General features: G+C 35.9%; 50 protein-coding genes (2 of these 50 running past the window's edge). 28 read left to right on the forward strand and 22 right to left on the reverse strand.

From position 1 onward, the window contains the following. Positions 1-2,112, reverse strand: partial view of a WD40/YVTN/BNR-like repeat-containing protein gene (locus BMY56_RS13680; RefSeq protein WP_091625327.1) — the 5' portion only. 1,050 nt of this gene lie to the left of the window's left edge; the window shows 2,112 of its 3,162 coding nt (coding positions 1-2,112); it begins with the start codon at positions 2,110-2,112; its stop codon lies beyond the left edge, outside the window. A 149-nt stretch (positions 2,113-2,261) separates the two neighbouring features. Here BMY56_RS13680 and BMY56_RS13685 point away from each other — a divergent pair, with 149 nt between their 5' ends. Continuing rightward, on the forward strand, positions 2,262-3,554 hold the full coding sequence (locus tag BMY56_RS13685; RefSeq protein WP_091625330.1) for an aminopeptidase P family protein: 1,293 nt from the start codon (positions 2,262-2,264) through the stop codon (positions 3,552-3,554). 9 nt (positions 3,555-3,563) lie between these two features. Next, positions 3,564-4,334, forward strand: coding sequence for an exodeoxyribonuclease III (locus tag BMY56_RS13690; RefSeq protein ID WP_091625333.1), 771 nt, complete (start codon positions 3,564-3,566; stop codon positions 4,332-4,334). Between the two features lie 57 nt (positions 4,335-4,391). Here the strand turns inward: BMY56_RS13690 and BMY56_RS13695 are convergent, their stop codons facing one another. Then, positions 4,392-5,012, reverse strand: coding sequence for a fasciclin domain-containing protein (locus BMY56_RS13695; RefSeq protein ID WP_091625336.1), 621 nt, complete (start codon positions 5,010-5,012; stop codon positions 4,392-4,394). 92 nt (positions 5,013-5,104) lie between these two features. Then, positions 5,105-6,382, reverse strand: coding sequence for a branched-chain amino acid transport system II carrier protein (locus tag BMY56_RS13700; RefSeq protein ID WP_091625338.1), 1,278 nt, complete (start codon positions 6,380-6,382; stop codon positions 5,105-5,107). A gap of 253 nt (positions 6,383-6,635) precedes the next feature. Between BMY56_RS13700 and BMY56_RS13705 the strand changes: the two genes are divergently transcribed. Next, positions 6,636-6,854: a hypothetical protein gene (locus BMY56_RS13705; protein WP_091625343.1), complete on the forward strand. Its 219-nt coding sequence runs from the start codon at positions 6,636-6,638 to the stop codon at positions 6,852-6,854. Between the two features lie 8 nt (positions 6,855-6,862). Here BMY56_RS13705 and thiL read toward each other — a convergent pair whose 3' ends face one another. Next, positions 6,863-7,909, reverse strand: coding sequence for a thiamine-phosphate kinase (gene thiL, locus BMY56_RS13710; RefSeq protein ID WP_091625346.1), 1,047 nt, complete (start codon positions 7,907-7,909; stop codon positions 6,863-6,865). Positions 7,910-8,001: 92 nt separating this feature from the next. Then, the gene (locus BMY56_RS13715; protein ID WP_091625529.1) at positions 8,002-9,459 is read right to left on the reverse strand and encodes a Gfo/Idh/MocA family protein; all 1,458 of its coding nucleotides are present in this window, start codon (positions 9,457-9,459) and stop codon (positions 8,002-8,004) included. A 140-nt stretch (positions 9,460-9,599) separates the two neighbouring features. Between BMY56_RS13715 and BMY56_RS13720 the strand changes: the two genes are divergently transcribed. The 12 genes from BMY56_RS13720 to BMY56_RS13775 all read left to right on the forward strand — a co-directional run bounded on the left by BMY56_RS13720 (position 9,600) and on the right by BMY56_RS13775 (position 21,009). Then, complete coding sequence (locus BMY56_RS13720; protein WP_091625349.1) at positions 9,600-10,853, forward strand: choice-of-anchor B family protein; 1,254 nt, start codon at positions 9,600-9,602, stop codon at positions 10,851-10,853. A 2-nt stretch (positions 10,854-10,855) separates the two neighbouring features. Continuing rightward, on the forward strand, positions 10,856-12,199 hold the full coding sequence (locus BMY56_RS13725) for a hypothetical protein (RefSeq protein ID WP_091625352.1): 1,344 nt from the start codon (positions 10,856-10,858) through the stop codon (positions 12,197-12,199). 197 nt (positions 12,200-12,396) lie between these two features. Then, entirely contained in the window at positions 12,397-12,726 is a 330-nt protein-coding gene (locus tag BMY56_RS13730) for a HesB/IscA family protein (RefSeq protein WP_068480363.1), read from the forward strand. 46 nt (positions 12,727-12,772) lie between these two features. After that, positions 12,773-14,218 (forward strand): Fe-S cluster assembly protein SufB, encoded by a 1,446-nt coding sequence (gene sufB / locus BMY56_RS13735; RefSeq protein ID WP_091625355.1) that lies wholly within the window; start codon positions 12,773-12,775, stop codon positions 14,216-14,218. 25 nt (positions 14,219-14,243) lie between these two features. Beyond that, the gene (locus tag BMY56_RS13740; protein WP_091625358.1) at positions 14,244-15,116 is read left to right on the forward strand and encodes an N-acyl homoserine lactonase family protein; all 873 of its coding nucleotides are present in this window, start codon (positions 14,244-14,246) and stop codon (positions 15,114-15,116) included. A 6-nt stretch (positions 15,117-15,122) separates the two neighbouring features. Continuing rightward, positions 15,123-15,875 (forward strand): Fe-S cluster assembly ATPase SufC, encoded by a 753-nt coding sequence (gene sufC / locus BMY56_RS13745; protein ID WP_091625361.1) that lies wholly within the window; start codon positions 15,123-15,125, stop codon positions 15,873-15,875. A gap of 70 nt (positions 15,876-15,945) precedes the next feature. Further along, the gene (gene sufD, locus BMY56_RS13750; RefSeq protein WP_091625364.1) at positions 15,946-17,262 is read left to right on the forward strand and encodes a Fe-S cluster assembly protein SufD; all 1,317 of its coding nucleotides are present in this window, start codon (positions 15,946-15,948) and stop codon (positions 17,260-17,262) included. 145 nt (positions 17,263-17,407) lie between these two features. Further along, positions 17,408-18,622 carry an aminotransferase class V-fold PLP-dependent enzyme gene (locus BMY56_RS13755; RefSeq protein ID WP_091625366.1) on the forward strand — a complete coding sequence of 405 codons (1,215 nt, stop codon included), beginning with the start codon at positions 17,408-17,410 and terminating at the stop codon, positions 18,620-18,622. A 73-nt stretch (positions 18,623-18,695) separates the two neighbouring features. After that, positions 18,696-19,121: a SufE family protein gene (locus tag BMY56_RS13760; RefSeq protein WP_091625369.1), complete on the forward strand. Its 426-nt coding sequence runs from the start codon at positions 18,696-18,698 to the stop codon at positions 19,119-19,121. A 6-nt stretch (positions 19,122-19,127) separates the two neighbouring features. After that, a complete protein-coding gene (locus BMY56_RS13765; protein WP_091625372.1) occupies positions 19,128-19,460 on the forward strand; it encodes an SUF system Fe-S cluster assembly protein in 333 nt (110 codons plus the stop codon). Positions 19,461-19,499: 39 nt separating this feature from the next. Further along, the gene (locus tag BMY56_RS13770) at positions 19,500-20,006 is read left to right on the forward strand and encodes a DUF2480 family protein (RefSeq protein WP_091625374.1); all 507 of its coding nucleotides are present in this window, start codon (positions 19,500-19,502) and stop codon (positions 20,004-20,006) included. A 70-nt stretch (positions 20,007-20,076) separates the two neighbouring features. Beyond that, the gene (locus BMY56_RS13775; RefSeq protein ID WP_091625377.1) at positions 20,077-21,009 is read left to right on the forward strand and encodes a DUF3078 domain-containing protein; all 933 of its coding nucleotides are present in this window, start codon (positions 20,077-20,079) and stop codon (positions 21,007-21,009) included. A gap of 275 nt (positions 21,010-21,284) precedes the next feature. Here the strand turns inward: BMY56_RS13775 and hflX are convergent, their stop codons facing one another. Continuing rightward, entirely contained in the window at positions 21,285-22,496 is a 1,212-nt protein-coding gene (hflX, locus tag BMY56_RS13780; RefSeq protein ID WP_091625379.1) for a GTPase HflX, read from the reverse strand. A gap of 74 nt (positions 22,497-22,570) precedes the next feature. Here hflX and BMY56_RS13785 point away from each other — a divergent pair, with 74 nt between their 5' ends. Continuing rightward, entirely contained in the window at positions 22,571-23,548 is a 978-nt protein-coding gene (locus tag BMY56_RS13785) for an endonuclease/exonuclease/phosphatase family protein (RefSeq protein ID WP_091625382.1), read from the forward strand. Positions 23,549-23,712: 164 nt separating this feature from the next. Next, positions 23,713-25,914: a S8 family serine peptidase gene (locus tag BMY56_RS13790; RefSeq protein ID WP_091625385.1), complete on the forward strand. Its 2,202-nt coding sequence runs from the start codon at positions 23,713-23,715 to the stop codon at positions 25,912-25,914. A 2-nt stretch (positions 25,915-25,916) separates the two neighbouring features. On the opposite strand, the gene BMY56_RS13795 is transcribed toward BMY56_RS13790, so the two are convergent. Continuing rightward, positions 25,917-26,426 (reverse strand): DUF3124 domain-containing protein, encoded by a 510-nt coding sequence (locus BMY56_RS13795; RefSeq protein WP_091625389.1) that lies wholly within the window; start codon positions 26,424-26,426, stop codon positions 25,917-25,919. Positions 26,427-26,540: 114 nt separating this feature from the next. Continuing rightward, on the reverse strand, positions 26,541-27,260 hold the full coding sequence (locus BMY56_RS13800; RefSeq protein ID WP_091625392.1) for a 3'-5' exonuclease: 720 nt from the start codon (positions 27,258-27,260) through the stop codon (positions 26,541-26,543). Between the two features lie 177 nt (positions 27,261-27,437). Between BMY56_RS13800 and BMY56_RS13805 the strand changes: the two genes are divergently transcribed. Then, positions 27,438-28,559, forward strand: coding sequence for a hypothetical protein (locus BMY56_RS13805; protein ID WP_091625394.1), 1,122 nt, complete (start codon positions 27,438-27,440; stop codon positions 28,557-28,559). 174 nt (positions 28,560-28,733) lie between these two features. On the opposite strand, the gene BMY56_RS13810 is transcribed toward BMY56_RS13805, so the two are convergent. From BMY56_RS13810 to hemA, 11 genes are all read right to left on the reverse strand, one after another. After that, positions 28,734-29,210, reverse strand: coding sequence for a methylated-DNA--[protein]-cysteine S-methyltransferase (locus tag BMY56_RS13810; protein ID WP_091625396.1), 477 nt, complete (start codon positions 29,208-29,210; stop codon positions 28,734-28,736). Between the two features lie 10 nt (positions 29,211-29,220). Next, entirely contained in the window at positions 29,221-30,348 is a 1,128-nt protein-coding gene (locus BMY56_RS13815) for a CNNM domain-containing protein (RefSeq protein ID WP_091625399.1), read from the reverse strand. A gap of 34 nt (positions 30,349-30,382) precedes the next feature. After that, positions 30,383-31,729 carry a serine hydrolase domain-containing protein gene (locus BMY56_RS13820; RefSeq protein WP_091625401.1) on the reverse strand — a complete coding sequence of 449 codons (1,347 nt, stop codon included), beginning with the start codon at positions 31,727-31,729 and terminating at the stop codon, positions 30,383-30,385. An 18-nt stretch (positions 31,730-31,747) separates the two neighbouring features. Further along, on the reverse strand, positions 31,748-32,737 hold the full coding sequence (gene hemB / locus BMY56_RS13825) for a porphobilinogen synthase (protein ID WP_091625404.1): 990 nt from the start codon (positions 32,735-32,737) through the stop codon (positions 31,748-31,750). Between the two features lie 21 nt (positions 32,738-32,758). Next, positions 32,759-33,547, reverse strand: coding sequence for a PhzF family phenazine biosynthesis protein (locus BMY56_RS13830; protein WP_091625406.1), 789 nt, complete (start codon positions 33,545-33,547; stop codon positions 32,759-32,761). Between the two features lie 12 nt (positions 33,548-33,559). Next, entirely contained in the window at positions 33,560-34,504 is a 945-nt protein-coding gene (locus BMY56_RS13835; RefSeq protein WP_091625409.1) for a DUF4421 family protein, read from the reverse strand. Beyond that, on the reverse strand, positions 34,495-35,397 hold the full coding sequence (gene hemF / locus BMY56_RS13840) for an oxygen-dependent coproporphyrinogen oxidase (protein ID WP_091625412.1): 903 nt from the start codon (positions 35,395-35,397) through the stop codon (positions 34,495-34,497). The genes BMY56_RS13835 and hemF overlap by 10 nt, the downstream gene beginning before the upstream one ends. Then, positions 35,387-35,929 (reverse strand): GNAT family N-acetyltransferase, encoded by a 543-nt coding sequence (locus BMY56_RS13845; RefSeq protein WP_091625415.1) that lies wholly within the window; start codon positions 35,927-35,929, stop codon positions 35,387-35,389. The genes hemF and BMY56_RS13845 overlap by 11 nt, the downstream gene beginning before the upstream one ends. A gap of 54 nt (positions 35,930-35,983) precedes the next feature. After that, complete coding sequence (gene hemE / locus BMY56_RS13850; protein WP_091625418.1) at positions 35,984-37,015, reverse strand: uroporphyrinogen decarboxylase; 1,032 nt, start codon at positions 37,013-37,015, stop codon at positions 35,984-35,986. Positions 37,016-37,106: 91 nt separating this feature from the next. Continuing rightward, complete coding sequence (hemC, locus tag BMY56_RS13855) at positions 37,107-38,687, reverse strand: hydroxymethylbilane synthase (protein ID WP_091625421.1); 1,581 nt, start codon at positions 38,685-38,687, stop codon at positions 37,107-37,109. Continuing rightward, a complete protein-coding gene (gene hemA, locus BMY56_RS13860) occupies positions 38,684-39,940 on the reverse strand; it encodes a glutamyl-tRNA reductase (protein WP_091625423.1) in 1,257 nt (418 codons plus the stop codon). Before hemA ends, hemC begins: the two co-directional genes overlap by 4 nt. Positions 39,941-40,131: 191 nt before the next feature. Here hemA and BMY56_RS13865 point away from each other — a divergent pair, with 191 nt between their 5' ends. Beyond that, positions 40,132-41,022 carry a helix-turn-helix transcriptional regulator gene (locus BMY56_RS13865; RefSeq protein WP_091625426.1) on the forward strand — a complete coding sequence of 297 codons (891 nt, stop codon included), beginning with the start codon at positions 40,132-40,134 and terminating at the stop codon, positions 41,020-41,022. A gap of 8 nt (positions 41,023-41,030) precedes the next feature. On the opposite strand, the gene BMY56_RS13870 is transcribed toward BMY56_RS13865, so the two are convergent. Together BMY56_RS13870 and BMY56_RS13875 are read right to left on the reverse strand one after the other, a co-directional pair. Continuing rightward, entirely contained in the window at positions 41,031-41,873 is an 843-nt protein-coding gene (locus BMY56_RS13870) for an N-acetylmuramoyl-L-alanine amidase-like domain-containing protein (protein ID WP_091625428.1), read from the reverse strand. A gap of 9 nt (positions 41,874-41,882) precedes the next feature. Then, positions 41,883-42,947 (reverse strand): mechanosensitive ion channel family protein, encoded by a 1,065-nt coding sequence (locus tag BMY56_RS13875; RefSeq protein ID WP_091625431.1) that lies wholly within the window; start codon positions 42,945-42,947, stop codon positions 41,883-41,885. A 166-nt stretch (positions 42,948-43,113) separates the two neighbouring features. Between BMY56_RS13875 and hemH the strand changes: the two genes are divergently transcribed. The 3 genes from hemH (at position 43,114) to BMY56_RS13890 (ending at position 46,439) form a co-directional block, all read left to right on the forward strand. Continuing rightward, positions 43,114-44,157 carry a ferrochelatase gene (gene hemH / locus BMY56_RS13880; RefSeq protein WP_091625532.1) on the forward strand — a complete coding sequence of 348 codons (1,044 nt, stop codon included), beginning with the start codon at positions 43,114-43,116 and terminating at the stop codon, positions 44,155-44,157. A 40-nt stretch (positions 44,158-44,197) separates the two neighbouring features. After that, positions 44,198-44,989 carry a DUF3050 domain-containing protein gene (locus BMY56_RS13885; RefSeq protein WP_245737227.1) on the forward strand — a complete coding sequence of 264 codons (792 nt, stop codon included), beginning with the start codon at positions 44,198-44,200 and terminating at the stop codon, positions 44,987-44,989. 61 nt (positions 44,990-45,050) lie between these two features. Continuing rightward, positions 45,051-46,439, forward strand: coding sequence for an MATE family efflux transporter (locus BMY56_RS13890; protein ID WP_091625436.1), 1,389 nt, complete (start codon positions 45,051-45,053; stop codon positions 46,437-46,439). A 204-nt stretch (positions 46,440-46,643) separates the two neighbouring features. On the opposite strand, the gene BMY56_RS13895 is transcribed toward BMY56_RS13890, so the two are convergent. Next, positions 46,644-47,948, reverse strand: a complete 1,305-nt coding sequence (locus tag BMY56_RS13895) for an alpha/beta hydrolase family protein (protein WP_091625439.1) — start codon at positions 47,946-47,948, stop codon at positions 46,644-46,646. 300 nt (positions 47,949-48,248) lie between these two features. Here BMY56_RS13895 and BMY56_RS13900 point away from each other — a divergent pair, with 300 nt between their 5' ends. From BMY56_RS13900 to BMY56_RS13925, 6 genes are all read left to right on the forward strand, one after another. Then, positions 48,249-51,392 carry a WD40/YVTN/BNR-like repeat-containing protein gene (locus tag BMY56_RS13900; RefSeq protein WP_091625442.1) on the forward strand — a complete coding sequence of 1,048 codons (3,144 nt, stop codon included), beginning with the start codon at positions 48,249-48,251 and terminating at the stop codon, positions 51,390-51,392. Between the two features lie 89 nt (positions 51,393-51,481). Then, on the forward strand, positions 51,482-54,607 hold the full coding sequence (locus BMY56_RS13905) for a VPS10 domain-containing protein (protein WP_091625445.1): 3,126 nt from the start codon (positions 51,482-51,484) through the stop codon (positions 54,605-54,607). A gap of 81 nt (positions 54,608-54,688) precedes the next feature. Continuing rightward, positions 54,689-55,240, forward strand: a complete 552-nt coding sequence (locus BMY56_RS13910; protein WP_091625447.1) for a CopD family protein — start codon at positions 54,689-54,691, stop codon at positions 55,238-55,240. A gap of 170 nt (positions 55,241-55,410) precedes the next feature. Beyond that, positions 55,411-56,823, forward strand: a complete 1,413-nt coding sequence (locus BMY56_RS13915; protein ID WP_091625450.1) for a sensor histidine kinase — start codon at positions 55,411-55,413, stop codon at positions 56,821-56,823. A 19-nt stretch (positions 56,824-56,842) separates the two neighbouring features. Further along, the gene (locus BMY56_RS13920) at positions 56,843-57,625 is read left to right on the forward strand and encodes an enoyl-CoA hydratase/isomerase family protein (RefSeq protein ID WP_091625452.1); all 783 of its coding nucleotides are present in this window, start codon (positions 56,843-56,845) and stop codon (positions 57,623-57,625) included. Positions 57,626-57,642: 17 nt separating this feature from the next. Further along, a protein-coding gene (locus BMY56_RS13925) for a hypothetical protein (protein ID WP_091625455.1) crosses the window boundary here: on the forward strand, positions 57,643-57,671 show its 5' portion. Its footprint extends 1,525 nt past the window's final position; only the first 29 of its 1,554 coding nucleotides appear in the window; it begins with the start codon at positions 57,643-57,645; its stop codon lies off the right edge, out of view.

The following is a 57,671-nucleotide window of genomic DNA, read 5'->3' on the forward strand; positions in this document are numbered from 1 at the left end:
CTCAAGCCAATAGACAGGAGCTGGTGGTAAGTTATTTCGAAAACGCATCCAGTTAGCACCATCATCGTAGCTTATATAAAGACCGTTGTCAACGCCGAGGTATAACATGCCTTCTCTTTTGGGGTCTTCCTTTATTACATGTGCAAAGCTATGTACTGATTTTGGGACAGTGGAGCTTATCAATTTCCACGATAATCCATAATCTTCGGTTTTATATACATAAGGATTAAAATCTCCCATTTGATGTAAGTCTACGGTGATATATGACGTTCCTTTTTTATAACGAGATATTTCAATATTGGCAATGGTACCCCATTTAGGTAAATCTGGAATATTTGCGGTTACATTAGTCCAACTTGTACCTCCATTTTTTGTTAATTGAACTTGTCCGTCATTACTGCCTGTCCATATTAGGCCAGGTTCCAACTCAGATTCTTCAATACTGAATAATACAGAACCATCAAAGGTCATCAGATTATCAACGGCTATTCCACCAGAATTTTGTTGGTGTGTTTTATCATTTAAAGTTAGATCAGGACTTATAACTTGCCAACTTTGACCTCCATCATCACTTTTATGTACAAATTGACTCCCTACATATACTCTATGTTTGGTATGCGGTGAAAATGCTAATGGAAAATTCCAATGCCAGCGATATTTTAATTTCCCGGGCTCCCAACCATAACCTGCTTCTGGCCATACACGAACATCACGTACATGCCCTGTTTTTGCATTGTAGCGTTGTAGTCCCCCGTCATAACAGCCAGACCATACTATGTCATTATCAAAAGGGTCTGGTTGGGCAAAACCGCTTTCGCATCCTCCAACGCTTTGCCACAACCCTAAAGGAATATAACCTTGCCTACTATTGCTCGGTCCTTTATAAGAATAGCCATCTTGTCGATTACCATAAACGTTGTAAGGAATCTGATCATCTACTGAAACATGATACATTTGTGCTATTGGCAGCACGATGCGTTGAAAAGTCTCGCCGTGATTTATACTAATACTTGCTCCACCGTCATGAGCGACCATTATTCGGTCAGCATTAGAAGGGTCTATCCAAATGTCATGATTGTCACCGCCTGCACTATACCCTCCTTTAATTGTCTTTCCACCGTCTTTTGAAATACTAAACTTTACACTGGCAAAATATAGTTCGTTTGGATCTGTGGTAGATACCGCCATACGAGTATAATAAGGTGCTCTTTCTGCTATATCGTGATTTCGAGTTTGTAAAGTCCATGTTTCTCCAAAATCTTCGGAACGGTATAATGCCGGACTTTCAATTTCAAAAAGAGCATATACGATATTTGGATTTGAATGGGAAATGGCAACCGCCGTTTTACCTACAGGATTTTCTTTACCTCCAGGGAGTCCTTTTTTAGTAAGTGGTTCCCAATTTTCACCACCATCTGTTGTTCTGTATACACCGCCTCCAGGGCCGCCACTATTTAATCCCCAAGTATTTATTTGTATGGACCACATACCCACTAATAGGCGATTAGGATTTTTCGGGTCTATAGCTAGCTCGGCCGCACCGGTGTTTTCATCTATAAAAAATATGCGTTTCCAAGTTTCACCACCATCTACCGTTTTATAAACGCCACGTTCTTGTTGTTTACCATACGTATGGCCTAATGCTGCAGCGTATACGATGTCAGGATTAGTAGGATGCACGATTACGCGACCAATGCGACCCGTTTTTTCCAGACCCATATTTTTCCAGGTCTTTCCCCCGTCTATAGATTTATAGATGCCATCACCCATGGAGTGAGCAGGTCTAATAACAAAAGTTTCACCGGTACCGACCCACACAATATCTGGATTGGTCGGTGTTATCGCCAAGGATCCTATAGAAGATACCTCTTGATCATCAAAAATTGGGTTCCAAGTACTACCTGCATCGGTCGTTTTCCATAACCCGCCAGATGCAGCACCAATATAGGTTGTCATTGGATTTTCTGGTATTCCTGCAATAGCAATAGTTCGATTTCCTTCAGGACCGATAAATCGAAATTTTAGATTTTCAAAAACAGAACTTTGAGTTTGGGCTAGTGTAGATAAGAATACTAAAAAAAATAGTGGTGTAATAAGTAGCCTATTTTTCATTAGTTATCAGTTTTTTTGGTTGAGACACACAAGTTAACTAATTAGCATCTAAATGTTATAAAATTGCGGGGTATGATTTTCATAATTATATCCTCTATTTTCTAGTGAAACAACACATAATCCGTAATTTTATATCAAAATGTAAATTCATGAAATACGATCAAATACCTAATTCGTTATTTATAAAGAACCGAAAGAAATTTATGGACCGCATGCAGCCTAAAAGCATTGCCGTTTTTAATTCGAATGATATTTACCCTATAAGTGCCGATAGTGTATTGCCTTTTGAGCAACATAGAGATATTTTTTACTTGTCTGGGGCAGATCAAGAAGAGACCATTTTAGTGCTTTACCCAGATTCTATAAATAAAAAGAACCGTGAAATTCTCTTCGTTAGGGAGACTAATGAACATATTGCCATTTGGGAAGGCGAAAAATTGACCAAAGAAAAAGCGACCGAGGTTTCTGGTATTCAAAATATTCAATGGTTAAAGGATTTTGACAAAACATTTTTTGATTTAATGACCGAAGCCGAAACAATCTACTTTAATACGAATGAGCATTATAGGCAGGCGGTAGAAACGGAAACCCGAGAGGATCGTTTTATTAAAAAATATAAGCAGCAATTTCCAGCGCATCGTGTGGCAAAAAGTAATCCGATTCTTCAGGAAATTCGCGGCATAAAGGAGCCTGAAGAATTAGAATTGATGCAAACGGCATGTAATATTACCGAGAAAGGTTTTCGAAGATTACTAGGTTTCGTAAAACCTGGGGTAATGGAATATGAGATCGAGGCAGAACTAGTGTATGAATTTGTTAGGAACCGTTCTAAAGGTTTTGCATATCCGCCAATTATCGCTTCAGGTAACAATGCTAATGTGTTACATTATTTAGAGAACAATAAGGTTTGTAATAATGGTGATTTAATTTTGATGGACGTTGCTGCAGAATACGCAAATTACTCAAGTGATTTAACTAGAACCATACCTGTGAACGGAAAATTCACCAAACGACAAAAAGAGGTGTATAATGCCGTTTTACGAGTGAAGGATGATGCTACGAAAATGTTGGTTCCTGGCACGCTTTGGGCAGAGTACCATAAAGAATGTGGTAAATTAATGACATCTGAATTATTAGGATTAGGCTTATTGGATAAGGCTGATGTTCAAAATGAGAATCCCGAATGGCCTGCATATAAAAAATACTTCATGCATGGCACAAGTCATCATATTGGTTTAAATACACATGATTACGGTGCATTGAAAACACCTATGAAAGCAAATATGGTATTTACGGTTGAACCGGGAATCTATATACCAGCGGAAAAAATGGGTATTCGATTAGAAGACGATGTGGTCATTCAAGAAAAGGGAGAACCTTTTAATCTTATGGCAAATATTCCTATTAAAGCAGATGAGATTGAAGATTTAATGAACAAATAATAGCAGAGAATGAAATTAGTATCATGGAACGTTAATGGCATAAGGGCCTCTGTAAAAAAAGGATTCGAAGAAATAGTTAAAGATTTTGACGCAGATATTTTTTGTATCCAAGAAACCAAGGCGCAAGATGATCAGGTGAGCGAAGCATTAAAGAATTTAAGCGGTTATGAATTATACACCAATAGTGCTGATAAAAAAGGGTATTCAGGTACAGGTATATTAACCAAACAAAAGCCTGTAGAGTTTAAAAAGAATATGGGTATCGCTGAGCATGACTTGGAAGGTCGTATTACGCATTCTGAGTATGAAGAATTTCATTTGGTAAACGTATATATTCCTAATAGTGGGAATGGACTAAAGCGATTGGATTATAGAGCCGGATGGGACAAGGACTTTACCAACTACCTAAAAGTACTATCAAAGACCAAACCTTTGATTATTACAGGCGATTTTAATGTTGCCCATACTGAAAATGATTTGGCCAACCCTAAAAGTAATTACAACAAAACAGCTGGATTTACACAGGTTGAAATTGATGGATTTGATCATATGCTGAACGAATTGAATTTGGTAGATAGTTTTAGAAAATTACACCCAACTTCATTCGATAAATATACTTTTTGGAGTATGCGCGGTGGTGCACGAGATAGAAATGTAGGTTGGCGTATTGATTACTTTTTGGTAAGTGAATCTATTTGGGATAAGGTTAAATCTGCCCAAATTCATGATCAAATTATGGGAAGTGATCATTGCCCTATAAGTCTGGAGATAGAATTTTAGTTGAAAAAAAACGGCCCATTTAAAATGGGCCGTTCATTATTTGTTGGACTTTTAAATTTACATTCCTGGTAAAACAACAGTATCGACCACATGAATAACACCGTTCGATTGATTTACATCTGCAATCGTTACAGTAGAAATATTGCCTGCTGTATCTTTTAACTGAACCTTCTTACCCTTTAGCATTGCCGTCAATATACCACCGTTCACAGTTGTTAATTCAGCTTTTCCCTTTCCATCCTTAATCATTTTAGCAAAGTCCATTGAACTTACTTTTCCAGCAACTACATGATAGGTAAGTACCCCTTGCAATTTTTCTTTGTTTTCAGGCTTCAATAAAGTTTCAACAGTACCTTTAGGTAATTTGTCAAAAGCGGTATTGGTCGGTGCAAAAACGGTAAACGGACCTTCACCTTGTAAAGTTTCAACGAGTCTAGCTGCTTTAACTGCTGCAACTAGTGTTGTATGGTCTTTTGAGTTCACTGCATTTTCAATGATATTTTTAGTAGGATACATTTCTGAGCCGCCCACCATTTTGGTCTGCATCATCATTTTCTCCTTTTTCATCATTTTTTTGTCTTTCTTCATCTCCATACTGCCATCTTGAGCGAATGATGAAGCGCTTAAACCAATCGTTAATGCTAAGGTTGCCAGTGTAATAGTTTTTGAAATTTTCATAATCTAATATTTTAGTATACCCCATTTACGTAAACCAAATACCGAAGGTTTGGTTTTAAGGTATGAATTAGATGAAATATATTCTAGGCAATTTATTTATTAATAGTGTTGACATATACATTAGAAAGAATAAATGCTACCAAAGCGGGCAAGACCCAGCCCAAACTATATTCCTGTAATGGAATCCAAGAAAAGGTTTCTGGTTTTGGGGCGAGTGATGGAATACTATTTAAAAAGTCTGGAATGCTAAAAAGAATAGTGGCTATGGTAACTGTACGAAAAACGAAAGGTGTCGCCCATTTTTCAGGAACTACATTTAGTAAAATTAGAATGATGGTAATAGGGTAGATGAACATTAACGATGGTAACGCTACAGCGATAATATATCCTACATTAAATTGGCCCATTGATACACCCAAAACACTCCCTACGATAGCTGTAATAGTATATACCAATTGAGAGTCATTGAATCTAGACCTTACGAAATCGGCTGTCCCCGTAACTATACCCACCGCTGTGGTAAAACATGCAATACCTACCAATATGCTTAAAAATAAATTTCCAATATTACCCAGGCTATTAATGGCCAAACCAGACAGTAAAGCTGTTCTTGTGGTATCTGTATCAAATACAGAATGTGACAGCGCTCCTGAAAGAATTAAACCCATATAAATTAAAAAAAGGGCCAAACCAGCTAACCATCCGGCGTTGCGTATCAGTGATTTTTTATCGGCGTAGGAGGCAGTCTTATGTTTAATATTTATAGAGATAATAATCACTCCACCTACTACTACTGCGCCAATAGCATCAAATGTCTGATAGCCTTCTAGGATTCCGTTTGTAAACGGACTAACGATTGTTGAAGTTCCAAATTCAAAGGGGTAAGAGAAAATGGTTATTCCGATAACAAAAATCAGAATTAGGATAATTGCAGGTGTTAATATTTTACCTAGAATGTTCATTATTTTTGAGCGATTCATGGCGAAGATAAATACTAGGCCGAAATATACGCTACTGGTAAACCAAGGAGAGATATCCCAATAAGGTTGAACGGCCATTTCGTGGGTAACAGAAGCAGTTCTTGGACTTGGTAAGGCTATGGCAATGGCATAAATAAAAAAAGCGTAAATCAAGCTAAACGTGGGTGATACCTTTTTTCCAAAATCCATCAACGTACCTTGTAGTTTAGCATGTGCCAAAATGCCAAGAATGGGAATTACCATTGCAGAAAGGCAAAAACCTATGGTTACTATTAGCCATTGATTTCCAGAATTAAAACCTAATAAAGGGGGTAGTATTAGATTGCCCGCTCCAAAGAAAAGGGAGAAAAGAGCAAAGGCGGTAACGAGAATTTCCTTCTTCTTAAACATGGTTACAAATTAAGCGAAAGATTATGAAATAACAGACATGCCGTTGCTTTCTCTTTGGTAAGACACCAAAAAAAAGTAGATTGACAACAGGTTAGGTAACACTCACAACAATTACTGGTACAGTCGGTTAATATACAGTACTTTAACAAAAGGAAAATTAGCGTAAGTGATTTTCCATTTTGTTTCAACCAAAAATATTAATCGCATTTTCTCGATATCCCAAATCGAAATTCTTGCAATAAAAACCTACAGCATGAAAAAAATATTCTGCAACATTTTCGGCCATCACTATTCCATTTCAAAAAAAGTGACATCGCACATTAAAGAATACAAGTGTATTCACTGTCAAAAAGAAGTAACAACAGATGTTAGTGGAAACCTTTCCGTATTAACACCTGAATTACAGGATATCAACAGAACTTTAGAGCATATTTATCAAAGAAGACATACTGCTACACAACAGGTAGCTTAGTAAGTTCTCTATTCGGTAAAAGAATTCCAACCCTGAGCGGTTAATGGAATCTTCGTATTATTCCTGGAAATTAAGAAAGCACCTTCTTCTTTACCCGTGGTATGCCCCACGACGGTTAAGTTAGGATTGCCCTTTATTTTCAGGAATTCTTTTTGGTCTATAGTAAACAATAACTCATAATCTTCACCGCCACTTAAGGCTACAAGAGTACTATCTACCTTGAACTCTTCACAGGCTGCGATTACCGTTGGGTCTAATGGAATTTTATCTTCGTATAAATCAATACCTAGACCGCTACTTTTACTTAAATGTAAAATTTCAGAAGAAAGTCCGTCACTTATATCTATCATAGATGTAGGCCTAACATCCAATTTTTTCAATAATTCAATAATATCTTTTCGAGCTTCTGGTTTTAACTGTCGCTCTACGATATAAGAATAGGGTTCTAAATCTGGCTGACTATTCGGGTTTACCTTAAAAACTTCTTTTTCGCGCTCCAAGACTTGAAGACCCATATAGGCAGCCCCTAAATCACCTGAAACAACCAAAAGGTCGTTAGGTTTGGCGCCTGATCTATAAGCAATATCTTCTTCGTTAGCTTCACCTATTGAAGTTACACTAATCATTAACCCTGTTTTAGAAGAGGTGGTGTCACCACCAACTAAATCAACATTATAGGTTTTGCACGCAGTAGCTACACCAGCATATAGTTCTTCTAATGCTTCTAAAGGAAATCTATTAGAAACCGCAATAGAAATGGTTACTTGAGTGGCGGTAGCGTTCATGGCGTAAATATCTGAAAGATTTACCATTACTGCTTTGTAGCCTAAATGCTTTAAGGGCATGTAGGCAAGGTCGAAATGCACACCCTCTATTAATAGATCCGTACTAATGACTGTTTTTTTGTCTTTAAAATCTAAAACGGCAGCATCATCCCCAATACCTTTTAAAGTAGATTTTCGCTCAATTTTAAAGTCTTTGGTTAAGTGCTCTATAAGGCCAAATTCGCCTAATTTTTCTAAAGATGTCTTTTCTTGATTCTTGTCTTCTAGCATGCTGCAAAAATAAGAAGTAATACAAGACCAAGAACATAAAAAAAACCGAAGCTTTTCAGCTTCGGTTTCACTTCTAAAATTTAGAATAAAATCTATCCTACTGAATATCCATCTCTGTACGTACGCTTAACGTATTTATTCGCTGGCTCGAAATTGGTAATTTTCATATTTGCCGCATCCCATTGTAAACGTTTTCTTCCGTAGTATTGTTTTCCACCACCCCAGAAACCTTGGTTTTCAACTGTAGGATCTACTTCGAAGTATGATTTTAATGCCAAGTTACCGATAAGAATACTCTCTGTAAACGGACCTGCATAATCGAATGAAGAACTGGTTTCAGCATTACCATAACCTGCCATACAAGCATTTACCCATTGTAAATAATGACCTTCTGGAACACGTTTAATTGTTTCTTCTACCTCGAATTGCTCGTTTAAACTTAAAGGAAGAAGCCTAGGGTTTGCCCCATAGCAATCCGCCATCAATTTACCTTTGGTACCAATAAATAGTACACCGCCATCCCAGTTTCCTAAAGCTTCAGCATCGCCCAATTCTTCTGGTCTTTCAGGTAGTAGCCCACCATCCATCCAAGAAACTTTTATTTTACCTTTTCCATCCGTTCTTGGGTAACTTAAATGTATTTTACTAGAGTTTGGGAAACTTTTTGGGTAATCTTTATATTCAAAATTTCCACTAAAAGAATCTGAAACACTGCATTCTACTGTGTCTGGGTACAATATTGGTAAAATTCTGTAAACGGGATCCATAATATGACAAGCCATATCGCCTAAAGCTCCAGTACCAAAATCCGACCAACCTCTCCAATCAAAAGGTAAATATGCATTATTGTAATCTCGTGCTGCCGCTGTACCTAACCAAAGGTCCCAATTCAAACCTTTTGGTATTCTGTCTTTTTTAGTAGGTGTTTGTAATGCCTGTGGCCAAATTGCTCTATTGGTCCAGCATTTTACAGTGTGTACATCTCCTATTATGCCCGTATCATATATTTCCTTCATTTTACGAACACCATCCCCGGATCCACCTTGATTACCCATTTGTGTAACTACCTTATATTTTTTGGCAGCTTCGGTAAGCATTCTTGCTTCCCAAATATCATGTGTCAATGGCTTCTGTACATATACATGTTTTCCCATTGCCATTGCCTGGTAAGCTGCAACAGCATGGTTATGGTCGGGAGTAGAAACAGAAACCGCATCTATATTGTCTCCTTCTTTTTCTAGCATTTCTCTAAAATCACTGAAATAACTAGCTTTCGGGAATGCTTCTCTAGAGGCAATTGCTTGTCTGTCGTCAACATCACAAAGTGAAACAATATTTACATTTGGACTCTCAGCAAAGGAGGCAATGTCGCTTTGACCTTTTCCGCCAATGCCAATACCCGCGATGTTTAGTTTATCGCTTGGAGCTATAAATCCAGGACCACCCAAGACATGTCTTGGTACAATCATGAATCCGGCCGCCGCCATACCGGTATTTTTCATAAATTTTCGACGCGAGTTCTTTTTTAAATTCGTCTTTTTGTTTGACATAAAATGAAGTTGTTTTAGTTGTTTGATGATTTGGACTTCAAGATAATTCAATTAAGCCAATTACGTGAAGGTCATTGCAGTTTTATGTTTATTGAAACAATGCAATTAGTATCTTTAAGTATTGAAATTAAAACAATTACATGAAAAAGGGGCTTTGGTTTATAATATTTATTATGATTTTCGGATGCTCTTCAGATGACAATATTGAGGTTGAAGTAGATAACCAGATGGAAGACCCAGAAGAAATACCGTCTTCTGAAAATAACGTGACTGCAATTGTGCCATGTGAAAACGGTATGGCAGGTATTTATCCTTGTAATGGTTATGATTTAGTTGCCCATATTTCTCTAAGTGAAATGTCTGCTCAGGAAGGTAACGATATCTGGGGTTGGACGGATGCTGAAAGTGGCAAAGAATATGCTTTGATTGGGTTGGATAATGGAACCGCTTTTATAGATATATCAGATGCAGTAAAGCCTATTTTTCTAGGTAAGCTACCTACTGCCACAAGTTCAAGCCCATGGAGAGATGTAAAAATCTTTGGAGACTTTGCGTATATCGTTTCTGAGGCCAGTGATCATGGTGTTCAAGTTTTCGATTTAAAAAAATTGAGAAACGTAAGTAATCCTCCTCAAGAATTTTCTACAGATGGGCGTTATACAGATTTGGGTAATGCACATAATATTGTAATTAATGAAACATCTGGTTTTGCATATCCTGTTGGTACGAATAGAGATGACCAGTTTAATGGTGGTGTACATTTTTTGAATCTTGAAAACCCTATAGTTCCTGCTTTAGCTGGTGGTTGGGGTTTAAATGGATACACGCATGATGCACAGGTAATTACTTATAATGGACCCGATGCCAATTATTTAGGTTCAGAAATATTTGTAGGTGCTAATGAGAATCAAGTAGTGGTAGTAGATATTTCAGATAAGAACGCACCCGTAACTTTGGCGACATTACCTTATCCAAATATCGGATACACCCATCAGGGTTGGTTTACAGAAAATCATCGCTATTTTATATTGGGGGACGAGTTAGATGAGGTGCGGCAAGGGTTTAAAACACGTACCCTAATTTTTGATATGGTTGATTTAGAGAAACCGGTTTTACACCATACGTACTTAGGTCCAACAAACGCTATTGACCACAACGGTTATGTTTTAGGAGATGAATTTTTCTTGGCAAATTATACGGCAGGTGTGCGTGTTTTAGATATTACAGAAATTGAAAGTAGAACAATAGTTGAGAAGGCATTTTTTGACACTTATCCGGCCAACAATAATACACAATTTGCAGGAGTTTGGAGTGTTTACCCCTATTTTGAAAGTGGTTATATAATCATTAGTGACATTAATACTGGGTTTTTTATAATCCAAAAATCAAGTTGATCATGAGAAAGGTGTTTTTACTTGTACTTGCTTTTAGCATCTTTTCTTGTGCAAAAGAAGAAGCTGAAATTGCATTTGAGTCATTAAATACTGAATTTAAGGGAGAACTCGATTTTATTAAAAATTTTGGAGGTAGTGGTAATGAAAGCGCACAGGCCATTGTAAAAACTACTGACGGGGGTTTCGCAATTTTAGGATATACAGGAAGTACTAATGGTGATATCTCAACAAAAGCTGAAGAAGAAAATGACTATTGGTTATTGAAATTTGATGAAAATTCGAATTTGCAATGGAATAAAACCTATGGTGGAAGTAAAGATGATATTGGACAAAGTCTCGCACAAACTGGTGACGGAGGCTTTATTCTAACAGGCTATTCTATGAGTAGTGATGGCGATGCTTCAAATAACGAAGGTTTTCATGACAACTGGATTTTAAAATTAGATGTTCAAGGAAATTTGGAATGGGAAAGTAGTTACGGTTTTTCAGGTCACGATCATTCGTACGATATACTTGAAGCATCGCAAGGAGGATATTTTTTTACAGGGTTTTTAGATATAACTTCTGCTAGGGCCGATGGAAATACTGAAAAAGGCAACTCATTAACCAGTCATGGCGTAGGTGAGTTTTGGGGAACAAAAATAGATGAAAGAGGTACCGTACAGTGGCGAGGTTATTTTGGAGGTACCAATAATGACAGGGCACACGGGGTCGTGCAAACAAATGATGGCGGTTTTGTGATGGCGGGTTTTACCGAAAGTAATGATTTTGATATAAGCAATACCAACGGTAGCTACGATTTTTGGGTGATTAAAGTAGATTCTTTTGGCAATCTAATTTGGGAACGGTCATTTGGTGGTGAAGGTATTGAGGTTTCTTATGATATTGCTAAAACTGCAGATAATGGTTTTGTAGTGGTAGGTAATACATTTAGCACCAATGGCGATATTTTATTAAACCATGGAGAATCTGATATGTGGTTGATTAAGCTTGATGAAGAGGGTAATTTAATTTGGGAACATACTTATGGCGGTAGCCAGTTCGATTTGGCACAGGCTGTAGTACAAAGTAAAGATGGGGGTTTCTTAATAACGGGTAACACCAAAAGCGATGATAAAGACAGTTCATTAAATAAGGGCGAAAATGACATTTGGGTGGTTAAAACCAATGCCTTTGGTGACCTTGTTTGGGAAAAATCTTTTGGAGGTTCTGGGCTGGATTTTGGTTTTGATCTTCTTGAAAATTCTGACGGGAGCATTCTTATTGTAGGCGAATCTTCAAGTACAGATTTCGGTTCCATATCTTCTAAAGGAAACGCAGACTTAATTCTTCTCAAAATCAAATAGTCGCTTCCGGTATTTCTTATAGTATTTCTCTATGAATACATACGTTATAATAATGGTAGGTTCTATGGGGGAAACTTAGATATAACGTATATTTGAAAACTATTTAGATTAAATCTAGATAATAACATTAGGTTTCATAAAAAAAACCTACTAATAATGTATATTTGTAAACTATTTAGATTAAATCTAGTTAATATATGATTCAAGTATCAGAAACAGCTAAACAGAAAGTCATCAACCTTATGACGGAAGAAGGTTTTGATGCGACAACGGATTATGTTCGTGTGGGTGTAAAAAGCGGTGGATGCAGCGGATTATCTTACGAGTTAAACTTTGATAATAAGAAGGATGATGCCGATAAGGTTTTCGAGGACAATAACGTTCGAATTATTGTAGACAAAAAGAGCTTTTTATATTTAGTAGGAACGGTCTTAGAATACTCTGGGGGCCTCAACGGTAAGGGTTTTGTTTTTAACAACCCTAATGCACAACGAACTTGTGGTTGTGGCGAGAGTTTTTCATTATAAATCGATAATTGTTAGTTGAGTAAAATCAATTGACCAATTAAACTATATGGCATATACAGAAGAAGAATTAAAAAAAGAATTGGAAACCAAAGAGTACGAATATGGTTTCTATACAGATATTGAATCCGAAACGTTTCCTATTGGTTTAAGCGAAGAAATCGTTATTGCCATTTCCAAGAAAAAGGAAGAGCCTGAGTGGATGACACTTTGGCGTCTTGAGGCTTTTAAATATTGGAAAGAAATGGTTGAGCCAGAATGGGCAAATGTTCATTATACAAAACCAGATTTTCAAGCAATTTCTTATTACTCTGCACCAAAAAAAGCAGATCCTAACAAAACAATGGATGATGTAGATCCTGAGTTGCTAGAGATGTATAAGAAATTGGGTATTTCTGTAGATGAGCAAAAGAAACTACAGAATGTAGCTGTAGATATAGTTATGGACTCCGTTTCTGTTGCTACTACATTCAAAAAGACATTGGCGGAAAAAGGAATCATTTTCTGTTCTATTTCAGAAGCTATAAAAGAGCATCCTGAATTGGTGAAGAAGTATATTGGTTCTGTAGTTCCTCAAAGAGATAATTTTTATGCAGCATTAAATTCCGCTGTCTTTTCTGATGGTAGTTTCTGTTACATCCCAAAAGGCGTTCGTTGCCCAATGGAGCTTTCAACCTACTTTAGAATCAATCAGGCTGGTACAGGTCAGTTCGAGCGCACCTTGCTAATTGCCGACGAAGATAGTTATGTAAGCTATTTGGAAGGGTGCACTGCGCCATCAAGAGATGAGAATCAATTGCATGCTGCGGTAGTAGAATTGATTGCTTTAGACGGTGCAGAAATTAAGTATTCAACAGTGCAAAACTGGTACCCTGGCGGTAAAGATGGTAAAGGTGGAGTATACAACTTTGTTACAAAAAGAGCTTTATGCGAAAAGAACGCTAAAGTATCATGGACACAAGTTGAAACTGGTTCAGCTGTTACTTGGAAATATCCTTCTTGTATTTTAAAAGGGGATAATTCTATCGGGGAATTTTATTCAATTGCTGTAACCAATAATTACCAACAAGCAGATACGGGCACAAAAATGATCCATATTGGTAAGAATACAAGAAGTACCATTATATCTAAGGGTATTTCTGCCGGTAAATCTCAAAATAGTTACCGTGGTTTGGTACAGATAAATAGTCGTGCTGACAATGCTCGAAACTTCTCTCAATGTGATTCACTATTGATGGGTAACGAATGTGGGGCACATACTTTTCCGTACATCGAAGCGAAGAACAAGTCTGCAATGATAGAGCATGAGGCTACAACAAGTAAAATTGGTGAAGATCAAATATTTTATTGTAACCAAAGGGGCATACCTACTGAAAAAGCTATTGCTCTAATCGTGAACGGATTTAGCAAAGAGGTTCTGAATAAATTACCAATGGAATTTGCAGTAGAGGCTCAAAAATTATTGGAAATTAGTTTAGAGGGTTCTGTAGGATAAATTGAACAATGTCTTTAAAATAACGATGAAGAAGTTTTTAATCATATTAGTTAGTATTGCGGCCTTTAGTTGTAGGGAAAATAAAAGTGAAACTAAAGGTGCAAATACTACTGAAGAAGTAGTTAAGCCAGAGGTGAAATTATACACCTTTAATGGGGGTACCGTACTAGTGAACAACTTGGAATTGTTTTCTCAAGATACTACCTATCATGGTCAGACAAAAGAATTTGCGGATCCTTTTTATGTAATTAGTCATCCGAAAGGAAATTTAATGTGGGATGCAGGTTTGCCTGAAGGGTTGATTGCAATGGGAGAACCATATACGGATCCTAGCGGAGCATTTACAGTTTCAAGAAAAGACTCGGTTGTAAATCAGTTGAAAAGTATAGGGATGTCTCCATCCGACATAAAATATCTTGCTTTATCACATACTCATTTTGATCACAGCGGCCATGCCAATGCATTTAAAGATGCAACATGGTTGGTTCAAAATACTGAGTTGGATTTTATAACCAGTGAAGAAACTCAGACGAACAATAGCGATATTTATAATGCAATTAAAGAATTGACCAATATTCAAAAACTGAATGGTGAATATGATGTATTTGGTGACGGAACGGTAGTTATCAAGTCGATGCCAGGTCATACCCCAGGGCACCAAGTATTGTATATAGATTTAGCTGAAAATGGACCAGTATTATTGACAGGTGATTTATACCATTTGTATGAAAATAGAGAACATAGAGGGGTTCCTATTTTTAACTTTGATGTTGAGCAAACATTAAATAGCATGACAGAATTTGAGGCTTTTGCCAAAGAAGTTAATGCTAAAGTATTTATACAGCATTCAAAAGAAGATTTTAATAAAATGCCTAAGGCACCAGAATATTTAAAGTAGCATATTATGTTGAAAATCAAAAATTTACACGCTAGTGTAGACGGAAAAGAAATATTAAGAGGAATAAACCTAGAGGTAAAGGCAGGTGAAGTACATGCAATCATGGGACCTAATGGTTCTGGCAAGAGTACATTGGCATCTGTGATTGCTGGTAAAGAGGAATTTGAAGTTACCGAAGGTTCAATCGAATTATATGGTGAGGATTTAGAGGATATTTCTCCAGAGGAAAGAGCTCATAAAGGAGTTTTTCTTTCTTTTCAGTATCCTGTAGAAATACCAGGAGTTTCTGTAACCAACTTTATGAAGACTGCTATCAATGAGTCTCGTAAAGCAAAAGGTTTAGAAGATATGCCTGCGAAGGAAATGTTGAAGCTAATTCGTGAAAAATCTGAGTTATTGGAAATTGACCGTAAGTTTTTATCTAGGTCATTGAACGAAGGTTTTTCAGGTGGTGAGAAAAAGCGTAACGAGATCTTTCAAATGGCAATGTTAGAGCCTAAAGTGGCCATTTTAGATGAAACTGATTCTGGATTAGATATCGATGCATTACGTATCGTAGCTAATGGTGTAAATAAATTGAAGAGCAAAGACAACGCTGTAATCTTAATTACACACTACCAACGTTTGTTAGAATATATTGTGCCTGATTTTGTACATGTATTGCACAATGGTAAAATCGTTAAGTCTGGTGGTAAAGAATTAGCACTTGAGCTTGAGGATAAAGGTTACGATTGGTTAAAACAAGAAGCAACAGTATAATTTGCAGTATACAGGATCAGTGAGCAGAATCTTCTGCCAACTGTAACTGAGCACTGCCAACTGAAAAAGTATGGATTTAAAAGATAAATTAATTTCTTCCTTTATGGCGTTTGAGAACAACGTTGATGTCGAACATCCGGTTCATGATGTTCGTACGGCCGCCATTAAAAATTTTGAAGAAAAAGGATTTCCTTCTAAAAAGGAAGAAGCTTGGAAGTATACTTCTTTAAATAGCTTGCAAAAAATTGATTTCAGTATTTTTCCAAAAGAGGAAAACACACTGGAATACAAAGATGTTAAGCGTTATTTTATTCATGAAATCGATTCTTATAAAATTGTTTTTATAGATGGTATATACAGTTCATACCTTTCAGAAACTACACATGATGGCGTAGATATCTGTTTAATGAGTTCGGCATTAACAAAGCCAATGTATAAGCAGATTATAGATGTTTATTTTAATAAAATAGCATCAAAAGATGAGTCTTTGACTTCTCTAAATACGGCATTTAGTCGTGAAGGGGCATATATTTATATTCCAAAAAATAAGATGCCTAAAAAACCGATAGAGATTTTACATTTCTCTACAGGTAATGAAGCTTCATTAATGTTACAGCCAAGAAACTTGGTCGTGGTAGAAGAGAATGCAGAAGTTCAAATTATAGAACGTCACCAGAGTTTAACGAAGAATGAAGTACTTACCAATGCTGTTACTGAAATATACGCAGCAAAAAGTGCTATCGTAGATTTTTATAAAATACAGAATGATGCAGCAACTGCATCTTTAATCGATAATACATATATTGATCAGAAAGATAAAAGTGTTGTTAAGGTTCACACGTTCTCTTTTGGAGGAAAATTGACACGTAACAACCTTAATTTTTATCAAAACGGGGAGTATATCGACTCTACAATGAAAGGTGTAACGATACTAGGTGAGAAACAACACGTGGATCATCATACTTTGGTACATCATATTGAGCCAAATTGCGAAAGTCACCAAGACTACAAAGGTATTTATGGTGATAGTTCAACGGGCGTATTTAACGGTAAAATTATCGTTGATAAATTAGCCCAGAAAACGAACGCTTTTCAACAAAATAACAATATCCTTATTAGTGATAAGGCAAGTATCAATACGAAACCTCAGTTAGAGATTTTTGCTGATGATGTGAAATGTTCGCATGGTTGTACAATTGGTCAGTTAGATGAAGAAGCAATGTTCTATTTAAGGTCAAGAGGTATTCCTGAAAAGGAAGCTAGAGCTTTGTTAATGTATGCTTTTGCGAATAATGTACTTTCTTCTGTGCGTATCCCTGAATTAAAGGCTAGAATTAATAAATTGATTGCTAAAAAACTTGGGGTGAACCTTGGTTTTGATTTGTAAAGTTCCATGAGAATATTTTTATATATAAAGGGATAGTTAATTTTTTAACTATCCTTTTTATTTAATACCGAATTAGAACGAAATAAAGTGCCAAAAATATATATGTTTTTATTATCGGGTATCTTTGTAAATAAGAAGATTGACTATGTTAGATATTAAAAAAATTAGAGCAGATTTTCCAATTCTTAAGCGTGAAGTTAACGGCAAGCCATTGGTTTATTTAGATAATGCGGCTACCTCTCAAACTCCGCAGCAAGTGATCGATGCTATTGTTGATTATTACCAAAATTATAACGCCAATATTCACCGTGGGGTACATACGCTTTCTCAAGAAGCTACCGACAAATACGAACAGGCGAGAAATAAAATTCAAAAACATTTTAATGCAGCCAAGTCACACGAAATCATATTTACTTCAGGTACTACGCACAGTATAAACTTGGTTGCGAATGGTTTTTCTGCCTTAATAAAAAAAGGTGATGAGATATTGGTCTCTGCAATGGAGCATCATTCAAATATTGTGCCTTGGCAAATGCTTTGTGAACGCACAGGTGCTATATTAAAGGTGATTCCAATGAACCTAGAAGGTGAATTGCGAATGGATGTTTATGATGAATTACTTAGTGATAAGACCAAATTGGTTTTTTGTAATCATATCTCAAATGCCTTAGGGACAATTAATCCTATTGAAGAAATAATTGAGAAAGCACACAAAGTTGGTGCAGCCGTTTTAATTGATGGTGCACAGGCTGCTCCACATTTGGTGGCGGATGTTCAGGAACTCGATGTTGATTTTTATACATGTTCGGCACATAAAATTTGCGGACCGACAGGTGTTGGTATGTTATATGGAAAGGAAGAATGGTTGAATAAATTACCACCATATCAAGGTGGGGGCGAAATGATTGCTGAGGTTACTTTCGAAAAAACCACCTATGCAGGTCTTCCACATAAATTTGAAGCTGGCACACCCAATATATGCGGCGGTATTGCTTTTGGTGCAGCTTTAGATTATATGAATGCCATAGATTTCGAAGAAATTGCCAAGTATGAACATGAGTTGTTGGAATATGCGACTCAGGAGTTATTAAAAATTGACGGACTCAAAATTTATGGTACCGCAAAGAACAAAACCTCCGTTATTTCATTTAATATAGAAGGAATACACCCGTATGATATGGGTAGTATTTTAGATAAGCTAGGTATTGCAGTGCGTACTGGACACCATTGTGCACAGCCTATTATGGATTTCTATAAAATACCAGGTACAGTGCGGGCAAGCTTTGCTTTTTATAATACACGCGAAGAAGTAGATGTACTAATCGCTGGGGTGTTAAAAGCTAAAAGCATGTTGTTGTAAAACAACTATTTATCGTTTCTGTTAACTTTTGAAATCCATCAATTGTTATCGTATTTTTGCATAAAATAAAGCAATGGAAATTAAAGAGATACAAGAGGAAATTATCGATGAGTTTTCTATGTTCGATGATTGGATGCAGCGTTACGAATATATGATTGAGCTCGGTAAGTCACTTCCTTTAATTAATGAAGCATATAAGACCGATGATAATATTATTAAAGGTTGTCAAAGCAAGGTTTGGGTACACGCAGAATTGGAAAATAACAAATTGGTTTTTACTGCAGATAGCGACGCAATTATTACAAAAGGGATTATTGCGATTTTAATACGTGTGTTTAGCAATCAAAAGCCACAAGATATATTAGATGCCGATACTCAGTTTATAGATGAAATTGGGTTGAAAGAACATCTCTCGCCAACAAGAGCTAATGGTTTGGTTAGTATGATCAAACAACTAAAATTATACGCAGTAGCGTATCAAACACAAATTGAAGATTAGAACGTTATGAGTAAAGAAAATATAGCAGAGGATAGTGCAGATTTAGGAGAAAAAATAGTTCGTATTTTAAAAACAATCTACGATCCAGAAATACCAGTCGATATCTATGAATTAGGATTGATATATGATGTTTTGGTCAATGAAGATAACGAGGTTAAGATACTAATGACTTTAACATCACCTAATTGCCCTGTTGCAGAATCTTTACCTGCAGAGGTTGAAGAAAAGGTTAAATCTCTTGATGCAATTAAAGATGCGGAGGTTGAAATTACTTTTGATCCACCTTGGACTCAAGATTTAATGAGCGAGGAGGCAAAACTAGAATTGGGACTTCTTTAATTAAGTGTCGATTTCTGTCGAGATTTTAATTCTATTCTTATGCAAGACGAAATTATTAATAGAGTTGCCCAAAGTAAACTCATCACCTTTAACCTTGAGGATTATTATCCAAAAGGGGATAGGAAGGTATTAGATATTAAAGATTGGCTTTTTGAGGGGTTTATTCTAAAAGAAAAAGATTTTAGAGCTTCTGTAGAAGCCCATGACTGGTCTCAATATGAAGGAGCATACGTAGCTATGCAATGTTCTACAGATGCGATTATCCCAGGGTGGGCTTATCTATTAATTAGTATTAAGCTTAGTGCTTATTCGAAAAAGATCATACAAGGTACTTTGGTAGATTTAGAAACTAGTATTTATCAATCTATCATTGAAAAATTAGATGTTTCTAAGTTTCGGGACAAATCGATTATCATTAAAGGATGTAGTAAAAAGCCCGTTCCAGAAAATGCATATTTATTTATTGCAGAGCGGTTAAGGCCTGTTGCTAAGTCTATTATGTATGGGGAAGCTTGTTCTTCAGTACCCTTGTACAAAAGAAAATGACAATTTCCTACTCTGAGAATTTGTTAACTATTATTACATTTGCGCCACTATAAACTATAAACATTTTATTATGAAGAAAATTATGTTAACCATAGCAGTTGCATTTGTTACAACTATGGGCTTTTCTCAAACAGAGGAAGAGCTTAGAGGGCAATTAGGTGCAGCGAAAGATTCGATAGCCGCTATTCAAGGTAGAGCTGACGCTTTACAAGGCCAAATCGATAAATTACCAGGTTGGAAAAAAGGTGCTTTTGGTACTATTGGTGCTAATATCAGCAGTTTCAATAATTGGTATGCACAAGCTTCACCAAATAATTCAACTGGTAATATTGGTGTAACAGTTAATGCATTTGCGAATTTAAATCAAGATAAATTTTTCTGGAGAAACTCAGGAAACATCAACTTAGGATGGGTAAAGTTTGACGATAAAGATAATCCTGCTGATGATGATAGCTTTAGACAAGCAGCAGATGTTTTTACCATATCATCTTTATATGGTCGTAAATTAAATGAAAAGTTCGCAATATCAACTTTAGGTGAATACCGTACAACCATTCTTGATAATTTCAATGACCCAGGATATTTAGATTTAGGGGTGGGTGCAACTTGGACACCGATTACTGATCTTGTAGTGGTTATACACCCACTTAACTACAACTTTGTATTTAGTAGTGAGGATACTATTTTTGAGTCTTCTTTAGGTGCTAAAATTGTTGCTGATTATACAAGAAAAATTGGAGCAGTTAACTTTAAGACTAATTTTTCTACATTCCAAAGTTATAAAAGTGGAGATTTATCAAATTTTACTTGGATCAATAGTTTTGGATATACGTTATGGAACGGTATAGGTCTTGGTTTTGAATTCGGTTTACGTAATAGTAAGCAAGAAGCTTTGAACTATGCATCGGTAACAGGACCAACTCCTGACCCTACAATTACTTTCGATAATGTAGATAACAATTTACAAACGTACTTATTGTTAGGTTTAAATTATGCATTCTAAATCTTAAAATTAATTAAGTTCTAAAAATAAAAAAGCCCTCTTTAAAGAGGGCTTTTTTCGGTTAAGTAATTATCGTAAAATTTGGGATTTTACTTTTAGTCTTTATAAGTTAAATATTGATTTGGGGTCAACACTAACACTTAAACACATGATAAAATTAACCCAATACCTTTGCTGATGATAATTTATGTTGTGAACACAACTTAAAATGTGGTGAGAGTTATTAATGGTTTAATTTCATCGATGAACTACACATTTTGCATTATAATTGGTAATCAATACTCGTCTAAATGTTCAGGATAAAGAAAATTATTATACGGAAAACGGGTTATATGTATATCTCTTACTTCGTCATAAACGCGTTTTCTAAACTCATCTAGATTTTCTTTATTCAACGCAGAAATAAAAAGTGCCCTATCTCCAACTTTTTCCATCCATGTATTTTTCCAGTCTGTAATGGTAAAATGTCTTCCGGTGCGTTCAGTAATTAAATCATCTTCATCAATTGTTTCATGTTCGTATTGATCGATCTTATTGAATACCATGATGACTTTTTTGTCTGAACTTTTTATTTCGGATAAAATCTTGTTTACAGATTCTATATGTTCCTCGAATTGAGGGTGCGAAATATCTACAACATGCAATAGCAAGTCCGCTTCACGCACTTCATCTAAAGTACTTTTAAAGCTTTCTACCAGTTGGGTAGGTAACTTTCTTATAAAACCTACAGTATCACTTAACAGAAAAGGCAAATTGCCGATAACCACTTTTCGTACTGTAGTATCTAAGGTTGCAAAGAGTTTATTTTCTGCGAATACCTCACTTTTGCTAATTACATTCATTAAGGTAGATTTACCAACATTGGTATACCCTACAAGTGCCACCCTTACCAAAGCTCCTCGGTTACCTCTTTGAGTTTCCATCTGGCGGTCTATCTTGGTCAATTTCTTTTTGAGTAATGTGATACGATCACGAACGATACGTCTATCCGTTTCAATTTCCGTTTCACCAGGCCCACGCATACCAATACCACCTTTTTGGCGCTCTAAGTGAGTCCAAAGTCCGGTAAGTCTAGGTAGTAGATATTCATATTGTGCAAGTTCAACCTGAGTACGAGCATAACTCGTTTGAGCCCGTTGCGCAAAAATGTCCAGAATTAAACTGGTTCTATCAATTATCTTACAGCGCAATTGCTTTTCTATGTTACGTTGTTGCCCAGGGGTAAGCTCATCATCAAAAATTACCGAACCGATTTCATGCTCTTCAACATATTTTTCGATTTCCTCCATTTTCCCTGTTCCAATCATGGTTTTTGGGTTTGGGATGTCCATTCGTTGTGTAAAACGTTTTAAAACCTCCCCACCTGCAGTGTAGGTTAAAAACTCTAGCTCATCTAGATATTCCTTAACCTTTTCCTCATTTTGGTCTTTATTGATTATACCAATAAGAACCGCTTTTTCATAATCTATACTCTTCTTTTCTATCATAATTCCGTAAAGTGCAAAATTAAGCAATTAGACATAAGCTATTTTGTATTTTTATTCACCCAATAAAAAGCTTTATGCGTATACCATTTTTTAAAAAAAAGGCTAAGAAACAACGATACACAATTGCATTCTACAATTTAGAGAATCTATTTGATCCAGAACGAAATAAAAATACCTTAGATAGGGATTATACCCCCACCGGAATAAAAAAGTGGACTGTAGAACGATATCAACGAAAGCTAGCCAAACTATCAAAAACCATCACTAGAATTGGGGAAGAAAAACATCCATATCCACCGGTATTAATTGGTGTTGCCGAAGCTGAAAATAATAGTGTTCTTCAGGCACTTGTAGATACAGACCCGATGGAGGATTTAGATTACGGATTTATACATTTCGATTCGCCAGATGAACGTGGTATTGATACGGGACTTATATATCGTAAAAAGTTTTTTAAAGTTCTTCATTCTGAACCTTTAGCCCTAATGGTCAATAACGCTGGTGGCATTAGAGATACTACTAGAGATATACTTTATGTAAAGGGAGAATTAAATAAAGAATTAGTACACATTTTTGTAAATCATTGGCCATCTAGGCGAGATGGTGATGTTGAAACTGAATACAAAAGAGTAATTGCTGCTGAAGAAATTATTCAAAATATTGAAAGTATTAAGTTGCAAGAGCTAGATCCGAACATAATTGTAATGGGAGATTTTAATGACGACCCATCCTCAAAGAGTATTCAAGTGCTGAAGGAAGGCGCAAGTTTGTTTAATGCTATGGAGACCTTACATATTCCTGATAGTAGAGGGACTTCTGTATATGGCGGTAAGTGGAATATGTTCGACCAAGTCTTGATTTCAAATTCATTCTTGAACTATGAAAAGAACACGCATAGTTTTGATACGGCCGGTATCTTTGATCATAAATCTTTGAAAGAAAAGAAAGGCAAATATAAAGGTACTCCTTATAGAACCTTTGTGTCACATAGATATATGGGTGGTTATAGTGACCATTTTCCAGTGTATACTGTATTTACATTCAATTCATAACATATTCAAAAAGAAAGAAAAAACCTACACAACATAAATTGATGTTTTCACAACATGTTCACCGTATTGTATAGGTAATTCATCGAATAAAGGTGTTCACTCATCGAACACAACTACTGGTTTATATATTTGTAGTCCAAATCTTACACTTATATAACTTAACGATGAATACCAAAAACTCTACCAATAGCGCAAGTAGTATTCTAACAGTACTTTTTTTAATGTTCTTAGTAGTAATGAACCTTAATGGTCAAACTACAGAGCAACGATTAAAGATAGCTTCGAATAATAAGAATATCGAGTTGGCTAGTTTTAAATCTAATTTGGTTTCTGATTATGAAATGAAAAGAATACAATTGAAAGAAGTTGCAAAACTGAACAATTGGAAAATTAAGGAAACACTTGCAAACGGTAAAAAAATTGAATTACAAGAAATAGGTGAAGATGGTAGTCCTTTATATTACGAAACCTATTCTGATGAGGCTGGTTTAGTATCCAGAGCCTCCACTTTAAATACAAATGGTATGTTGGGTCTTCATTTAGATGGTGATGGTATGCAAGTAGGTGTTTGGGATTCAGGTGTAGCTTTAGAAAATCACGTTGAATATGCTACTAGAATTAAGATTGCAGATGATCAATCAGAAGTAGATGCTCATGCTACTAGGGTAACCGGTAGTATTATCTCAACTGGTCATAAGAAAGAGGCGAAGGGCGTAGCTAGTATGGCAAGTGTTGTTTCTCATGATTGGACAAGAGATAAAATTGAAGTTACTGAAGCTGCAGCTGACGGACTTTTACTTTCCAACCATTCTTACGGTATTAAAGCGGATCGTGTACCAGATTGGTATTTTGGGGCATATACTAAAGTAGCACAAGATTGGGACAAGATTATGTACAACGCACCTTACTACTTAATGGTTTCTGCTGCAGGTAATGCGCAAAAAAGTAGAGACAACGAATCACCTACTTACGGCACAACCACAGATGGTTTTGATGTGTTGCTAGGTTTTACATTAGCTAAAAATGGAATTACAGTAGCTGGTGCAAATTCTAAAATTGATGGAAATGGTAACTTGAAAAGTGCAGATGTTTCCGCTTACAGTAGTTTTGGCCCTGTTGATGATGGTAGAATTAAACCAGATATCGCTGGTAATGGTGGATCAGTACTTTCTACAGATTCTTCTAGTAACACGAGTTATAATACTTCTTCAGGTACTTCAATGGCAACACCAGGTGTTACAGGTTCTTTATTATTGTTGCAACAGTATAATGAAGAATTATATGGTTCTTTTATGAAAGCTGCTACTTTAAAAGGTTTGGCATTACATACAGCAGATGATGTTGATGCACAAGGGCCTGATTATAAAATGGGATGGGGCATTATGAATGCAAAGATTGCTGCTGAGGTTCTTTATAATAAAGACTTTACTAGTCATATTGCCGAAGAGTTATTAGAAAACGGGGAAACGTTTTCATTAACTGTTTCTGCAGAAGATAATGAGACATTGATAGCATCTATTTCTTGGACTGATTTAGAATCAGCTTATGTTAATAGAGGTGAATTAAACAATAGCACTGCAGCTTTGATTAATGATTTAGATATTAGAATCACCCAGAATGGCAAAACTTTTTTACCTTGGAAATTAAATCCTGCACAGGCTAGTAGTGCTGCAACAAGAGGAGATAATAAGGTAGACCCTTTTGAACGTATTGAGATACCCAATGCAAATGGTACGTATACTATTACAGTAACTCATAAGGGTGAATTACAAAATAATACGCAAGATTTTTCTATCATTCTTTCAGGTGTAATGATGACAACTTGTTCAATTGAAGCTCCAGAACAAATTTCTTTAGAAAAAACCGAAATCTCTAGTGTAGACCTTACTTGGGATGCTACTACAGACGGACTTTACGAAATACAGTATAAAGAAGTTCACCAACAAGAATGGTCTACTGAATACATTACCATCAATAATTTTGCTTGGAACGGCTTAATTGTTGATAATACATATTCTTTTAGAATTAGAACTTTTTGTTCTCAAAATGTAGCTTCTGAATATAGCGACCCAGTTACTTTTATCTTTCAAGGTGAAGAAACTGTTTTAGAAACTTTTAATACGTTAAGTATTGATTCTGAAATTCCTTTTAGTGTATATCCTAACCCTGCAATTGACGAGATTCAATTAAATATTAAAACTACCGATAGTACAGTGTTTAGAATACTAAGTACAAGTGGTGTAGAGTTGAAAATGGATTCAGCTACCAATTCTAGAATAAATGTTTCTGATTTGCCAACAGGATTATATGTATTGCAAATTCAAGATTTTGACGTAAACAAGAGTACAAAATTCTATAAGTATTAATATTATTTTATTCTTCTAGATTGTGTTGTAAATGAAAGTCCTTGTTGCCCAACCGTTGAATTCATTACCCCTTCAAACAAAGGCTCAGGACAATCTTTTGGAGCGTTCCATTCAAAAATAAAGTTAGAACCTGTGCCACCTTCTATATCCATCTCATCAATAATAATTTCAGTGGTTTCTAAAGGCGCTAAATAAATAGGATGGTTGAAATAACTTCTTAAAGAAGTGCCATGCGTATCAAAATATTCAGCTTTCAAGATATATATCGTATCTAGATCACTTGTATTTCGCAAACTGACCATAGCAGTGAGGTTGTGTGTTTTATGCTCTGAACTACTATATATCTGAGAATAAATAGAAAGGTAAGATTTTCCATACTCCAGTGAATCCTTAGTATGTAAAGTTATTTTTCGTTTAGACCAATTTTCAGGATTTATAGAACTGATTTCCTTTTCTTCCATACAGCTGAACAGTGTTATGGTAACAAAGGATAATAGAATGAATTTTTTCATATTTAAAGGTGGTTAAGAACAAATTGCACTGCTAGCAAAATTACATCATTCATGCTGTTTTTAAAGTGTAGATTCTTGTTTTTAATCAGAATTAAGCCGTTTTAATCATATTAATTATTTGGCTACTTTCTTTACTTCATCATCTTCTAATAACGATTCATTTCGTAATCTTAAATAAACTTGTGCCGTAGTTAACACATCTAACTCGCAATAGGTTACAATTCGTTTTAAATCGTTTTCCTCATAATAGACCGCTTTTACCATACTACCATCAATATCCTCTTTTGGCGATGGTATACCTAGAACATGGGCCATTAACTTTAACGAAGTATAATGTTTGTAATCTCCAAATTTCCAAAGCTCCATGGTATCTATATGTGGAACCTCCCAAGGTTTTTTGCCGAATAGATCTAACTTATTAGGTAGAGAAATACCGTGAATAATCATTCTACGCGCTATATATGGAAAATCGAATTCCTTACCATTATGAGCACATAATATGTTTTTAGGATGGTTGAAATGCTCGTTTAATAATGTTTTAAATTCTTGCAATAATTTATCTTCTTCCCCGTGAAAAGTAGTAAGTCTAAAATTTCTATTTTCCCCTTGAAATGTAAAATAGCCTACAGAAATACAAATGATTTTACCAAACTCTGCCCAAATTCCTGCACGATCATAAAATTCTTCGGCAGTAAATTCTTCTTTTCGTTGGTATTGCGATTTGTGAGCCCATAGTTGTTGGGTGGTATCGTCCAATTGATCAAAAGAGCTTTTTTCTGGTACGGTTTCAATATCTAAAAAAAGAATATGCTCTAGTTGTATCTTATCTAGCATAGGGATGTAAATTACTATGAAATAGGAATTTAAGATAATTTCTTCAATTCTTAGGCCAATTTAATTCGTTTCAAAATATGGTATCTTTAAGCCTGGATATCAATTGCTAGGAAATCTTACAATTACATAGTAGTCGATTATTCTATTTAACTACTTTTTATAACACAATAGATATCTATGATTTTTGGTAATAAGCACCTGATTGTTTTAGTTTTTTTCATTGCGACTATTTTGTTTTCGTGTAGTAACGACGATGTTCAAGAAGCAAATGAAATTCAAGATTTTAATCTAACCATTATAGGTGAAGACTTGCAGGAAGTTTACCAATACGACTATCAAAGTCTAAATAATATAGGAACCCAGGTTAATCTTTCGAGTGAATTGGGTATAAAGAACAATTACTTAACCCTACGCGAATTTGAGGGTTCTTTGTCATTTTATTCTTTTTCAAATAGTGCAATTTCTCTTACTCAAAAAAATTTAGCCACAGGTAGAATTACTGATTTTCCTAATTTTTATACAATTAGCGCTGAACGGTCTTTGGTTTGGGGAATTAATGATGAGAATTCGGTTTATTTCGGACTTTACAAGCCTCTTGGTTCTACTAATTTGACATTACGTATTGTTTCTTTTGCCGACATGCAAGGTTTTGATGTCTCACTAGAGTTCGGAATTAGAAGGTTGTATGAGCCTTTGTATGATAATGGAAATTTATTTATTACATATCTAACGGGTAGTGAAAATTATAAATTAGTGGTGTATAATGTAGATGCTAACGCTATAGTGAAGACGTTTGAGTTTGGTAAGGAAAAACCTAGTTTTCTAATTACAGACTTGGGGAATTTGGCAGTTTGGACTCAAGAAGGTAATAGTAACACCAATTTAGAATTGTTCGATACCCTAAACTTTCTTAGCATATCTACTTCAGTATTGCCAATGGCCCAACCTTTTGAAGCTGGTCCGATAAATGGAGCGATAGTAGATGAAAAATTATATTACCAATATGTATATACACAACCTTTTGAAATTGAGAGCGGACCTGCATTGCTAGACTTGAATTCTGGTGATAATACGATTTTGGATATTGTAGGACTTATCAATAAAGTAAATGAAGATGAAGAAATAAGTATACGACCATTATTTGGTCAATATCTTTCAGATATCAACCTCTTTGCCATTTCATATGCGCTTCAAAATCAAGTAGGGGATGAAATTGGAGGATTTTTATTGGTTTCTTTAGAAGGTAATTTGGTCGTACAAAGGAATTTGGAATTCCTTCCAACCTATTTTGTTGATTAAAGGATTACCGACCACCTAGTCTGTTTTTCTACTAAAATAGACTTAAGATTTTGAAAAAATGAAGATGGAAAACTAATTTTTATCGACTAAAACCTTTTTATTTATCGAGAAACGAGTTTTTCAATGATAATACAAACTAGCTAGTTTGTTTGGTAATCTCTAAAAAATAGTGGGTTAGAATAAACTCTGTTGTTTGTGCGGACTTTCATGATCTAATAACCACTTTTTTCGGTGCAGTCCACCGGCATAACCTGTAAGAGAACCATCGCTACCAATAACTCTATGGCAAGGAACAACAATCCAAAGTGGGTTTCTGCCATTTGCGGCGCCTACAGCTCTAATGGCTTTAGGGTCACCAATCAATTTCGAAAGTTCCATATAAGAAGCGGTTCTTCCATAAGGTATGTTTTGTAGTTCTGACCAAACCTTTTTTTGAAATTCTGTACCCTCAGGATTTAGGTCTAATTGAAATTCTGTTCGAATGCCTTCAAAATATTCATTTAGTTGATAAACGGCATCTTCCAATGATTCTGGTATAACATCAGTAAGTGGTTCTTCAGAATCTAAGACAATGACAGAGGAAAGGCCTTCAGAGCTGCCAGTTATTTTGGCAACCCCTAATGGTGTATTAATATATGCAACATCCTCCATTGTAATAATTTTATTTTTCTGGTGAAACTCTGGGCTTTTCAATAACTCCGGAAGCTTTTGCGCGTATTTCCCAATTTTTTCTGGCTAGTACCTGTAAATCTGCTATATTATCGCTCTCATCCATTATCTCTAAACCTAATAAGGTTTCAATAACATCTTCCATAGTTACTAATCCACTCACAGAACCATATTCATCTACTACAAGTGCTATAGCTTCACGTTTTTGAATAAGAGTTTCAAACAATGTTGGAATAGGCGTGCTTCTTCGGGTTACAAGTATTTCACGCTTAATCTCTTTTAATGGAATCTCTCCATTTTGATTAATCATCTCTTCGAGAACATTATCCTTCAGTACAAATCCGGTAATATTATCCATCTTTTCTTTGTACACAGGAATTCTAGAAAAACGTAATTTTTGATTATCCTTAAAGAAATCAGCTATGGACTTCTCCTCAGAAGCTATTTTCATAACGGCTCTTGGTGTCATTATATCTTTTACAAGAATATCATCAAATCGCAGTAAATTTTTTATGATAGTTGATTCAGATTTTTCAAATACCCCTTCTTTATGGGCCATATCGGTCATGGCGTGGAAATCTTCACGACTTAGAACACTACCATGATGTTTACCGCCACCGACCATTTTAGTAAACAGACGTAATACCCAGAGTAACCCTGTATATTTTAAGCCTATTACCATAATATTTAAGGTTTTTGCCGAAAAATTTGCAAGTTGTTTCCAGTAGGTAGCACCAATAGTTTTAGGGATAATTTCTGATGCAACTAGTATAAGAATTGTCATTAATGTAGAAACTACACCTACCATAAGGTCTTCAGTAAATTCAATACCAAAAACTGAACGACTTTCATTGCCATATAATTCGGCATAAGCTGCTTTAGCTTGAACACCTACTAAAATTGCACCAACCGTATGGGCGATTGTGTTAATGGTAAGTATGGCAATTAAAGGTTGATCTACATCTTTTTTAAGAACTTCTAATGTTTTGGCAAATGATTTACCTTCTTTCAATTTTACATTTATAAAAGTTGGTGTAATGCTAAGCAATACGGCTTCTAATATGGAACATAAGAATGAAAAGAAGATGGATATGAATGCGTAAAATATTAAAAGTCCCATAAGATGGTTTTAAAAATTGAAGATATCAATAAAATTAATAAGGTTTGTGCTGTATTGCGTTATCGAATGCCTGATAAAATACTTGTTGAATAGCGGGCCGAATATTAAGTTCGTAAATATTTCTATTATCCCTTGTAGGGTACACTCGATTTGAAAGGAAAATATAAATTAATTCATGCTCTGGGTCTGCCCACACAAAGGTTCCAGTGAAGCCACTATGTCCAAAACTATCTTGACCAACTTCTGGCGCAGGATATGCATCTGGCAAAGAGAATTTATAATTGTTCAAGTATGGTTTATCAAAACCTAAACCTCTTCTATTTTCGTTTTCAGGATATTGTGTTCGGGTAAATTCTACTATTGTTTTTTTGGAAATATATCGTTTACCTGAATAAATTCCTTTTTGAAGAAATAGTTGCATAATTATTGCTAAATCGTCTGCAGTGCCAAATAGCCCGGCATTGCCTGAAATACCACCTAATAACGAAGCATTTTCATCATGTACCCAACCCTTGGTTAACGTATGTCTATATATAGTATCTACCTCCGTTGGTACAATTTTGTTAGTGAAGTTTTGATTGCTTGGTAGAAATCCAAAAGTTTTCATACCAAGTGGTTTGTAAAATTCCAATGTCATATAATCGTCATATGGCATTCTTGTAATTTGCGATATTAACTCTGGGAAGATTAGAAAAGTTAACCCTGAGTATGTGTACTTTTTATCACTTGAAACTTCAGAACGATTTATCATTCTGTACATCTTCCTATTAAATCTATTTTTCACATAGAGATTTTCGTAAGCCTCATTTTGAAATTTTTTGTTCGCTTTATCACGTAAAAACCTTTTTTTAAACCGACCGTTATTTTTTAAAGTTTTACTTAGAAAAACAATATAGGGCTTAAGCCCTGCTTGATGCGCTAAAATTTCTCTAAGCGTAATGTTTCTTTTGTCTTTTCGGTGTTTCCATGGCTTCCAATAGGTACAAAAAGGTTTGTCTAAATCTAGTTTCCCCTCATCAACTAATTTCATGATTGCAGGTAATGGTCCTAAAATTTTGGTGACTGAAGCCAAATCGTAAATATCGTTTCTTGCAACTGGTTGAATGCTATCATAAGTATGGTAACCGTATGCTTCATGAAAAATAATATTCCCTGCCTTAGCTATTAAAATCTGTGCCCCTGGAAACGACTGGTTTTTTATACCTTTCGTTATGATACTATCTATCTTTTGATAAATATGTAAAGAGTCTAATTCAAAGTGTGCTAAAGAAGATTTCTGTAAAGTGGCTCCTTCTGGTAACAATAAAATATTCGATTCATTTTCTTGCGCATTAAGCCCAAAAAATAATAAACCTAAGAGTATTATATGTATTTTTTTCATGAAAAAGCGGTCAAATAATTATCCCATAATCCGTATTACATCTTTCGCAAAGTAACTTGCGATGACATTGGCGCCAGCTCTTTTGATAGCAGTTAATTGTTCCATAACTACGGCATCGTGATTTAACCAACCTTTTTCTGCCGCTGCTTTTACCATAGCGTATTCACCAGATACTTGATAAACAGCAACAGGAACATCTACCTCATTCTTTATTTCGCGAACGATATCTAAATAGCATAAACCTGGTTTTACCATTACAATATCTGCTCCTTCTTCAATATCCATCTGAGTTTCTCTAATAGCTTCAAAGCGATTAGCAAAATCCATTTGATAAGTACTTTTATCTTTGGGTACGTTTTTAATATCTACAGGGGCAGAGTCTAAAGCATCTCTAAATGGACCATAAAATGCACTAGCGTATTTTGCACTATATGCCATAATTCCTGTATTTATATATCCTTCATCTTCTAAGGCTTCACGAATACTTAAAATACGGCCATCCATCATATCACTTGGAGCTACAAAATCAGCTCCCGCTTTCGCGTGCGATATGCTCATCTCTGCTAGAACTTCAACGCTTTCATCATTTAATATTTGTCCATTAGAAACAATACCGTCATGACCATATGAGGAATAGGGGTCAAGGGCGACATCGGTCATCACCAACATATCAGGGCAAGTATTTTTAACCGTTTTTATTGCCATTTGCATCAAACCATTCTCATTCAATGCTTCTGAACCGCTGTTGTCCTTTAAATTATCAGGAACTTTTACAAATAATAAAACGGAGTGCAAACCCATTTTCCAAAGTTCTTTCACTTCTTTTGTTAAATTGTCGAGGCTGAGGCGGTAATAGTTGGGCATTGAGGCGATTTCCTCTTTTATCCCCTTACCTTCTACCACGAAAAGGGGAACTAAAAAATCACTTGGACTAATTATGGTTTCACGCACCATATTGCGTACAGCTTCTGAGCTTCTTAATCTTCTATTTCTTATAAGTGGGTACATACTTGATTATTATTTTATATTTTATATTTCAATTTCACCAATTAAATAGCAAACCGCATTTCCAGATATCTTTACACGATTACCCAAATACTCACATTGTATATTTCCACCTCGTTGAGATAGTTGCTTGGCGGTTAGCTTTGTTTTATTACATACCTTGGACCAATATGGGGTTAAAGTGGTATGAGCAGAACCTGTTACGGGATCTTCTGGAATACCGCATTGAGGTGCGAAAAAGCGAGATACGAAATCAACATCAGTTCCTTTTGCCGAAACAATTACACCTCTGCAATCCAATTCATTTAATAAATGGAAATTGGGTTGCATAGCCTCAATTTCTTCTTGAGAGTTATAGATTAGTAAATAGTCGGTTTTTCCTTTATACGTCTCTAGCGGTTGCCTTCCTATGGCTTTGGAAATATCAATTTGCTCGGAGACCTTTATGAGATCATCCGTAGGAAAATCCATAGTTATGAGTCCTGTTTCATCTCTTTGAACCAATAATTCACCGCTTCGTGGTGAAATAAACCGAAGGGTATGTTTATTGTAATCGTAGTAATTGTAAAGAACAAAAGCAGTAGCTAAAGTGGCATGACCACATAAATCCACTTCTATTTCTGGCGTAAACCAACGAAGCTCGTAATAGTTGTCTTTAAATACGGCAAAGGCAGTTTCAGCTAAGTTGTTTTCAGCTGCTATTTTTTGCATCAATTCAGCATCTAACCACGTATCAAGAATACAAACCGCTGCAGGATTTCCACAAAATAATTTCGAGGTAAAGGCATCAATTTGATATATTTTTTGTGTCATAGGATGTTCATATCAATCTATACCAAATTTACGACTTATCTCATCTGCTTTGGCAATCCATTTTTTGGGTGCGTTAAATCGATATCCCACATAGAATTCAAGAAAACTAATAGAATCATCTAAAACAAAATTTTCGGCAGAAGTATGTGTTAGAAGTTGTGTGTTAATGTTTACACCACTGAAAAAGTTTTCTGAGTTGTATCCACCGGTTAATCTGAAAATTAGTTGGGCAAGTCCATCCAAGGAAGTCTTTCCTTGAGATTTAGAAAGATTAAATCCCAAACCACCTGTTGCACCAGCTGAAAGGATATAGTTTTTTTCAAACACCCAGTTGTAATAATACCCCGGTCCAACGGCCATTTTAAAAGAATGTTCCAGTTGATTTTCTATGATGGGATCTTCAAGTTTGAACTTGGTGTAATAATAAGAGATACTAGGTATAAAACTGCCTACACTTTCTTTTTGCCATTCATTTTGAAAGCCTATAGCGCGAAAAGAAAAATCAGGATTAAATATATAGCTAGATGTTCCGCCAATTTTGAACGTTTTTAAATCATCTATAGGCAAGGTTAATTCTTGTGTTCTAATGAAGAATCCTTTTTGCTTATATATGTCTACCGTCTGCATATATTGACCAAAAAACGTTCTTATGTTGAACGTAATTAGTTTAGAATCACCATTGTCTTTATTCTCCGATAAAAAATTAGGAGCGTAACCAAAATCAACTTCTAAAAAACGGAATAGGATCGATAGGCCTAAATAGCTTTTGTCATTCGGTATAAACTCCGTTTTATTGCGCGTTATCTTATCTCTAAGCGTAAAACTATTGGAAGTGGTCTGTAAGGATAGTCGAAGGGTGACTTTGTCGGGAAAGGCCTCTTTATAGGTAGAATTTTGGGCACTAGAGAACTCTGTAAAACATAATAAGCTCAGTAAAAGTATTACTCTTAAACCCATTCTTTAGGTTTCATTAATACATTCAATAGTCGTTCTTCTTCACTGCCTTTCTCAGGTTGGTGATCGTAACGCCATTGTACATGCGGAGGAAGGCTCATCAAGATACTTTCAATTCTACCGTTGGTCTTTAGTCCGAACAAAGTTCCTTTGTCGTGAACTAAATTGAACTCTACATATCTTCCTCGTCTAATTTCTTGCCAATCTCTTTGTTCCTTGGTGTAGTCCAAGTCTTTTCTTTTTGTAACAATCGGTACATAAGAGCTTAAAAAGCTATTGCCTACTTCGGTAACAAAGTTGTACCAGTTTTGCATAGTCATTTCTTCAGTTGCCTTGCAATAGTCAAAAAACAATCCGCCAATTCCACGGGCTTCATTTCTATGAGCATTCCAGAAATATTCATCGCAACGTTTTTTATAAGTATTGTAAAAAGTAGCGTTGTGTCTGTCGCAGGCTGTTTTGCATACGCTATGAAAATGAACGGCATCTTCATCAAACAAATAATACGGGGTTAAATCTTGACCACCACCAAACCATTGGTCAACAATTTCACCATCATTTCCATACAATTCAAAATAACGCCAATTTGCATGAACCGTAGGTACCATTGGGTTCTTGGGATGTAGTACCAAACTTAATCCGCAAGCGAAAAATTTGCCATCTTCCACGCGAAAATAAGCCTTCATACTATCAGGAAGTTCACCATGTACGCCAGATATATTAACTCCACCCTTCTCGAATACGGCCCCATTTTCAATAACCCTTGTGCGACCACCACCACCTTCTGCGCGTACCCATATATCTTCTTTAAAGGCTGCTTTTCCATCGACTTCCTCTAATTTAGAAGTAATGACATCTTGTAGTTGTTCTATGTAGGCGTAAAATTTATCTTTCATTCTCTAAGACGTAAAGTTCCATATCTAACGGGTCTTCGTTAGGTGGAGTGTGTTCTTTTGCTAATGTTTCTTTCCAAAGATAACCACAATTTTCTGCTACCTTAATACTTCCAATGTTCGATTTGTGAACTATTATTCTAAGTCGTTTTAAATGTTGTTCTTTAAATCCCCATTCTGAAATAGTTTTAACGGCTTCTGACGTATAACCTTTTTCTTTGCATGGATATGCTATGCAATAAGCAACTTCAGCTTCTTTAGTTGCTCTTTTTAATTCTTTGAGATAGACCAGACCTATGATTTTTCTGTGTTCTGGTTCTTTGAGCGTAAACAAATACTCTCTACCGGAAAGAAACTCTGATGCCTTGCCTAAAACAAAGATATTAGATAATGTAGGATTCAAATTTGCAGCAACGGTTTTAGGAAAGTACCGTTTTATATAATCTGCATTTGAACATACGAAGTCGCATAACCGCCACCCATCTCTTTCTGAAATCGGGTTTATTTCAAAATCTTGTTGTTGAAATGAATCCATAGTGTTCTTATAATTTCGGCTATACGTTATGTATTTCCGTAATGGTAAGTAATACTACGCTTGCTTGTATTCTTTTACGGCATCAATAAATGCCTTTGCATTTTCTACGGGTACATTTGGTAAAATTCCGTGACCTAGGTTTACAACATAACTGTCCTTACCAAATTCATTGATCATTTGGTGTACCATCTTTTTAATTACAGCTGGTGGAGATAACAAACGGGCAGGGTCAAAATTACCTTGCAATGTTATTTTTCCACCACTTAAATAGCGAGCGTTTCTTGCGGAACATGTCCAATCTACACCAAGTGCAGAGGCGCCAGATTTTGCCATATCGCCTAAGGCGAACCAACATCCTTTACCGAAAACTATAACCGGGGTTTCGTCTTTTAAAGCATCGATAATTTGTTGAATGTACTGCCATGAGAATTCTTGGTAATCTGTAGGTGACAACATGCCGCCCCATGAATCAAATACTTGTACGGCATTCACACCCGCAGCTACTTTAGCTTTTAGATATGCAATAGTAGTATCTGTTATTTTCTGCAGTAATTCATGTGCAACAACAGGTTGTGTAAAGCACAATTCTTTAGCCATATCGAACGTTTTACTTCCTTGACCTTGTACACAGTAGCATAGAATAGTCCAAGGGGAACCTGCAAAACCAATTAATGGGACGTCATCGTTTAATTTCTCCTTGGTAGCTTTTATAGCTTCCATTACGTAACCTAACGTTTCATGAACATCTGGCACGATTACGCTATCTAAATCCTTTTGAGTGCGAATAGGATTCGGTAAATACGGACCAAAATTCGGTTTCATTTCCACATGAATGTTCATTGCCTGTGGAATCACCAAAATATCACTGAATAAAATAGCGGCATCCATTCCGTATCTGCGAATAGGCTGTACGGTTATTTCCGATGCCAATTCAGGGGTCTGACAACGAGTAAAGAAGTCATACTTCTCTTTAATCGCCATAAATTCTGGTAAATATCTACCAGCTTGACGCATCATCCAAACAGGAGGTCTTTCTACAGTTTCACCTTTTAAGGCTTTTAAGAATAAGTCGTTTTTTAAACTCATAGGTTCTCTTTATTCATCTTTGCGAGAAGCTTTTAATGTTTAGCTACGCTCGTAAATTCAATAATTTTATATTTAGCCAACAGCCCAAAGGCTAATCCTTATAATCTTGGTTTACTAAATCTATAACACTTTCTACGGTAGGTATTTTAGCAACTTTTACTTCTTTGAAGTGTTCCCTAGCGGCTTTTGCCGTAGTTTCACCAATACAATAGGCTACTTTGTCAGCTGAGTTTTCCTTTAAGAAACTTTCTACATTTGACGGGCTATAGAACATGATACCTTTTACGGTTTCTGGTATCGATTTGCCAGATAGTTTAGTTCTATATGCCTCAATTGCATTTACGGTGATATTGTTTTCCTCTAATATACTTGGTAACTCATCTAGACTTAAATTACCATGAAAATAGGTAACCTCTGAACCATCTATAAATTCTACTAGATGGTTAGCTAAATCTTTAGCGTTGTTTTCATAATGCGTTACCTTACCGAACTTATTTTTTATAAATCGACGTGTTTTTCTACCAACACAATAGATATTTTCGAAATCAAGCTCAACAGCGCTGCTACTTGTTAAAACAGCTTCAACAGCATTTTTACTAGTGAACACGACGTTTTTGTGTTTCTTCTTTAAAACAATCGGCGAAATTCGGTTCGAACTAATCTTTATAAAATCATCTGAATCTGCGTTTACCGAAATGTTAAGTAGAAGTTGCTGTGGCGGAGTCAATTTCTTGGTAGAAAAGATGTTTATTTCGAAACCGGCATTAGCCAATTCCGTCATTAACCTTTTACCACCTCTGGCTAGAATACTTTTAGCACAGTCTATTCCTAAATTTTTGTGTTTTCCTAAAGGTGCAGTTAATTCTGCCTCTAGCTTTTTGCTTCCGTCAACATTAAGTAGAACGCCTTTAAGGGTGACAATATTTTCTTTATTAATGTAAGATAAAGCTCCAATTGGAGCACTACAACCGCCTTCTAATTCTCTAAGAAACTCTCTTTCAAGAGTTACACAAGTATCCGTTTCCTCGTGGTTTAACTGTGCACATGCCTCACGAATTTCTTCATCATCTTCCATGGCAACCACCATAATTGCACCTTGGGCAGGAGCAGGAAGCATCCATGTAAGTCCTATTGTATTTTCAGGCTCTAAACCAATACGATCTAAACCGGCAGCGGCAAATATGGCGCCGTTCCATTCATTATTGTATAGTTTATCTAATCTACTGTTTACGTTCCCTCTTAAATCAACAATAGTGTGCGTCGGGTATCTATTCAGCCATTGCGCTTGTCTACGTAAACTTCCTGTTGCAATAACGGCATTACGAGATCCTAAAAACTCCTCGTTATCTTTAAATGCCATGATGTCCATGTAATTACCGCGTTTTAAAACAGCAGCTTTAACAATACCCTTTGGAAGTGCCGTAGGAACATCTTTCATTGAGTGAACAGCGATGTCGATGTCTCCATTGAGCATGGCTACATCCAAAGTTTTTGTAAAAATACCAGTTATGCCCAACTCATAAAGAGGTTTATCTAAGACTAAATCTCCTGTTGATTTTACAGGAACTAATTTAACGATATGCCCTAAAGCTTGTAATTGGTCCTTAACGGTATTTGCCTGCCATAACGCTAATTCGCTATCGCGTGTTCCTAATCGTATTACTTTACTCATTTTTCGTCCAATTCTAATTGAAATACTTTTTGGATAAATTCTAAACTTGAATTGGAATCTACCGAGTCATCCTTAAGATGATTTGCAAATTGTGTAGTTATTTTTTGAATAATGCGATTTGTAATGACATCTGCCTGATCTGCGTTGAAATTGACCGTTTTCTTAGATTGATAGTCAAGCTCTTCATCTTTCATGGTCTTCAGCTTTTTCTTCAATGCTTTTATAACAGGGGCAAATTTTCGGGTTTCTAACCACTGATTAAAATCGTATTTCACCTCTTCGTTTATAGCTTCTGCCTCCGGAATAAATTGTTTTCTGCGCTCTAAAGTTTCATCGGTCATTTGAGATAAATGATCTAAATGAATTACGGTTACGTTTTCCATATCAGAAATGGCATCGTCCACATTTTTAGGGACTGAAAGGTCTAATATCAATAGAGGCTTATTCGTATAAATTAATTCTTTGGTAATCGTAGGCTTTTGTGCACCTGTAGCAACCACTAAAATATCCGATTTTCTTATTTCTGATTGTAAATCGCCATAATCTTTCACCATTAGGTTGAATTTACCAGCAATTTGCTCGGCTTTACCTTTAGTTCTATTGATTAAGGTGATATGTGGATTCTTGGTGTGCTTAATTAAATTTTCACACGTATTACGACCTATTTTTCCTGTACCGAATAAAAGAATATTCTTCTCGGATACATTTTTAACATTGCGTAAAATATATTGAACGGATGCAAAGGCGACAGACGTAGCTCCCGAGGAAATTTCGGTTTCATTCTTTATACGCTTGCTTGCCTGTATAATGCTGTTGCATAGACGTTCTATAAAAGGATTGGCAATCCCCAATTCTTTTGAACGCTTAAAACTTTGCTTTAATTGACTAATAATTTCAAAATCCCCAAGAATTTGACTATCTAATCCAGTACCTACTCTAAACAGATGATTAATAGCTTCTTTATTTTTATACACATAGGCAACTTCTTGAAACGCTTCAACGGTTCCGTTCGAATGGTCACATAATAATTTTATAAGTTGAAAAGGATGTTGGGCGAATCCGTGCAATTCAGTCCGGTTACAAGTAGATGTCGCTAATAGGCCATCAATTCCTTGATTCTTCGCTTCGATTAAAAGTTTGTTGACTGCAACTTCATCTAAACTAAATTTACCACGTGCCACGGCATCAGCCTTTTTATAGTTAAGGCCAATTGTGTAAAAGGAGTTGTGTTTAGAAATATGGTAGTCCTTCATAAAGCGGATACAAAAGTATGGCTGTCAATCTAATAAAAATAACGCTTGCGGTACAATTAGTGTCGTCTGCAGAATTTTTGGATGAAAAATGATATTTATCAGTTTAATAGCATAATTTTATAGGGTTGTCAGACAAATGCTAATCATTTATTTAGATGCTTTCTAAATAGATATAAAACTTTTTCAAGAAAATGGAAGTTAAAAATAACGCTCAAAGGTCATATGATGAAGTTATGATTGAAGACGGATTTTATGTGCTAAAATTTCAGAATGAGGAATATGTTAATGTTAGCTATTCTCGTGAAATAAATAAAAAATTTATCCAATTTCATTTTTGTTTGAAGGGTAAAGGTACATTTTCATTTAATCAAGGTAGTTATAGTTTAAATGTTACAGAAGAGAACTCTTTGTTGCTGTATAACACACAGTTAGACCTTCCACTTAATTTAGAATTGGAGCCAAAATCTTCCATAGTTTCGGTGGTAATGACCTTGCGAAAATTTCATTCTCTATTTACTGCAGAAGCTGATTATATTCCTTTTCTAAGTACAGATAATAAAGAGAAGAAGTATTACGCTCAAGAACCTTTCTCGCCATCTATAGCGGTTATTTTGAGTCAGATCATTAATTACAATCTGCATCCATCTATAAAAGCATTATACGTAAAAGGTAAGATTTACGAATTAATCGCTTTGTATTTTAATAGGAGTCCGAATGCAGATATTGAGCAATGTCCTTATCTAGCGGATGAAGAAAATGTTAAGAAAATTAAACGAGCTAAAGATATCATTCTTGCAAATATGGCCGAGCCACCTACATTGACAGTACTAGCGAGTGAAGTCGGACTAAGCTTAAAGCGTTTGAAAGAAGGTTTTAAGCAAATTTATGGAGATTCTGTTTACAGTTTTTTATTCGACCATAAAATGGACTATGCAAAACGTCTATTGGAGACCGGACAATACAACGTAAATGAAATAGGTTTAAAGGTTGGATATAGTACCGCAAGCCATTTTATAGCTGCTTTCAAAAAAAAATACAATACTACCCCTAAAAAATACTTGTTGGCACTGGTAGGAAATTAGCATAAAAGTTAAAGTGGTCTGGCCACCATAATGCCTGTATTACTTTTTATTCCTTTTAAATACTCGGCCAAAGGTTTTTTAGAAACTTCAACTTCCATCGAACCAGTAGAGGCATGAAGTAAATGAATTCTACCATCTTTTTCTCGTGTTGCAATACCTGTATGTGTAACATCTAGTCCATTTATTGAAGTGGCTAAAGCGATAATATCACCAGATTGAATTAGGTCCTCGTTTTCAGCAATTTTATCTTGTGCTAAAACACATATCGCCTGACTATTTAAATAATTTTCTGAAGCCTTTATTTTATCGAAATTTGCTTCATCTGCCAAAAAAGGATATAAATCTCTGTGAGTACTCATAAAATTAATATCCTTGGTGATTTCTCTTCCACCAATTTCTCCGGTAATATCTTTCAGAATTCCTTTTTCGGCATTGTTGGCTATCCATTCTGAGAAGTAGTGTAGACGTGAAGCATATCCATCCAATTCACCATCTTTATAACGTATAACTTCTAGGTTTTTAATGAAGGTATTAAATGAAGGGTCTTTTTGTCTTAGTAACTTGGAAAATGCTAAAACGTTTTCTACAAAAGTGGTGCAATCTAAGCCTTGTAGGTTCACGACTAAGGTTTCAGTATCACCAATTTCCAACGTTTTGGCCACGTATGGTGTTTTCATAAAAGTTTTACCAACAGATACTATTGTGCTTCCAAAGTCGGGCTGTAGCAATCTGTCAATTGCCTCTATTTTTTCTTCAACTGCCTCTTTGTCTTTTGTGGAACAGGTAATTTGTTGGGAGAATCCCAACTGAGAGTTAATAAGTATTATAATTAGTAGTAAGAATTGTCGCATTTTATAAAATTATAAATTATTACCTTCTTTTGAATTGTTTTCTATTTGTACTCTAGTTCGAACAATACTCTCAGGATAATTTTCCTGTAAAAAAGTAATGAGTTTTTCACGTACAAAAACACGTAAATCCCAAAGTGTAGAAGCGTCTTGAGCACTGACCATTGCCCTTATCTCAACACAAGTGGGCTTTGAATCCGTTACTTGTATGTTTTGATTAGCTCCATCCCATAAATCAGTAGTTTTCAAAACACGTTCCAGTTCTTTTCTAAGGGCATCAAAAGAAACTCTATAATCGGTGTATAAATATATAGTGCCTAGTAGGTCGGCCGATTTCTTCGTCCAATTTTGAAAGGGCTTCTCAATAAAATAAGAGGTGGGTACAATCAGTCTCCTTTTGTCCCAAATATTGACAACCACATAGGTTAATGTAATTTCTTCGATTCTACCCCATTCACTTTCAACAATGACCACATCGTCAATTTTTATAGGTTGAGCTATAGCAATTTGTATTCCCGCTAAAATACTCGCAATCATTTTTTGAGCAGAAAGACCTACAATGATACCTGCAACCCCAGCGGAGGCAAAAATACTAACACCGATTTCGCGTATGCTCTCAAAACTCATAAGTGCGATACTTACCCCTATGATGATGATGACGAAAATAATTATGCGCTCTAAAATATTAAATTGGGTATAAACCTTACGTGCCCTGTAATTATCGACTGAATTTACATCGTAATTTTTAATGATTTTCCTCTTTGTAATTTTCAGGCCAATTATTAGTAGCCAGGTAAAGGCAAAAATTATAGAAATAGTACTGATCTTACTAAGTAGATAGGTGACCTCTTCAAAACCCAAAAGGTTATGAAACGTTTTAATTCGAATTGCAATGGCAATAAATATGATAAAGATGGGCTTTGTGATATTTTTAATATCTTCTTTATCAAGAAGATACTTAGGATTTTTACCTAATCTTCTTAATAATTTAACAGTAATTAATTGAAGCAATAATAATACTAAGATTGCACCAAAGATATAAGCTAAGAGTATTGGATTATTGGTTAAATTTTGCATTCAGTATTGCTTTCGTGTGGAAAGAACAAATTTAGGCATTTAATAATGCAAATAGGAAAGGTTAAACACTATCAACTTTACTTATGCATTGATTTGAAACTTTTTTGGGTTCACAAATGTGGGTAATATTACTTGTGTTATTTTTGCCATTGGAAAATTAAACGCTATGAAAGGAGTATTATTGGTCAATTTGGGTTCGCCGGAAAGTCCTACCGCAAAAGATGTAAAGCCGTATTTGGATGAATTTTTAATGGATGAAAGGGTAATCGATGCCCCTAAATGGTTACGGACGTTCCTTGTAAAGGGGATTATTCTACAAACCAGACCAAAGAAATCAGCTAAAGCCTATGCTAAAATTTGGTGGGATGAAGGTTCGCCGCTAATAGTGCTATCTGAACGCTTTGCCAATAAAGTACAACAACACACAAAAATGCCGGTTGCGTTAGGAATGCGATATGGCAAAATGACCATTAAAAATGCGTTGCAAGAATTAAAGGATAAAGGAGTTGATGAGGTTCTTTTGGTTCCATTATATCCACACTACGCTATGTCTAGCTTTGAGACAGTGGTGGTAAAGGTTTTGGAGGAGCAACAGCAATATTTTCCAGAAATGGGAGTAACTACGCTACCTGCTTTTTATAAAAATGCAGATTATATACAAGCTCTCTCAGAAAGTATTATTGATGGATTAAAGGATTTCGAATATGACCACATATTGTTTTCATATCACGGTATCCCTGAACGTCATATTCGCAAGAGTGACCCAACTCGTTTTCACTGTAAAATAGATGGTAGTTGTTGCAAGATTAACTCAGTAGCACATAATACCTGCTATAGACATCAAGTTTATGATACTACAGAAATGGTTAAGGCGTATTTAGGATTGCCTGAAGAACAAGTTAGTTCTTCTTTTCAATCTCGTTTAGCCGGTGACCCTTGGTTAAAACCGTATACGGATTTTGAATTTGTACGTTTAGCCAAGGAAGGCAAAAAACGCCTAGCAGTCATTACTCCTGCTTTTGTAAGTGATTGTTTAGAAACCTTAGAGGAAATAGCCATGGAGGGTAAAGAACAGTTTATGGAAGCTGGTGGAGAAGACTATAAGCATATACCTTGTATGAATGATAATGAAGCATGGGTGAAGGTGATGGCCAAATGGGTCAATGATTGGGAGGCTACTGGTGAATTAGCTGTTACGCCAAGCACCTAGTCAAATAAATTGATTTATCTATTTTAAGAAAATGGGTGCTATGAAAATAGAAGAATTAGAAGCTACCTTATTACCCTTAAGGGAGCAGTTAAAAAATCATAGTCTATATGGGGAATTATCCTCTGTAACAGATATTAAGGTGTTCATGGAAAACCATGTTTATGCCGTATGGGATTTTATGTCGCTCTTAAAAGGATTGCAGATACACTTGACCTGTACTACTTTACCATGGAAACCTGTCAAGAATACAAATACGGCCCGGTTTATTAATGAAATTGTGTTGGAAGAGGAAAGTGATCGAAATGAAGAGGGAGTTTTTAAAAGTCATTTCGAAATGTATTTGGATGCCATGGCGGAAGTCGGTGCGGATACTTCAAAAATGACCGACTTCTTAGAAAGGATTACCCGGTTAGAAAGCGTTTTGGAAGTTATTGAAACTTCAGTGTTGAACGATGCCTTAAAAGATTTTTTAAAATTTACTTTTGAAGTGGTTCAAACTCATGAACCACATATTATTGCTGCTGCATTTACATTTGGTAGGGAAGAACTTATACCGGATATGTTCCTTAAAATCATTGATAGATCTGATAATAAAGGGGATAACAGTTTTTCGAAATTGGATTATTACTTGCGCCGTCATATAGAATTGGATGGCGATGACCATGGACCCTTATCCCTAAAAATGATTCAGGAGCTTTGTGATACTGATGAGCGCAAATGGCAAGAGGTGGCGGAATGTTCGCAAAAGGCCTTGTCAAAAAGAATCGGTTTGTGGAACTATATTGCTCAAGAAATCCAAAAAAGCAAGGTCAGTAAACAGGTGATGGCTTAATACCATTGTATATTCTTAATGAATAGTACCACATTACAGTAACCTAAAATAAAACTAAAAAATGGCAAACGTTTCCGCTGAACAATTAGGCTCGGAATCTATCTCAAGTTTGCTTATTAAACAAGCGTTACCTGCCAGTATTGGTATTTTGGTAATGTCTCTCAATGTTTTGGTAGATTCTATCTTTGTAGGTAATTGGATCGGTTCAATCGCCATTGCCGCAATAAACGTGGTATTGCCGGTTTCTTTTTTCATAGGAGCATTGGGAATGGCAATCGGTATTGGTGGAGCAAGTATTATTTCAAGGGCATTAGGGGCAAATAATAAAGACAAGGCCTTACGAACTTTTGGTAACCAAATTAGCTTTACGTTATTAGTTACTATAATCATGGTTGTGTTAGGGCTCACCTATGTAGATAGCCTTATTCCAGCTTTTGGTGGTAAAGGGTCCATTTTTGAAATGGCTAAAATCTACTATGTAATCGTTTTGTATGGCGTACCACTTCTAGCTCTAAATATGATGGGGAATGCGGTTATAAGGGCAGAAGGCAAACCTAAGTTCGCTATGATTGCGATGATTATCCCATCCATAGGAAATTTAGTGATGGATTATCTTTTTATCAATGTATTGGATTATGGTATGGAAGGTGCTGCTTGGGCAACCACTATTAGCTACTTTTTATGCTTTAGTTACATTCTGTATTTTTTTCTATCCAAACATTCAGAACTAAAGCTGAATTTGCAATATTTCCGTATCAATTTTTCTATTTTAAAGGAAATTAGTTCACTTGGTTTCGTGACCTTATCTAGACAAGCAGTGGTTAGTATTATTTACTTGTTGATGAATAATATACTTTTTGATTTAGGAGGCGAAGCCATGGTAGCAGTATATGCCATAATCGGTAGAATGTTGATGTTTGCTCTTTTTCCAGTTTTTGGGGTCACACAAGGATTTTTACCTATTGCCGGATTCAATTATGGAGCTGGAAAATATGATAGGGTAAAAGAATCTATCTATACCGCCATAAAATTTGCAGCAATATTGGCGACCATAGTGTTCACCGGACTGATGATTTTCCCTGCTGAGATTGCGGGACTTTTTCTTAGTCATAAACCAGGTATGAGCGAGTTGGAAATTGCTACAAATGCCTTTGTTTTAGAGAATACGCCTTCTGCCATGCGTTGGGTATTTGCCGCTACACCAATTATTGCGCTACAATTAATTGGTGCTGCCTATTTTCAAGCAATAGGTAAAGCCGTGCCAGCATTGTTACTTACATTATGCCGACAAGGATTTTTCTTTATCCCGCTCATTCTCATTTTGCCAAATTATTTAGGTGAATTAGGGGTTTGGATCTCTTTTCCTATTGCAGATGTATTAGCTACCATTGTTACCGGTTATTATTTACATAAAGAGATAAATAGAACATTAGTTTCTAAAAAAATCTAGTAGAACCAAACCCAATAAAAAATCATACGAAAGTAGCTTTAGAAACACTAAAGAACACATGTATGATTTTTATTTTATCATAGCTTATTGCCGTTGCTATCTTTTTTTGGTCTGTAAACTAAAGGAGTTGATAGTCAATCAGAATACCTATATGGAATTGCTAAAACAAGAAGCTATAAGGTCGCCAGATTAAAGACAAAGAAATTAGTTGGTTGGGTTAGCATGTAACAACTCCATTCCGGTGGAAGACCTTGGTTTAAATCCTGTCCAATCTTTTTCGTTCGAATTTTCTTGTACTTCTAGAAACTTAGAATTTTCTTGATTTTTTAGGTGCTTTCCAAGAAATGCGGTTACAAAATGTTGATTGATGTTATTTATTTTACGTTGATCCCAGGAAGGTTCCGCATACCTGAAATACTCATCTATATGCAAACCTGGCGCTAGCGCCTCTGCTGGGGGAGGATTTGGCGCTACGTTATGTCGTGCATTTTTGTAGGTTAACATAAAACGGTCTGCATTTACTGCTCCTTCATAGATCGCTTTTATTCCTTTTTCATAACCAGAAATATCATCTTGACTACCGGCTACAAAGAATGTCGGGGTTTTTAATCCCTTTAATCCTTCGGCATCCCAAACACCTCGTTCCATTCCCCATGGGGCAAAGGCAACAATAGCTTTAATTCTGTCGTCAGTTAGTTTTTTATACTCTTCATTATTAGCCGTATTAACAGAAATAGCAGTGCTACCTCCTGTCATTCCTGCAAAAAATCCCATAAGTGCTTCGCTATATCCTGCGCCGCCAACATTAAGAACGCCATAACCTCCCATAGAATATCCGATTATGGCTGTGTTATTTGCATCAACTAAACCCTCCAAGTTGCTTTTGGAACCTTGAGCTCCTAATTTTTCCATTTCGTTTATGACAAAGCGAATATCTTTTGGTCTATTTAAAAGAGTACTTTGAAATGCATTGGCGTCTTTAAAAGTAGAATCGGTATGACCTATAGCTGCTACAATATATCCTTTAGATGCTAAGTTTTCGGTCAAATAAGTCATTAAATAGCGTGAGCCAACATAACCATGTGATACTACCACTAAAGGAAATTTAGTGCCGGTTTTCGGCTGTGCATCTCTGTATGCTCTCCCCTTAAAAGTAAACGGAGTTAATGGTCTTAGGGTATCACCGGCAGTTCCCATTACTTCGTTGTAAATTACAGTATTAGCATTCTCACCTATATTTGCAGGATACCAAACTTCTATGGTAATGGGTCTGTTATATACAGGGTCTTTTCCTTCCTTTGAGTTTAAAATATCAACTTGATCTTTGTTGACAAGATTTATGGTTTGTACACCAACTTTAAACTCACCTCTTGCACTAAGTTCTGGGGCATCGGGCATCGGATCTCCGTATAAAAAGTCATGTGTTTGAGCATTTATCGAAGTAATGGCAAACCCGTTTAAAAGAAATGCTATTAGTGATAAAGAAAGTAATAGTGGTCTAATTTTCATAATTGTTAGTTTGTTCGTTTAAATATAGGAATACTTTAAATATTGATTGCATTTTTTCAATTTTGTTGAAGTGTTTCCTTTAGTTGTTATTCTGACTATTAAAAAGCGAAGCATAGAACAAAAAGCTTGAATATATTAAATAGAGTTTTTAGAACATCTTTTGAAGATTAATGATATAAACTATATATGGATTGATAATTTGATAAATGTGTAACTAGAGGAATGCCAATAAAATCTTAAAATCAACATTTTCACAACAATTTGTGTAATTTTAGGATAGACTAATATCAAACTAAGAAAATGAAAAAGCACCTTACCAAGGCTGGCATTATCATGCTTGCACTTTTACTATTGCCCTTATCCTTATTATCTCAAAGAAGGAACAAATCTCAAAGTAATGACCCAACCTACCCAGAAGAACTCTATTCAAGTTTAGATTATCGTTTAATAGGTCCGTTTCGTGGTGGTCGTTCTGCTGCCGTAACCGGGGTTCCTGGTGAACCAAATTTATTTTATTTCGGTGCTGCTGGTGGTGGTGTATGGAAAACATTAGACGGTGGACGTACTTGGGACAATATTTCCGATGGTTATTTTGGTGGAAGTATCGGTGCCGTTGAGGTTGCCAAAAGCGACCCGAACGTAATTTACGTTGGCGGAGGTGAAAAAACCTTAAGGGGAAATGTTTCCTCGGGTTATGGTGTTTGGAAAACCGAAGATGGTGGTAAAACATGGGCTTCTGCTGGTTTAGAGAAAAGTAGACATGTACCAAGACTTCGTGTTCATCCTACAGATTATAATACAGTATATGCCGCTGTGTTAGGTGATATATATAAACCAACAAAAGAACGGGGAGTTTACAAAAGTACCGATGGTGGGAAAAACTGGAAACAGGTTTTATTTGTAAACGAACAAGCGGGTGCTGTTGATTTAACTTTTGATCCTAATAATCCAAGAATTTTATATGCTTCTACATGGCATGCACAGCGCACACCTTATAGCTTAATTAGTGGTGGAGAGGGTTCAGCATTATGGAAGAGTGTGGATAGCGGTGAAACTTGGACAGAGATTTCTAAAAATGAAGGTTTTCCAAAAGATACTTTAGGTATAATTGGCGTAGCAGTTTCTCCAAAAAACTCTGAACGTGTTTGGGCAATTGTAGAGAATAAGGAAAAGGGAGGTTTATATCGTTCTGATGATGGTGGTAAAACCTGGTCTGTTATTAATGAAGAAAGAAAAATTAGACAACGAGCTTGGTATTATACAAGAGTTTATGCAGATACCCAAGATGAAGATGTGGTTTATGTATTAAATGTAAATTATCACAAGTCTACAGATGGCGGTAAATCATTTAAAACATTTAATGCACCTCATGGTGATCATCATGATTTATGGATCTCACCTGAAGATTCGCAACGTATGATTATTGGCGATGATGGTGGTGCACAAATTTCATATGATGGTGGTGAAACATGGAGTACATATTATAACCAACCTACAGCACAGTTTTATCGAGTAACTACAGATAATTCATTTCCATACAGAATATATGTTGCACAACAAGACAATTCTACTTTACGTATAGATCATAGAAGTGATGAAAATTCTATTGGTGATGGCAATTGGGAAGAAACCGCTGGTGGTGAATCGGCATGGATAGCTGTTGATCCTAAAAATGACGACATCGTTTATGGAGGTAGTTATGACGGATTCTTAACTCGTGTAAATCATGATAAAGGTACCGTTAGAGGTATTAATGTATGGCCAGATAACCCAATGGGTGCAGGTGCAGAAGCCATGAAATATCGTTTTCAATGGAATTTTCCTATTTTGTTCAGCAGACATAATCCGAAAAAACTGTACACGTTTTCTAACTATGTACATGTAACGGAAAATGAAGGTCAGAGTTGGGAAGTATTAAGTGGAGATTTAACTCGAAATGACCCTACAAAATTAGGTTCTAGTGGAGGTCCAATCACACAAGATAATACCAGTGTAGAATATTACTGTACTATTTTTGCGGCGAATGAAAGTCCGTTGAAAGAAGGTATTCTTTGGGTGGGTAGTGATGACGGATTAATTCATGTCTCTAAAGATTCCGGCGCAACATGGGATAATGTTACCCCTACCAATATGCCTGATTGGAATATGATCAATAGCATAGAACCATCTTATTTTGATGAAGGTACATGCTATGTGGCCGCTACAAGATATAAGTTGGGCGATTTTCAACCGTATTTGTACAAAACTACTGATTACGGTAAAACTTGGACAAAAATAACGAACGGTATTCCTGTAGAACATTTTACAAGGGTAGTTCGCGAAGATCCTAAAAAGAAAGGATTATTATATGCAGGTACTGAATCGGGTATGTACATTTCATTTAATGATGGTGCTAGCTGGTCTCCATTCCAGATGAATTTACCAATTGTTCCAATTACTGATTTAGCGATTAAAGATGATAACCTAATCGTTGCAACACAAGGGCGTAGCTTATGGATTATTGATGATTTAACGGTGCTACATCAATTAGATGAAGGCAAGAAAAATAAAAACACTATTCTTTTTAAGCCAAGAGAGTCTTACCGTACAAAGGGAAGAGCATCTGAAAAGCCTTCTAAAACAGCGGGGCAGAATTTAGCGAATGGTGTAATCACACATTTTTTGCTTAAAAATTATACAGAAAAGGATACTGTTCAATTGACCTATACAAGTATGGCTGGTGATACCTTGGCAAACTACAATTCGTCTGCCAAGAAAAAAGAGAAGAAGTTAGAAGTAAAAAAAGGCGGTAATACTTTTGTTTGGGATACCCGTGGTAAGGGTGCAGAAAAACTGGAAGGAATGATTTTTTGGTGGGCCAGTTTCGATGGCGCTAAAGCAGTACCTGGGAACTATAAAGTGCATTTAAATGTTAATGGAAATAATAGCTCTGAGACTTTTACTATTCTACCAGATCCGAGAGCAGAAAGTTCGGTTGCCGAAATGCAAAAACAATTTGATTTTATTACCGATATCAATGCCACAATTGAAAATGCGCATCAATCTATAAAGAAGATTAGAAATGTAACGGAACAATTAAATGCTTTCACAGAACAATACAAAGATGATGACCGAACAAAAGAGCTGGTTGAAAAGGCTAAAGCAATGAAGGATAAGTTGGGTGAAGTAGAAAAGGCATTGTACCAGACACAGAATAGAAGTGGTCAGGATCCATTGAATTTCCCTATAAAACTGACAAACAAATTGGGTCATTTAAACAGCTTAGTGTCTATTGACGATTTTCCGCCTACAGAGCAAGATATCGCGGTAAAGAATGAGTTGACCACTAAAATAAACAAGGAACTTAAAATATTCGATGATGTAGTTTCATCAGAACTACTAGAATTTAACGCAGCATTCAATACATTAGAATTGAATTATTTGTTTATCGACGAAAGTAAATAATCACCCAAAAAAAACCTCTCTATTTCTAGTGAGGTTTTTTTTATAACACATTCTAATCCTTACAATAGGACAATCAAACAACACACTATATGAAAAAGCAACTAGTATCATTGCTAGTGGTCTTTATGACCACATTTACCTTTGCGCAAACAGCAAATGATTATTTTAAACCTTTAAAATTTCGAAATATTGGTCCGTTTAGAGGTGGTCGCTCTGTAACAGCAACCGGAGTTATTGGTGACCCAATGACCTATTATATGGGAACCACAGGCGGCGGACTATGGAAAACAGAATCTGCTGGGCAACGTTGGGAGAATATTTCCGATGGTTTTTTTGAATTAGGTTCCGTAGGGGCGGTGTCCGTTTCTGCATCTAATCCGAATATTATCTATGTGGGTATGGGTGAGCATGCACCGAGAGGTGTTATGACTTCGTATGGTGACGGCGTCTATAAATCAACAGATGCAGGTCATACATGGAAAAAGATGGGTCTAGAAAAGACACAACATATTTCTCGTATCATCATACATCCTACAAATCCTGATATCGTTTATGTAGCCGCTCAAGGGGCTCTTTTTGAAGGTAATCCAGAGCGTGGCGTGTACAAATCAATCGATGGTGGTAAAACATGGACAAATACCCTTTTTGTAAATAATTTAACGGGTGCTTCTGAACTTTCTATGGATGCAAATTATCCTGAAATAATGTATGCAGCCATGTGGGAACACCAACGAACGCCAAATATGGTTATTAGTGGAGGTGTCGGTAGTGGACTGTATAAATCTACTGATAGCGGAGATACTTGGAAGAAAATACACAAAGGTCTTCCTGAGGAAAAAGGGAAGATGGCAATTGCCGTAAGCCCATCAAACTCCAATAAAGTATATGCATTAATTGAAAGTGATTCAGATGCTGATAAAGGAGGCCTGTTCGTGTCGAATGATGCTGGTGAATCTTGGTCTATGATAAGTGGCGACAATCGTTTGGTGCAACGTGCTTGGTATTATATTGAAGTTTTTGTAGACCCTAATGATGAAGATACGGTATATGTGTTAAGTGCACCAGCATTGCGTTCTGAAGATGGTGGTAAAACATGGGAGAATGTTGAGGTTGCCCATGGTGATACGCATGATTTATGGATCAATCCTAACGATTCTAAAAATATGATATTGGCAGATGACGGTGGCGCATCCGTCTCTTTTGATTACGGAAAAACTTGGTCTACCCAAAGTAATATGCCTACTGCTCAATTTTATCGTATTAACGTAGATAATTTGTTTCCTTATAATATTTATGGAGGTCAACAGGATAACACATCCGTAAAAATTGCTAGCCTATCTACCGGTAGCGGTAGCATAACTACCAGAGATTGGACCGATTCTGCCGGAGGTGAGAGTGCCTTTTTAGCATTTGACCCAGATAATCCGCGTTATGTAATGGGCGGTCAATATTTAGGTACTATCGAAATTATGGATATGGAATCTAAAGCTTCAACCCAGATTATGGAAGCTCCTATTCAGTATTTAGGTCGTGAGGCTAGAAACATGAAGTATCTGTTCAATTGGAATGCTCCCATAATAGCTTCAACCCATGAATTAGGCACCTTTTATCACGGTGCTCAATATGTCTTTAGAACGCGAGATATGGGCAAGACTTGGGATAAAATTTCTCCAGATTTAACTCGGGATATTGATGCAAAACAAGGCAATGGTGGCGGACCATATACCAATGAAGCAGTAGGTGCCGAAAATTATGGAACATTGGCATACATTCTAGAATCTCCACATGAAAAAGGATATATCTGGACAGGCAGTGACGATGGATTAGTACATTTGACTAAAAACGGAGGTGAAACATGGGAAAACGTTACTCCGAAAGGATTAAAGGAATGTTTAATCAATGCTATAGAAGTGTCTCCACATGATCCAGCAACGGCTTATATAGCCACAACACGATATAAATTCAATGATTATACCCCTGGTTTTTATAAAACGACCGATTATGGAAAAACCTGGACTGCGATAAACTCAGGTATTCCTTACGGGGCTTTTACACGGGTAGTACGTGAAGATGAATTAAAAAAAGACCTTTTGTATGCTGGTACCGAAAAGGGAATATATGCATCATGGAACGGAGGTAAGTCTTGGGAACCTTTTCAGTTGAATTTGCCGAATACTCCAATTACAGATTTAAAAATGCATAAAGGTGATATGGTCGTAGCAACCTCAGGTCGTTCATTTTGGATTCTTGATGATGTAGTTGCATTGGGTCAATATCAGCCTTCTAAAAAAGGACTTCAAATTTTAAAACCAAAAGATGCTTATAATGGCTCTTGGGGTAGTCCATTAAATGGTAATTCAGATAAGTTTATAGGAAGTGATGCTTTTGAAGGTATCAACCCTGCAAACGGAGTGGTACTTTATTATGAACTTGCTAAACTGAAAGATAGTACTGCAATTACTTTAGAAATTTTAGATTCAAAAGGTAAGATTATAAGAACTATCAGCTCAGAAAAAGACCCTAGCTACAAACCACATAATGGTGGTGGAGCTCCACCCGCACCAGTGCTAAGTAAAAAAGAAGGATTGAACCGTTTTGTATGGGATATGAAATACCCAATTATGCCAGGTATACCAGATGTCTATATAGAAGCTGGTTTTAGCGGTCACAAAGTTTCTCCAGGTACTTATACGTTTAAATTAATGGTTGATGGGCAATCTGTTTCTACAACTGGGACTATTAAAGAAGTACCAATCTATGAAACGAAACCTGGCCAATATGAGGAGTATGATGCTTTTATGACGACTGCTGAAGCTGAGTTGACTACAATGCATAATATGATTAATAAATTGTATGCTGTTCAAGAAGATTTAACTACTGTATTAAAGAAAGTTACCGATATTGCTGTTAAGAAAGAAGGAGAGAAACTGCTAGCAGATCTAAAAGCGTGGGATAATGATATGGTGCAACGTAAATCTCAAGCCTATGATGATGTGGAGAATTTCCCGAATAAATTTTCAGCGGAATATATATTTATGATCAATCAGACGAATAGTAGTATTCCCAGATTGAACAAATCAAGTATAGACCGAAAAGCAGAATTAGATAGACAATGGTCAGGCCTAAAGTCAAAAGGTAATCAATTTATCAATTCTGCTATTCCTGCCTATAATAAAACATTGTGGGAAGCTGGAATCGGAGCTATAAGATTATAATATAGAATCTATTCGCTTTTGCTAACTTTGAACTAGAATTTTAAACTTGAGTTTGATTCCTGTATTTGAACTTAGCATATTATGACAGAATATTACAATTATATTAAATCCCTGCATCTCATCTTCGTAATTACGTGGTTTGCAGGGCTTTTTTATATCCCTAGGTTATTTATTTATCATATTGAAGCCAATCGAAAACCATCACCTGAAAAGGAAATCCTTTCTAAGCAGTTAAAATTGATGACCAAAAGGCTTTGGTTCATTATCACTTGGCCTTCTGCGATATTGGCTACTTTTTTTGCTATTTGGCTTTTAGTAATTTATCCTGGATGGTTAACACAACCATGGATGCACGTTAAACTAGTTTTCGTGGTATTATTAATTATTTATCATTTAAAGAACCATCAAATCTTTAAGAAGTTTCAGCGTGATGACATTGATTACACCTCGAATTATATGCGTATTTGGAACGAGGGTGCTACGCTAATCCTGTTTGCAATTGTGTTCTTGGTGATTTTAAAGCATTCTTTTAATTGGATTTTTGGTGTAGTAGGGATTATTGTTTTGGGAATACTTTTGATGCTTGGGATAAAGCTTTATAAGAGAATTAGAAATAAGAATCCTGAGGCTTAAAAAGCAGAAGTTTTTTACTTCATGAAATGGTGTACTATTATAGTAGCTATTTTTAGATTGAACTTGGTACTCGAACTTGAATTTTTTTTGGTGCGATATTTGTTAACTTTAGACCAAATAACAGCAACTTGTTAACTAGGGTTTCTTTACGGTCACGCATTTTCTTATCCATGATTTTTCTGGTGCTTATAGCATCGGTATTGATTGCTGGCGTAACGGTGTATCAATACCGTGAGCAGTCTAAAGATTACCATGAAAACAGAATGGAACGTAAAGAGGAGCAAATACGCCAAAGTATTGACCTCGCCATTCAGAAAACCACCTATCCGGTAACGACCGAAAACCTAGACCTTATTTTTAAAAATGAAATTTATGAGATTGCCGTTGTGCAAAACATGAATTTTAATATTTACAGTTTAGATGGGCAACTTATAAAAAGTTCAAGACCCAAATTTGCCAACGATTCCATTTCTATGTGTTTAGACCCTGAGGTATTGAACAAATTAGAAATAAGCCCCAATAAGAGATATGTACGGGAAAATGCCTTGGCAGGTGATAAGTACCAGGCTTCATTCACCTATATTTCTGACCAAAAGTTTAAGCCGATAGGTATACTTAATTTACCCTATTTTGAAGATAATTCTTTTAATGATTATGAGCTTAAAGAATTTTTAATGCGCTTATCTGGCGTGTACCTTCTCATGCTGCTCATGGCTATTTTATTTGCCTTCTTCATTTCAAAATACATTACCCGATCCTTAGAGACTATTTCTGATATGATGGAACGTACAGACCTTAGCAAACAGAATAAAAAAATATTTATAGAAAACCCAGGGGAGGAAATTGAAAAATTGATTAGTGCTTATAATGGTATGATTGATGAACTTGGCCATAGTGCAGCTAAATTAGCTAAGAGTGAACGTGAGCAAGCTTGGCGTGAAATGGCGAAACAGGTGGCGCATGAAATAAAGAATCCGTTGACACCTATGCGATTAACCGTACAGAGTTTTGAGCGTAAGTTTGATCCAAATGACCCACAGATCTATGAAAAATTAAAGGAATATTCTAATACCCTAATTCAGCAAATAGATACTATGAGCAGTATTGCATCTGCATTCTCAAATTTTGCAGAAATGCCTGCACAGCAAAACGAGACCCTGAATGTTGTGAAAATTGTGAAGTTGGCCTTGGATATTTTTAATGAGGATTATATTCATTTCATTGCCGATGAGGAAGAAATTATTGCGAAATTAGACCGTACACAATTAATACGGGTGGTTACCAATTTGGTTAAAAATGCCATACAGGCCGTACCAGATGTAACATCGCCAAGGGTTTTGGTTTCTGTTGCTTCAGAGGGGGATATGGTGAAAATTTCTGTTGCTGATAATGGCATTGGTATTGAAAAAGAAAACGAAGAAAAGATATTTGAACCTAAATTCACCACGAAAACTAGTGGTATGGGATTAGGGTTAGGTATGGTTAAGAATATTGTGGAAACCTATAAAGGCACTATAAAGTTTACTACTCAATTGGGTAAGGGGACGGTGTTTTGTGTAAAGTTTCCGAAAGAAAATATATAAAAAGATAAAAACGACTACTATGTCATACGAGACTATTTTAATTGATAAAGTTGCATCAACGGCTATAGTGACAATTAACCGTCCAAATAAGTTAAATGCATTGAACAAAGAAACCATTGGTGAATTGCAAGATGTTTTTAATGAATTGCAAAAGGATAAAAAGATAAAAGCTATTATTTTAACCGGTAGTGGTGAAAAGGCATTTGTAGCCGGTGCAGATATTTCAGAATTTTCAGATTTTAACGTAAAGGAAGGAAAAAAATTAGCTGCTAAAGGTCAAAAAAAACTATTTGATTTTATTGAAAACTTATCGACTCCGGTTATTGCCGCGGTTAATGGTTTTGCTTTAGGCGGTGGTTTAGAACTGGCCATGGCCTGTCACTTTAGAGTAGCTAGCGATAATGCTAAAATGGGACTTCCAGAGGTCTCCCTAGGCGTAATACCTGGTTATGGAGGTACGCAGCGTTTACCTCAATTAGTCGGCAAGGGTAGAGCAATGGAAATGATTATGACGGCAGGTATGATAACCGCTGAACAAGCACATTCATATGGTTTGGTCAATCATGTAACTTCACCAGAAGAATTGTTACCATTATGCCATAAGATTATCTCGAAGATTACCAATAATTCATCCGTAGCCATTTCTTATGCAATAAAAGCGGTAAATGCTGGTTTTAAGAATACTGTAAATGGTTATGAGCAGGAAATTGAGGCTTTTGGTGCCTGTTTTGGAACTGATGATTTTACCGAAGGTACTACCGCTTTTTTAGAGAAAAGAAAAGCAGATTTTCCGGGTTCATGACATAAACCAAATCGGTTATGTTGAATCGTAGTATTTTTTTAGTTCT

This window comes from Maribacter orientalis (assembly GCF_900109345.1).
GTDB lineage: Bacteria > Bacteroidota > Bacteroidia > Flavobacteriales > Flavobacteriaceae > Maribacter > Maribacter orientalis.

Coding starts and splice junctions, on each gene's coding strand:
- BMY56_RS13895 (WP_091625439.1), bottom strand. CDS start 47,948: ATGAAAATTAGACCACTATTACTTTCTTTATCACTAATAGCATTTCTT.
- BMY56_RS13805 (WP_091625394.1), top strand. CDS start 27,438: ATGATTTTTGGTAATAAGCACCTGATTGTTTTAGTTTTTTTCATTGCG.
- BMY56_RS13715 (WP_091625529.1), bottom strand. CDS start 9,459: ATGTCAAACAAAAAGACGAATTTAAAAAAGAACTCGCGTCGAAAATTT.
- BMY56_RS13920 (WP_091625452.1), top strand. CDS start 56,843: ATGTCATACGAGACTATTTTAATTGATAAAGTTGCATCAACGGCTATA.
- BMY56_RS13885 (WP_245737227.1), top strand. CDS start 44,198: ATGAAAATAGAAGAATTAGAAGCTACCTTATTACCCTTAAGGGAGCAG.
- BMY56_RS13890 (WP_091625436.1), top strand. CDS start 45,051: ATGGCAAACGTTTCCGCTGAACAATTAGGCTCGGAATCTATCTCAAGT.
- hflX (WP_091625379.1), bottom strand. CDS start 22,496: ATGATAGAAAAGAAGAGTATAGATTATGAAAAAGCGGTTCTTATTGGT.
- BMY56_RS13915 (WP_091625450.1), top strand. CDS start 55,411: ATGATTTTTCTGGTGCTTATAGCATCGGTATTGATTGCTGGCGTAACG.
- BMY56_RS13770 (WP_091625374.1), top strand. CDS start 19,500: ATGCAAGACGAAATTATTAATAGAGTTGCCCAAAGTAAACTCATCACC.
- BMY56_RS13830 (WP_091625406.1), bottom strand. CDS start 33,547: ATGACACAAAAAATATATCAAATTGATGCCTTTACCTCGAAATTATTT.
- BMY56_RS13765 (WP_091625372.1), top strand. CDS start 19,128: ATGAGTAAAGAAAATATAGCAGAGGATAGTGCAGATTTAGGAGAAAAA.
- BMY56_RS13720 (WP_091625349.1), top strand. CDS start 9,600: ATGAAAAAGGGGCTTTGGTTTATAATATTTATTATGATTTTCGGATGC.
- BMY56_RS13820 (WP_091625401.1), bottom strand. CDS start 31,729: ATGAAAAAAATACATATAATACTCTTAGGTTTATTATTTTTTGGGCTT.
- BMY56_RS13705 (WP_091625343.1), top strand. CDS start 6,636: ATGAAAAAAATATTCTGCAACATTTTCGGCCATCACTATTCCATTTCA.
- BMY56_RS13730 (WP_068480363.1), top strand. CDS start 12,397: ATGATTCAAGTATCAGAAACAGCTAAACAGAAAGTCATCAACCTTATG.
- BMY56_RS13815 (WP_091625399.1), bottom strand. CDS start 30,348: ATGGGACTTTTAATATTTTACGCATTCATATCCATCTTCTTTTCATTC.
- hemA (WP_091625423.1), bottom strand. CDS start 39,940: ATGAAGGACTACCATATTTCTAAACACAACTCCTTTTACACAATTGGC.
- BMY56_RS13695 (WP_091625336.1), bottom strand. CDS start 5,012: ATGAAAATTTCAAAAACTATTACACTGGCAACCTTAGCATTAACGATT.
- BMY56_RS13870 (WP_091625428.1), bottom strand. CDS start 41,873: ATGCGACAATTCTTACTACTAATTATAATACTTATTAACTCTCAGTTG.
- BMY56_RS13690 (WP_091625333.1), top strand. CDS start 3,564: ATGAAATTAGTATCATGGAACGTTAATGGCATAAGGGCCTCTGTAAAA.
- BMY56_RS13905 (WP_091625445.1), top strand. CDS start 51,482: ATGAAAAAGCAACTAGTATCATTGCTAGTGGTCTTTATGACCACATTT.
- BMY56_RS13795 (WP_091625389.1), bottom strand. CDS start 26,426: ATGAAAAAATTCATTCTATTATCCTTTGTTACCATAACACTGTTCAGC.
- sufB (WP_091625355.1), top strand. CDS start 12,773: ATGGCATATACAGAAGAAGAATTAAAAAAAGAATTGGAAACCAAAGAG.
- BMY56_RS13810 (WP_091625396.1), bottom strand. CDS start 29,210: ATGGAGGATGTTGCATATATTAATACACCATTAGGGGTTGCCAAAATA.
- BMY56_RS13725 (WP_091625352.1), top strand. CDS start 10,856: ATGAGAAAGGTGTTTTTACTTGTACTTGCTTTTAGCATCTTTTCTTGT.
- BMY56_RS13755 (WP_091625366.1), top strand. CDS start 17,408: ATGTTAGATATTAAAAAAATTAGAGCAGATTTTCCAATTCTTAAGCGT.
- sufC (WP_091625361.1), top strand. CDS start 15,123: ATGTTGAAAATCAAAAATTTACACGCTAGTGTAGACGGAAAAGAAATA.
- BMY56_RS13700 (WP_091625338.1), bottom strand. CDS start 6,382: ATGTTTAAGAAGAAGGAAATTCTCGTTACCGCCTTTGCTCTTTTCTCC.
- BMY56_RS13910 (WP_091625447.1), top strand. CDS start 54,689: ATGACAGAATATTACAATTATATTAAATCCCTGCATCTCATCTTCGTA.
- hemE (WP_091625418.1), bottom strand. CDS start 37,015: ATGAGTTTAAAAAACGACTTATTCTTAAAAGCCTTAAAAGGTGAAACT.
- hemH (WP_091625532.1), top strand. CDS start 43,114: ATGAAAGGAGTATTATTGGTCAATTTGGGTTCGCCGGAAAGTCCTACC.
- sufD (WP_091625364.1), top strand. CDS start 15,946: ATGGATTTAAAAGATAAATTAATTTCTTCCTTTATGGCGTTTGAGAAC.
- hemB (WP_091625404.1), bottom strand. CDS start 32,737: ATGTACCCACTTATAAGAAATAGAAGATTAAGAAGCTCAGAAGCTGTA.
- BMY56_RS13790 (WP_091625385.1), top strand. CDS start 23,713: ATGAATACCAAAAACTCTACCAATAGCGCAAGTAGTATTCTAACAGTA.
- BMY56_RS13865 (WP_091625426.1), top strand. CDS start 40,132: ATGGAAGTTAAAAATAACGCTCAAAGGTCATATGATGAAGTTATGATT.
- BMY56_RS13800 (WP_091625392.1), bottom strand. CDS start 27,260: ATGCTAGATAAGATACAACTAGAGCATATTCTTTTTTTAGATATTGAA.
- BMY56_RS13760 (WP_091625369.1), top strand. CDS start 18,696: ATGGAAATTAAAGAGATACAAGAGGAAATTATCGATGAGTTTTCTATG.
- BMY56_RS13740 (WP_091625358.1), top strand. CDS start 14,244: ATGAAGAAGTTTTTAATCATATTAGTTAGTATTGCGGCCTTTAGTTGT.
- thiL (WP_091625346.1), bottom strand. CDS start 7,909: ATGCTAGAAGACAAGAATCAAGAAAAGACATCTTTAGAAAAATTAGGC.
- BMY56_RS13785 (WP_091625382.1), top strand. CDS start 22,571: ATGCGTATACCATTTTTTAAAAAAAAGGCTAAGAAACAACGATACACA.
- BMY56_RS13845 (WP_091625415.1), bottom strand. CDS start 35,929: ATGGATTCATTTCAACAACAAGATTTTGAAATAAACCCGATTTCAGAA.
- BMY56_RS13775 (WP_091625377.1), top strand. CDS start 20,077: ATGAAGAAAATTATGTTAACCATAGCAGTTGCATTTGTTACAACTATG.
- BMY56_RS13685 (WP_091625330.1), top strand. CDS start 2,262: ATGAAATACGATCAAATACCTAATTCGTTATTTATAAAGAACCGAAAG.
- BMY56_RS13835 (WP_091625409.1), bottom strand. CDS start 34,504: ATGGGTTTAAGAGTAATACTTTTACTGAGCTTATTATGTTTTACAGAG.
- BMY56_RS13875 (WP_091625431.1), bottom strand. CDS start 42,947: ATGCAAAATTTAACCAATAATCCAATACTCTTAGCTTATATCTTTGGT.
- BMY56_RS13900 (WP_091625442.1), top strand. CDS start 48,249: ATGAAAAAGCACCTTACCAAGGCTGGCATTATCATGCTTGCACTTTTA.
- hemF (WP_091625412.1), bottom strand. CDS start 35,397: ATGAAAGATAAATTTTACGCCTACATAGAACAACTACAAGATGTCATT.
- hemC (WP_091625421.1), bottom strand. CDS start 38,687: ATGAGTAAAGTAATACGATTAGGAACACGCGATAGCGAATTAGCGTTA.